Genomic DNA, 54,164 nt, shown 5'->3' with positions numbered 1-54,164 from the left:
ATTCCCTCAATTATAAGTTTATAGGGAGAAAGCCTATAAAAGATGGAGAAATAGTAATAGAAGAAAAAGCAACAGAGCAAATGGGGATTAAAGATCCTTTAAATAAAGAGATTGACTTAATGGTATTAAACAAGTATTTGGATAAAGACAATATTCCGCAAATAGACAGCGGAAATAAAAGATTTAAAATTGTTGGTTTGATACAGAAACCGGAAAAATATTATGAATCATTAAATGGTTTTAAGTGCCAAGCATTTATTTCAGAAGAAACAAATCTGCCCATAACAAAAACTGAAGGTACATATAAAGGGAATATATATCTTCATAATAAGAAAAACGAATCTACTTTTTTAAATAAAATGTATAAAAAATTAAATCTTAAAGATTACAATTTATTCTATAATGTCGAAGTGTTTCAAGGAGAAGTTTATAAAACTGCTACCAAATATAGTGCAAAAAATATTCAAAACTCAATTATTTTAATTATTGTATCATGCCTTGTTATATATAATATCTACAACATTATATTAGCGGACAGAATAAAACAAATTGGAATGTTGAGAGCCGTTGGGATGTCAAATAGAGACATTAAAAGAATGTTCCGAGTATCAAGTTTATTTTATATTGTATTCGGGACGCTAATAGGCATATTAGCCGGAATTGTATTTTCCTACATAGGTGTAAGAATAATATATGGGTATAATTCGATATTAACCATAGAAAAAGAAAGCATAATTTCCTCTTTTTTAGTTTCGATAATAGCAGTATCTGTTTCAAACTTTATTGTAGTAAGAAAAACATTGAAAATGTCCATAATTGAGTCCATAAACAAAAGTGATAAGGTAAAAAAAAGATCAAAAGAAAATATAGATGAAAGAAAGAAAATGCAGGGAAATATATTAATTAAATTTGCCAGCAGAAATATTTGGAGAAATAAATCTAAGACAATTTTAACAATTACAGCAATGTTTTTAGTTGGAGCAATATTCATACAAACGTCTGTCATTAACGATCGAATGAAGTTAACAAACAATATAACAAGTGGACTTAAGCCTATGTCCTATGGCAATGTTGATATAACCTTAAGCGGTAATTATCGAAATACAGAAGATATATTTTATAATATAAATGTTTCCATTATACAAAAAATAAAAAAATTGAACGGTGTAAAGAAAGTCGAACCTTTCTTCTACAACCAAGATAGTTTTTTGTCAATCAGTAAGGAAAGAGTATCTGATGATTTAATAAAAGAGCTAAGACGACAAGAGCAAAAATACTATTCTGATTATGATAAGGAATATCCCCTTCTTGTAAAAGGTTACAATGAAAGTTTGTTAAAAAACATAAACAGGTTTATTGCCAAGGGAGAAAATATATTAGAGGAAAAACCGGGAGACTGTAAAAAAGTACTGCTAGTTAACAACATTTATTCCAGAGGTATTCACTCATATTCAACAAAAGTTATAAAAGATGTAAATGTGGGTGATGTTTTGGAAATAAAATTGCCTGTTTATAGAGACGGAGTAGAGAGATATGAAAAATTTAAAGTAGAGGTTTCAGGCATAATGGATAATACTTATATCGCAACCCAAGATGGTGACCCGGAGTTTACGGGAGGACAGATAATCTTTAGGGAAAACGATTATAGGGAGTTAACCGGCCAGCAAAACTACAATAAACTTTTTGTGGCTGTTGAAGATGGAAAACTTAAATCTGTTGAAGAAAAAATAGAGCAGATGGTTAAAGACTATTCCTTTTCTTCAGTAGGTGGCAAAAATGAAAATAAGAAGTATATAGCGCGAACATCGGAAGAAAAGTTAGATATCATATATCAGTTTTTAATGATTCTCATATTATCTATTAATATCATTACTATTGTGAGGAGCAATATTATATTAAGAACAAAAGAATTATCAGTTTTAAGAGCAATTGGAATGAGTGTCAGAAATTTAAAAAAGATGATATTAGTTGAATCTGAAACATATGGTATCATTACTTCTATATTGACTGCAATTTTCGGTATATATGACTATAATAAAGGCATTGCAAAAATAAATAATGCGATGTTAGAAAATGGATATAATCAAACTCTTTCATACGGCATTCCTTTTAAACAGATACTGATAGTTTTTATAGTTTCTGTTGTAATGTGTTTTATTGCAGTATATGTTTCCAAGGACAAAGTTGAAAAGATTAATATAATTGAAGGAATTTCAGAAAATTAATGGTGAGGTAATAAAAATGAAGATGTTAAAAACAATTGATTTAAAAAAAATTTACGGCAAAGGAGAAAATGAAGTTTATGCTTTAAAAGGCATAAATATAGAAATTGAACCGCATAAATTTACATCTATAGTAGGGCCGAGCGGATCCGGTAAAAGTACTTTTTTACATTGTGTTGCCGGCCTTGATAAGCCAACATCAGGGAGAGTCTATTTAGACGATATGAATATATATAATTTAAATGATGATCAATTATCGCAGGTAAGAAGGCAGGAATTTGGGTTCATATTTCAAAATTTCAACCTCATACCGGTAATAAATGTATATGACAACATAATATTGCCGGTTTCAATAGATAAGAAGAAAGAAAACAAGGAATATATAAATAATCTTATAGAAAAGCTTGGCTTAAAATCACAGATAATGAAATTTCCAAACGAGCTTTCAGGAGGACAGCAGCAAAGAGTTGCAATAGCAAGAGCTCTTGCAAATAAACCTTCTGTAATATTTGCAGATGAGCCTACAGGAAACTTAGATTCAAAAACGACAGCAGAGGTAGTGGAAATATTGAAAATGTGTATAAGTGAATTTAATCAAACTTTAGTCATGATAACTCATAATGAGGATATAGCAAAAACTGCCGACAGAATATTGACTATAATTGATGGGAAAATAATTGATGATTTGAGGAATAAAGAAATGTTATAGTTAAATATTATAATTATCAATATTTAACTTTCATTTGTTGAATGTTTAAATCTGTAAAAGAAAGGATGCCTAGTAAATATAGATATAAAAATAAAGGGACTTACCAAGTCTTTTTTTATTTAAGGCTCAAAATAGCACTTGACAAATATCATTTACACATGTAAACTATACATACTTTCATCGTTTACAGCTGTAAATAAAAACAACAGGGGTGGTTACATGAAAAATATCCCTAATATAACCGAATCAGAGCTTGTGGTCATGAAGATATTGTGGGAAAAGAGCCCGTTATTAGCCAGTGAAATCATAGCATTACTGCCAGAAGAGATAAACTGGTCAGACCAAACTGTAAAAACCTTTTTAAACAGACTTCTTAAAAAGCAAGCTATAACTCATAAAAAATCCGGAAGGAATTATATCTACTATCCGGCAGTATCTCGTGATGAATACATCAAAGCAGAAAACAAAACCTTTCTGCACAGGGTATATGATGGTGCTGTGGGTATGCTTTTTTCAAAGTTCCTAGAACAAGAGGAACTGACAGAAAAGGAAATCAAACATCTAGAAAATATTCTAGAACAGAAAAAAGCATCTAAAAAAAACCATAGAAAATTTAATTAATGAGGGTTTTTAAAAATGATCATTATATTAAAGAAAATATTCTTGAGGGTTTTATATGCGTCTTTGACATCAACAACAATAGCCTTACTCATTCTTTTTATCGGGAAAATATTTAAAGATAAACTTACACCTAGATTTCATCACATTTTATGGCTTCTTGTATTAATAAGACTATTGATGCCTTTTACCCCTGAAAGCAACCTAAGCATATTCAACCTTTTGCCAGGCAGCAAAGACAGCATATCACTTAAGACACTAATACCCAGCACAAAAGAAACGGAACCCTTTACTAAAAGGCAAATAGACATGGCAATAAATAAAGCAAAGCCAGATCTAACTAATATCAATAAACAAAGACACCAAGACAACAATTTCCTAGAAGATGACCTACTAAAACCAAAGAAATCAATTTTAAACAAAAATGAAACAAATAAGTTTGAAAACATCATTAGCTTAATCAGCTGTGCATGGCTTATCGGTTTTCTAACAATGGCTGCATTTTTATTAACTGCAGCAATAAGATTTAAGAAAGACACAAAAACCTTCGAAAAAATAACCCATCCAAATACTTTAGATATACTAAATAATTGCAAAAAAAGGCTGGCAATAAACACGCAAATTGAGCTTTTCTGTGGTAAAGGCTTTTGCAGCCCCTTTATATTCGGCATATTAAAACCAAGAATATACCTACCTAAACATATCTTAAACAAAATTGACGACAAAGAACTTTCACATATACTCATACATGAACTCAGTCATTACAAAAGAAAGGACCTATTATGCAATCTACTTTCAACACTAGCCATAATGCTGCACTGGTTCAACCCCATTGTATGGTTTGCCATGAAAAAAATGAGAGCTGACATAGAATGTGCATGCGATATGTATGTACTTGAAAACCTAGAAGAAGAAGAATTTACCCATTACGGCAGGACAATAATAAAGCTCTCTAGCCTAATATCAAGCTCACAACACAACAAAATGCTGTATGCATATTTTTATGAAGGCAAAGAGCAAATTGAGAGGAGAATTATCATGATAAACATGTTTAAAAAGGGTTCATACAAACTATCGGCTATTGCCCTGATATTTTTCATAGCCCTTGGCTGCTGCACCCTTACAAATGCAGAGACTGGCACCAACACAACTTTAAAGCCGGAAAAAAATACGGAAACAGAGCAATTTAGCTTTGATGAGGCCGAAAAAGTTTTTTCCACTTTAGATAGAGCCATAGATTTTATTGATTTTGACTTTAAGGTGCCTGACAAGATGCCTACAGATTATGAATTTGACAAAATATTTTTTTATGAGGAGAAAGGATTAGCCAGTGTAGATTTTACTAAAATTGACGTTGATAAGCAAATTGGTGTATCCATCTTAGTTTCTAACAATGATATGATAAAATATTTAAAAGAAATACATTCAGATGCCAATGAAAAAGTTATTAATGAAAGGACTATTAAGCCTGATATAAAGTTTAGTGAAGAACCCATGAACATTTCAAATATACAGGGAACTTGTTTAACAATAAGCAAAGACTGGGATATAAAGGAAAAAGACTTAGAAGATTACAGGAAACATGATACAGGACGTATAAAAGTTAGACCTATTACTAAAATAGTTGAAAAATACTTTATATGGCAAGATGAAAATATATGGTATAGCGTACCATATTACCATAAAAATGGCGATTTCGAAGGTTTTTTCCTTAGCGAAATTCCAAGAGATGATATAACGATACTTCTCTCATCCCTTAAATTCCCTAAAGACATACAAAATATTGAATATAAATCAAGGGATTATGATAGGTTTTTGGAAATTTACAGTAATAAAGACCTAGAAGCGGCCCGAGAAATACTGGGATTTGCCCCTAAATTCCCACTAAACTTGCCCGATGGATTTGTTCCAGTTTCTTCGCTCATCCGTCCTTTTAGCGAAACTCTACACGATAATAAGCTAGTTGAAATGATTAAAATGGAGACAATTTTTCAATTAAAAGATAAAGATTCCATACAAGAAATATCTTTGAACCAAACAAAAGACCCCTCAAAATATGATGACATGATTCAAAATGGCTATATAAGCTTGGAATATTACAAAGACCCAGTAGATGCAAAAGTAAAAACTAATGTCGCCGAAAAGAAGATAGATATTGTCCCTATAATGATTAATGACATTAAAGTCTTAAAATATGAACTAGATATCACAAACCCCAATATAATATCAAAAGGCATAACTAAGACCCAGAATTATATATGGAAACAAAACGATGTGGTCTATGAAACCCAATTTATCGGTGATATGGGCAATCAGCAAGAGATAGTAAGAGCGCTGATAAAAACCCGTTAAATTATAAGGTATAATAATAAGTAGGTAATGAAATGGGAATACAAAATAATCAAGAAAATCGAAACTACTTATCCCGAAGGGATTGAAGTGGTGATGACATTAGCTGAAAAACTTAAAGAAGAAGGTTTGAAAAAATCTATCTAGAGGCTAGTGTAAATAAATCTGTACTTAAATGAAAATAAAAGCTCTTTTCTGGCAAGCATTAGAATAGGATTTAAAACCAGAAAGGAGCTTTTTCACGTGTTGTCGGCAGTATAAAGGATAGGCAGAGATGCCCGGGAATAGATTGCTTCGACTGTGCCAGGTAGCGACAAGGCCAGCTATATAATAGGAAGAAAAATACTACTTATTATGTTAATTAAAGCAAATCTTATTCCCATAACCGCTGCTTGAAAAGGGATTCTGCCAAGAGACAATAAACCCAAAGCACAAACCATCGCAACGCCTGGGAGAACCCCCTCGTAAAGGCGCAAGGCACCGCCCGATATAGGCCAAGCCTCTATTGACAAAACATGGTTGCCGATTTATACTATATATTGGATTGAAAAAAGTGACCACTCACTCATAATACTTATTTTTTGTTTTGTTATATATTTTATTTTGCGGCCGCTACGAATATATATAAGGCAATTAATAAGTAATTTATTTTGGCTCAATAAAAACCGAGCAGTCAGTTTTTAAAGACAAGGTTTCAATGTAGAATACTTACTAAATAAATGCAAGTTGGGAGGAGATGTAAATATGAACATACAACGAAAAAAGCTTATTTCTGTAATTATTGTGTTAACATTTATTGTAGCTTCGATTGCACTCACTGGATGCAAAACTAAGAAATATGGTGATATTAGTGAGGAAGCAGCAGTACCGGTAGAGGTAAAAGAGGTAAAGCTCAATAGTATAAAGGATATTACAAAGCTAACGGGAACTATTGAAGCTGAAGATGATGTTAAGGTGACTAGCAAGATACCCGGTCGCGTAGAGCAGGTTTTAAAGGATGTGGGAGATTTTGTGGAAAAGGGTGAACCGTTAGTCATTCTTGAAACGAAAGAACTGCAAAACCAATTAGCTCAAGCAGAGGCAGCATTAGCTATGGCTCAGGCAAATTTAAGTGCAAATGAAGATGCGGCACTACCTCAGCAGTTGGAGCAAGTGCGTGCAAGTCTTGAGCAAGCGGAAGCCAATTATGTCAATGCTAAGGCGGATTACGAGCGTATGAAAGCTCTTTATGAGGCAGAGGCCATATCCAAACAGGTATTTGATGGAATGACACTTAAATATCAGGTAGCCAAAACCCAGTATGAAACGGCAAAAGAGCAATACAGGCTTACAAAAGAGCGGCTGCCGAAGAATATAGAAGCATTAAGGGCTCAGGTAAAACAGGCCCAGTCGGCTGTGGACTTAATAAAGACTAATTTGGAAAATTCTATAATAACATCACCTGTGACAGGTATTATTTCAAATAAACTAATAAATAATGGAGAAGTAATATCGGCGGGTTATCCACTCTTAACCGTGGTAAATATCGATACGGTCAAAGTAGTTATAGACGTTGCAGAAGAGGAAATAAATAAGATAAAAGATGGTCAGGAAGTGGATGTAACAATAGGAGCCATTGGCGGCGAAAAAATAAAAGGAATTATTTCTATAGTACCTCCCGCTTCAAATGCTACTCGTTTGTTTCAGGTAAAAATAAGTATTGATAATAAAGACCATACTCTAAAACCCGGAATGTTTGCTGAGGTTGATGTAGAAAAAGGCATAAAAGAAAACGTGGTTGTGCTGCCCAAAGATGCTATTCTGCTTAAAAAGCACGGCAATGTAGTCTTTGTGGTATCTGAAGGCAAAGCTGTAGAACGAATAGTAAAACTCGGTATAACCAACGGCAATAGTGTTGAAATACTGGAAGGAGTAAACCCTGGAGAAAAAGTCGTAGTTAAAGGTCAGAACATGTTAAAAGAAGGAGTTTCGGTTAAACTTTAGATTAGGGTTGAGGTGAAAAACAAATGAAACTTTCTGATTTTGCTATAAAACGTCCTGTTACTATGCTAATGGTTGTAGTAGTAATTATGATTTTGGGTGTGGTATCTTTATCGAAGATGTCTATTGACCTTTTACCTAATGTGGATGTACCGGTTATAGTTGTTATAACGGCATATCCCGGTGCGGCATCAGAAGAAATAGAGGATACAGTTACTAAACCCATTGAAAAGTCTGTATCTGGTGTTGAAAATGTAAAGACTATCCTTTCCGATAGTCAGCCCAATGTGTCAGCGGTGCAGGTCCGGTTCAAGTGGGGAGTCGATCTTGACATTGCTGCGATGAATGTAAGGGAAAAGCTTGACCTTATTAAGGGAAGTCTGCCGGAAAATGCTGAAGAGCCTATAGTAATAAAGCTTGACCCTTCCATGATGCCGGTATTGATTCTGGGTATGGAAGGACAAAGAGATACAATGTATCTGAAGCAATTGGCCGATGATATGATTGTAAAAAGGCTTGAAAGAGTTGAAGGCGTTTCAAGTGTAATGATTGTCGGTGGTGCTGAGCGGCAAATTAGGATAAAGGTGTATCCAGATAAGCTTTCAGGATACAAGGTAGCTTTTTCGCAGGTTATTTCAGCTTTAAAGGCCGGAAATATAAACTTACCTGCAGGCGAAGTGGATTACGGCAATCGTGAGCTTTTGGTTAAAACCACCGGAGAATTTAACGATGTAGAAGAAATTAGAAATCTGGTGGTAGTAAATCGGCAGGGAGCGATTGTGCGCTTAAGGGATATAGCAGATGTCCAAGATGCTCAGGAAGACGTCAAGATATATTCTAGGATAAATGAAAATGAAGGTCTTAGAATTTTAGTGCAAAAGCAAAGTGATGCTAATAGCGTTCGAGTAGCAGAAAATGTAAAAAAGCAAATTGCTGAAATAGAAAAAACCTTACCATCTGACATTAAAATAACTGAGATTTTGGACCAATCCAACTATATACAGAAAGCTATCGATAATGTGGCTTCAAATGCTATACAGGGTGCGATTTTAGCGATTTTAGTAATATTTATTTTTCTCCACAATTATAAATCGACGCTTGTTATAGCAGTTTCAATACCTTTTTCTATAGTAACCACTATTGTTATCATGTATTTTTTTGGAATTACGCTTAATGTTATGTCCTTGGGCGGTTTAGCTATTGGCGTAGGTATGCTAGTGGATAACTCCATAGTGGTTTTGGAAAACATATATCGTCATCAAAGCTTGGGTAAAGATAAAATCGAAGCTGCTTCGATAGGTGCATCGGAAATGACTCTAGCGATAATGGCTTCTACCCTTACTACTATTGCTGTGTTTGTGCCCATAGTATTTATTGAGGGTATTACATCTACTATTTTTAAAGAACTCAGTCTAACTATAACATTTGCGCTTTTATCTTCAATCTTTGTGGCAATAACAATTGTGCCGCTGCTAAGCTCAAGGCTTGTAGACGTTAGAGAAACAGCTACTAAGAAAATGGGATTTTTAAATAAAGTTTTCCAAAAGAGTGATGAAATATATGCCAAGGTAGATGCTAAATATGGTCAATTGCTTGCTTGGTCATTGGGACATCGAAAAATCATCGTCCTTGCCATGGTAGGTTTGATAGCAATCAGTGCTTTAGCAGCACCTCTGGTAGGATCGGAGTTTTTCCCGGAAACCGATGAAGGCAAGATAACCGTTGAGGTATCTCTGCCGTTGGGTTCTAAGGTGGATGCAACTGATGAAGTCATGAGGTATATTGAAAAAAAGGTCATGGAAATTCCTGAAGTGGAGCGGTTTTCATCTCAGGTAGGTACTACCACCTTAAAGACCTTTCTTGGCACCGGTACTACAGAAATAGGTAGTATGGATATCAAGCTTGTATCTCAGGGCGAGAGGAAGCGCAGCACTAAGGATATAGCTGAAGAACTCCGGCAAAAAATAGGGGAAGTTCCGGGTGCTGAAATAGATATAAAGAGTGCTACTAGTATAAGCAGAATTGGTTCTGTAACTGGTTCTGATAAGCCGATACAAGTGGCTATAAAAGGTGAGGATTTTGATGTTTTAGAAGAGCTTTCAAACAAGGTTGAAAAAATCGTTCGAAAGGTACCAGGAACAAGGGATATAGAGACAACTATGGAAGAAGGTCGGCCTGAAGTTCAGGTTCGAGTAGATAAAAACAAAGCATCTTATTACGGATTGGATACTTACAGTGTAGCTGCAACCGTAAGAGCTTCAATAAACGGTGCTGTAGCCACCCAGTATAAGGTAGCAGGCTCTGAAGTAGATATAAATGTTCAGCTGGTAGATATGGCTCGTAAAACTTTGGAAGATTTAAAAGCTATGACTATAATGTCACCTCAAGGCGTAAATGTTCCACTAAACTTCATTGCTGATTTTAATATAACTGAGGGTCCTAATGTTATCAAAAGAGAAGACCAAGAACGTTTGGTTTATGTGTCAGCAGATATTTATGGGCGCAATTTGAGTGAAGTAATTCATGATATTGAATCTCAGGTTGAGAACTTACAAATGCCTGAAGGTTATTCAATCAATTTTGAAGGTCAGAACAAGGAAATGGTTGAGGCTTTTGCAGAACTTAAGCTGGCCATGATTTTAGCAGTAATTCTGGTTTATGCAGTTATGGCATCACAGTTTGAGTCACTGCTACATCCTTTTACTATTATGTTTTCTTTGCCGGTAGCATCCTTCGGTGTAGTATTCGGTTTACTTTTGAACCGCAGGTCTTTCAATGTCCCGTCATATATGGGAATCATTATGCTGGCTGGCATTGCAGTTAACAACGCTATAGTCTTGGTGGACTATATTAATCAGTTAAAGGCACAAGGCAAATCTACTAGAGAGGCTATTATAGAAGCTGGTCCCACAAGGCTTAGGGCTATAAGTATGACGACACTTACTACAGTTTTGGGTCTTTTACCGCTGTCTTTAGGATTAGGCGAGGCTGGTGAAATCCAAGCACCACTAGCAGTAGTCGTTATGTATGGGCTTTTGGTATCTACATTGCTGACTTTGATTGTGGTACCGGTTATGTATTCAATTTTCGATGATGTGCATGGTTGGTTAGGACGTAAAACCAGTTCGAAACAAGACTTAAACAAGGAGATGATGTAAATTGCCTAAAAAAGTAATTTCCCTAGTATTAACACTGGCAATAGTTTTTTGCACACCGCTGATGGTCAATGGCCAGGAAAAAACCTCATTTAGCATTGATGAATGTGTAGAGATGGCATTGGAAAATAATACAATGCTCAAAATAAAGGCTTGGGATTTAGAAAAATCAAAGGTGGAAAGAGAAGAGGCGGTACAGACATCAAAAAAAATCGACCGAGCAAAGGACGAATTAAAAGAAATTTCACTTCCTGCTATCCAGGACCCCATTAAACAAATAATTGCTGGAATGAGAATTGCGGAAGCCGAAAGTGTGGTATATAGCTTTGAGGGCGCTCAAGGCAAAGATGTAGCTCCAAGGCTTAAAGAGGCCGAAGAGCTTATCGCCAAGAAAACTTTAAACTTAGAAGAGCAAAACCTCAGAATTAATGTGGAGCGGACATATTACAATGTGCTTATGGCTGAAGATAACCTAAAAAATGCAAACCTCCAAGTCGAAAGATCTAAAGAGCAATTGAAAAATGCTCAGGTAAGTTTTGAAAATGGTGTTGTGGCTAGGGACTCTCTGTTGATGGCGGAAGCGGGGCTGTCTCAATCTATGCAAAATCTTTATACGGCAGAGAAGAACTTAGAACTTGCTCGCATGAGTTTAAACAAATTGATGGGGCGTGAGCTTTCCGCCCCGCTGGTATTGACAACGCGTTTTAAGTATAAACCGGAAACTCCTACACCTTTAAACGATATGATACAAGATGCCTTAAAACTTCGCCCTGAAGTAGTTCAGGCGCGGGAAATGGCAGAAGTGACCAAGCTAAATGCAGTTACTGCTTTAAGATATTATGCGAAAAATACTTATATTTATCGAAAGGCTGAAACTGATGCAAAGAAGGCAGAGTTAGGTTTAAAAGAAGCTGAGGAATCAATAAAGCTTGCGGTCAATGCTGCTTATCTAAATGTGCAAGAAGCCTCCCAAAAACTAGCATCTGCAGAAAAGATAAAAGCAGCGGCTGAAGAAACCTATAGAATAGTAGACTTGAAGTATAAGTCACAGATGGCTACCACTGCAGAACTCTTAGAGGCTAATGAAAAACTTTATGGAGCACAGCTTTTATATACATCCAGTGTATTTGACTATAACGTCGCAGTGGCAGAGCTTGAGTGCTGGGCTGGTAAGGGTTTGGAAGAAAGGTAGCTTCTATGTGGAGGTGACGTTGTGAAAATAAGTGAGAAAAAGGAAGAAAAGCGTTCAAGAATATTAGATGCTGCGGCTGCTGTTTTTTCAAAAGAAGGTTACCATCAGGCGAAGGTTGAAGATATAGCCCGTATAGCCGGAATAGGCAAAGGCACAATATATCTGTATTTTAAAAATAAAAGGCATCTATATTACTGTATGATAAAAGAAATATATGATATTTTTCTCGAATCAATATATACACAAATCGAATGCGAAAATGATTTAAAAAAGGCACTAAAAACCATAACAGAATATACCTTTGATTTTTTAGACAGTCACAAGGAGATGGCTAACTTACTAATCAATCGGCCAGGCACGGTAGATGAGGATATACAAGCATGGCTATTTGCTCAGAAACAAAAAATAGTTGATTTTTTAGCACAGATAATCAAAAAATATGCTGATAGTAACAACTGTGATAGGGATTTCGATTCGACTCTTGTCGCTCATTGCTTTTTAGGAGCACTTGCAGCACTTATGGCAGAGAGGCTGTTTGGATATAATAAAATCGATTCGGCAAAACTAACAGATAAAATGCTTGATATATTTTTTCATGGAATACACAATTCATCTGTTCAAGTATAAAAAAGCATCGTCCTTTATAACCACTCTTTGTTGTCATTTTACGACGATTATGTTAAAATAGGCTTGTTATCAATTTATTATATTTAAATGTTTAATTTTATTGGACGGTGCAAAAAGAATGATATCTTATAAATTGGGGGATTCGCTGTATTTAAACATTACTAATAGGTGTACAAATAATTGCGAATTTTGTATACGACAATATGGACCCGAAGTGGGAGGATACAATCTAATATTGGATAAAGAACCCACAACCAAGGAAATCATCGATGCAATAGGTGACCCTACTGAGTATAAAGAGGTGGTTTTTTGCGGATATGGCGAGCCTCTCTTGCGGATACAAGTAGTGGTTGATGTGGCCAAACACCTGAAGAAAAACTATCCGAATGTGCCTATAAGAATCAATACTAACGGTCAGGCCAACCTGATTTATGGAGAAGATGTGACGCCGCATTTTGAAGGTCTGGTAGATGTTATTTCCATAAGCCTGAATGCGGAAAATGCAGAAAAGTACAATGAGATATGTCATCCCGAGCATGGGGAGGATGCATTTTATTCCATATTAGAATTTATTCGGAAATCTAAAAATCATGTTCCTAAAGTAGTGGTATCGGTAGTTGATATACCGGAAATAGACATCGACAAGTGCCGCAAGCTTGCCGAAGAACTTGATGTTGAATTTAGAGTTAGATATTATGAAAAAAAGATAGGTTAACCTATCTTTTTTTCATAACAACTGGCAGATATAGCCTTTTGAAGGGGGAGTTAAGCCATTGATACGAAAAGCATAATGAAAAAGTATAATATAAAGGCCGATAAGCGGCTGGGACAGCACTTTTTAGTAGATAGCCGGCCGCTTTTATCCATGATTGAAGCGGCACAGCTTTCGCCGGAAGACGAGGTGTTGGAGATAGGGCCAGGGCTGGGAGTGCTTACTCTAGAACTTGGCACAAGGGCCAAGCGTGTCGTAGCTGTTGAAAAAGACAGACAATTAATACCGGTGTTGGATGATTTGACCAGAGATTTCAAAAATATTTGTATATTAGAAGAAGATGTGCTAAAATTAGATTTGGAGAAAATGAGTGAAAGCCTTTTTGACGGCAGGTTTAAGGTGATAGCTAATCTCCCATATTATATTACCAGTCCGATTATTATGAAAATCATAGAAAACCGTAACTTGGTAACGCTTGCGGTTCTGATGGTTCAAAAGGAAGTAGCTCAGCGCCTTACAGCTTGCCCGGGCAAGAAGGATTACGGAATTCTTTCAATTGCGGTTAAGATGTATGCTGATGTAAATATGATATGTACAATAGGCAGGGAATCGTTCCTGCCGCCGCCAAAGGTGGAATCGGCCGTGGTGCGATTGACGCTGCGGCAGGAACCGAGGGTCCAGCTTAAAGATGAAAGGTTTTTTTTCAAGGTGGTTGAGGCAGCCTTTGGTGAGCGAAGAAAGACTATAAAAAATTCTCTAAAGAGCAGACTGGCTCTTGCCGGCACAGACATTGATATTATAGATAAAGCCTTAGAAGCAGCGGGTATAGATGCTCTGCGCCGAGGCGAAACTCTCTCGATTGAAGAATATGCAAGGCTTGCTGAAGAACTTCAAAGATATATAAGCTAGCTTATGCAACAAAATTATTCAATGCTCGTAATATATAAAAGGCAGTAAGTATATACCTTGTATTAAGGATGGGATGATAATCATGAACTTTATTAACCCTACAAAAGGCAAAATGTCTATCCAGGAAATGGTTCAGGATATTGTAGCTTTTATGGAAGAAGAACCTTCCACATCATATAAGCTTATAATCGGTACCGATTCCCAGTCCAGAGAAGAGTCATGCTTTGTTACTGCCGTGATAATTCACCGAGTCGGGAAGGGTGCCCGCTACTATTACTACAGAAAATACATGTCACATGTTAAAAACTTACGCCACAAAATATTTACAGAAACTTCCATGTCATTGGATGCGGTAACCCAGTTAAAAGAAGAGATGGCAAAGACCCGCTATAAGGATATGGATGTAGAAATCCATGTGGATATAGGTCAAAACGGTGATACCAAAGAGCTTATTCGAGAAGTCGTGGGCTGGGTCATGGGCAGCGGATTCAAGGTCAAAATCAAGCCTGATGCCTGTGGTGCCACTAAAGTAGCTGACAAGTATACAAAATAGAAATCAAGCGGCATTTTCTACGCAAAGGAAATGCCGCTTTCATTATTTTAAGTCATAGTCAAGAATTTCTCCAATATATCAAAGCGCCTAAAGGGGTTGTAACCCTGGTATTCTTTGTTTAAATAACAGCGAGTTCTAGGTTTGCCGCGAAAGTAGTTTATGGCTTCTATAGTATCGCCTATTATTGTATCTGCGATTTTTTTTGCGTGAGAGTAATTTCGTATTTTTGAACCAAGCTGTTTTTGAGGCAGCTTTGTTGGTACATCAACGGAAAGCCCCTGCCGTACGGCAAAAGCTAAAACGACCGGTGGCACGGCAAAATCCCGAAAATCTACAAGCTCTAAAAGCTTACGAGAAACGGCATGAGGTCCATGTGAAGGTGTGGCTACTCCGATTTTATCGTAAAAGCCTAAGTTTAAATTCAACAATGTTCTAAAAAATAAAGTCTGTTCGGCTAACGTGCTGCTGTAATTTAATTCGGGATAGCAGTCAGTCATGGCTAAATCTGTCATATTCGTTGTTACCGCATATATAAGCTCATTTATCTGAATACGTATATTTCCCACCAAATCACCATCGACAAAAACCACACAAGCAGCACCGCCCGTATAAGCCTGGTAGGCTCCTATCGCCCTTGGAATATCTATACCCAGCTCCTTGGCAAAATAAAGAATTTCCACATTTTCCATATTTAATGCCTTTATTTCCTGCATGGTATCATCTTGTGACCCGTTTACCACGACAACGATTTTTTCTACCGATGTTTGCTGCAGCAAAGTGAGAACCTTGCCGATTCTTCCCTGCTCATTTTTTGCAGGAACTACGGCAACATTCATTTTTTTCACCTCATTACATATATGCTCACATCCCCCCTCCTACCATCATATTATGTAATAAGCTTATCAAAGGTGAAATATAGGAAAGCGGGGGAAAAAGAATGGCAAAAATCAAAATAGGAGATGTAGTAGCACGTGCATCCTACAACAAAGATGTATTTTTTAAAGTAGTGGATATCTTTGAGGAAAAAGGTTATTGCACATTAAAGGGCCTTAACGTCAGAGTCCTTGCCGATGCACCTATCGATGATTTAATTTTGCCTACATCCACTGAAATTAGGGAATATAAAAAAGACTATATTAAAAAAAGCAATGAATCCATGGAACGAATTTTTTATCGTAGAGAACTGGAAAAGCAAAAGCGCGTTGTTCGCAGTGAATTAGAAGAGAACAATGGTTTTTTTGATGTTCCGGGGATAGTTCTGCACATAGACGGTGATGAGGAGTATTTGGATTTGTGCCTTAATACTTATAGACAATTGGATATAGAAGCATATGGCATAAGCTTGCTTGAAAGAGAACAACCAAAGAAAATTCACAGTTTGCTAATAAAATATAATCCTGACATTTTAGTTATTACGGGCCATGATGGCTTGCTCAAAGAAAAGAAGGATTTTAGCGATGTGAATAATTATAGAAATTCTAAATATTTTATTGAAGCAGTACAAAATGCCAGACGTTTTGAGCCATCCCTGGATGACCTGGTGATATTTGCAGGAGCCTGCCAGTCACATTATGAGGGAATTCTTAGAGCGGGAGCTAACTTTGCAAGTTCGCCGCATAGGGTGTTTATACATGCATTGGATCCGGTGTTTATAATTGAAAAAATAGCTTTTACTTCTATAAATAAAATCATTTCCGCACGAGATATAATCGATGCAACGATAACCGGTATTAAAGGCATTGGCGGCGTTGAAACTCGGGGCAAGTTAAGGGAAGGTCTTCCACGATCACCCTATGAGTAATTTGACTATCGGTGGTGAGATACATGACTTTTGATTATGAAGAACTTACCGTAAAACTCTATGATACTAATAAACAAGAAGCCCGTCTTGTTGATTTAAAGGAGTATGTTATTGGAGCCGTGTCTGCGAGCATGCCTCCGGAATTTCCTAAAGAAGCCTTAAAGGCTCAAGCCATATGCTGCAGGACACTGGCCGTAAAACGAATGGGAATCTTCGGAGGCAGCGGGTGTAAACGGCAGCCGGGCTTTGATGTTTGCAGCGATTCCTTGCACTGCCAGGGCTTTATGGATATAGATGAGCGGCAAAGGACATGGGGGGGTCGCTATGAAGAGTTTGCAAAAAAAATTGAGTCGGCAGTAGAAGAAACATCAGAAATCATCATGGTGTACAATAATAATCCTATAGAAGCAGTATACCATGAAGCTTGCGGAGGATGCACAGAGGATTCGGAAAATGTATGGGGAAACAAGGTCAGCTATTTAAGAAGAGTAGAATGTATTTATTGCAAGGATTCACCTTACTGGAATATTACAAAAAATTTTTCAATTCGGGAACTAAAACGCCGATTGGCAATTAATTTTGACGAAAATCTTTCAGAAAAAAACGAAATTATAGGGCTGCTGGATAACATAGAATCCACAGCTTCAGGCCGCATTAAAAAAATACGCATAGGAGATATGGTTTTCAATGGTGAGGATGTAAGAAACCTGCTTGGCCTTTCTTCAACAAAATTTACATGGAAAGTATCCGGGCTTTCGTTTGACGTGATGGGAATGGGAAACGGTTTGGGGCTTTGCCAGTATGGTGCACGCGGCATGGCTTTATTAGGATTTCCCGTAGATGAGATTTTAAAGTTTTATTTTACAGGTGTTGACCTTAAGCAAGTAGAAAAACCCACATATTTAAAACCGCTCATAGGCAAAACAATAGTAATTGATCCGGGACAAGGCGGCAGCAGCGGTAAATCAGGCCCTATGGGTTTGTCGGAAGGATATGTAAATCTTGAAATAGCAAAAGTTGCTGCAGAGGGCTTTGAGCAGTGTGGGGCAAAAGTAATTTTAACCCGCAACAAAAACGAGTTTGTAAGCCTTTCTGAGAGAGTGCAAATTGCAAATAATAGTAAACCTGATATTGCTATAAGTATTCAACAGAATTTTTTCTTTGATGATGCGATAGGTGGGACAGAAACCTTTTACTATCCCGGCGATGCAGAAGGGAAAAAGATATCTGAATACATTCATAGGAAGCTTATAGCAACACTGATGCTCAAAGATATGGGTGCTAAACCTGCAGATTTATACGTACTGAGGGAAACTAACAGCCCGTCAGTCATGTTAAATATTGCTTGTTTAAGTAATCCTGAAGAAGAACGACTGCTTTCCGAGCCGCAATTTCGTCAAAAAGCTGCTAAAGCAATAGTAGATGGAATTAAAAATTATTACCATGATTAAATAAATTAAATTGCTATTTTTACGCGTAAAGCGATTTTTTTGCCATCTTGGGTATTGACAAAACTCACCATGACTGATAAAATATCCTGTTATTTGACATTTCGACAATTAGGTGCTATAATATACAGTGTATTTTGTATTTTTTGTGAGGTGAGGTTATGGCTTCGGCTGATGCACTTAGAAAAATCCGTAAAGACGTTGAATCACATGTAGGTAAAAGAGTGAAACTCCGGGCCAACCGTGGCCGTAAAAAGACTTTTGAAAAAGAGGGTATCCTCGAACAGGTTTATCCCAGTATTTTTATAGTGAAAGTTACCGAGTCACCGGAATTTGTAAGAAGAATTTCTTATAGTTACTCTGACATACTAACTGATACAGTAGAACTTACGGTCTTGACTAATGATGAACCGAAACTAAAATGTAATTCACTTTAATCCCGAATGTTCGGGATTATTTTTTTTGCGGGTTAAATAACACAATTATCCCCTTTCACCAATATATATAAATATATAGGCGGTGAAAGGGGGATTTTTTATGCAACAGCTTCAGCGTATTTTAAGGCAACACGAAAAAAAGATATTAAGCTTGGAAAATGTGGTGGGTTTAGGGTTGGGGTATAAGACGATTCGTGGCAGAACTACCAACAAACCGGCTATTATTGTCCTTGTAAAAGAAAAAATTCCTGACGAAAAGCTCTCTAAAAATAACATAATACCCAAAACTTTAGGGGACACCCCAACTGATGTGATTGAGGTGGGCGAGATTAGACTTCTTGCGGCCAGAGTAGAAAAAGCAAGGCCTGCTAAGCCAGGGATGAGCATAGGCCATTATAAAATTACTGCAGGGACTTTTGGAGCATTGGTAGAAGACCAAAAAACGGGTAAACCGCTCATACTTTCAAATAATCATGTGCTTGCAAATGCTACTGATGGAACTGACGGCAAATCAGCAATTGGAGATGCTGTGCTGCAACCGGGAGCTTATGACGGTGGAACTTCCTCCGATGTAATAGCATATTTGGAAAGATTCGTACCGCTTGTAAAAAGCAGCGGAGCCAGCCACTGTGCCATAGCCAACGGCTTTGAAAAATTAATAAACAGTATTCTCAAAATTGTAAAGCCTGACTATCAAATTAATTTTATTAAAAGGACATCTTCTAAAAATATGGTCGATGCGGCTGTAGCCAGTCCCATTAAAGCAGAGTATGTAGCTTCGGAGATAGTCGGCCTTGGCGAAATAACTGGAATAGAAGAACCGAAAATCGGAGCAACAGTTCAAAAAAGCGGTCGCACCACAGGGGTTACTACGGGTCAAATAAAGGCTATAAACGTAGTGACAAAGGTCATTCTAAGTCCTAAAGAAGAAGCAGTCTTTTATGAGCAAATTCTCGCAAGTCCTATGGCAAAACCAGGAGACAGCGGCTCAATAGTAGTTAACGATGAAATGAAAGCAATAGGTCTCCTGTTTGCCGGTTCCGACCAGGCTACCTTAATAAATCCGATAACAAATGTTTTAAAACTACTTCAAATAAAATTGTAAGGTATCTAAGTATATGATGTTATCCAAAAGATGTGTAAAATGGCAAAAAGATGAGATAAATGTGGATAAATTAACCACCATGGCATTTAATTAAATAATTTTAACAAAATCTGAATTATATACTACTTGTTACACCTGAAAAGAGGACTGCTGCTATAATTAAGGTATTCACGGTTTGTCGAATACAGTGGATAAATTATATAATAGTGATACCATAGGATGGAATTTTTGGATAAATTCTTAAATCCTGTGCAATACCTTTCAAAGGAGGCAATATATGATGCAATATGTTCACAAAAAAGCAGCAGTCATTCTTCTGCTTGCACTTGTGCTGGTTATGCCGGAGGTTGCCGGTGCCGCTACGTTGTATAATGTTAAAGTTACAATCAATGGTCAGACTCAAACGTTTAAGGTTCCAATCGATTTAAACTCTATCACTTCAGATTCGGCCAAGACTTTCAAATTTGTTTATACATATAAGGACGGAAAGTGGATACTGACTTCGCAAGAAAATATTCTCCCCGATAAGACAAAACCGACAGAGACTTTACCGGTAAAACCTAGTGAACCGCCGAAGCAAACTACAAACGAATCGGAGATAAAAGGCCTTACTGCTGATGAAAACAAGATGCTGGAATTGGTAAATGCAGAAAGGGAAAAAGTAGGTCTTGCGCCTCTTGAAAATGATATGAGGCTTGTAGAGATTTCTCGCAAAAAAAGTAAAGACATGATAGAAAAAAATTATTTTGCACATACCTCTCCTACATATGGCACTCCCTTTGATGCCTTAAAGAACAATGGCATTAGCTACAGATATGCAGGTGAGAACCTGGCAGGCGCACCGACAGTACTGCAGGCTCATACAAGTTTGATGAACAGCTCGGGCCACCGTGCGAACATATTAAATCCTAACTTTACTCACATCGGTATTGGAATTGTCGATGGAGGACCATATGGCAAGATGTATACGCAGACCTTCATCGGAATTAAATAAAGACCTGCGAATTATATTTGCCGGTTAAATATAAATATACAAAAAGGAGCTGCTGCACCGCAAATTGTTTTATTTTGCTGTGCAGCGGCTCTTTTTTTATTTACTGCTGCGATTTATCCACATGTATTGTGGATTTTATGTGGATAACTTGTTGATAATGTGGATAAACCAAGATATTTCAAGATTTTAAGCTGATTAAAAATATTTATTATCGTCTTTTTTTACTCACCTTTTCAATATCAGTTCATATTATATTATTGAACATGTATTGCTGCTTTTAGTGTTTTAAAAAAGTCGATGGGAAAGGAAGAACACTAGATGAATATACTTATATTTATCATTTTTGCCGGCGTCATTTTAGTGGTGTTTTACTTGTTTTCAAGAAAGCTTTTTATAGATTTTCCTAATAGACCAGTAGATTTGGAGGAAAGTAAAAAGTTTAAGCTGTTGCAAAAAAAAGAAACCGATGAAAAAGCAAAACAGAAGGAAGAAAATAAACCTGATGATGCCATATAAAAGCAAAAAGCAAAAACAAAGCAAGTCTTTGCTAAAAAGAGTATTTTTTTAATCTGTAACATATTTGGCAAGCTCAACATATATTATATGAGTAAGGGTGTGCATTATTAGAGAAAGGAGGATTTAAATGGGTGTAGTATTGACTAAGGAACGGGTCAGGGTTGACCAGGTAGTAGGCGAAGACAGGACTCAAACTATTGTAGAAGGTACAATAATATTGCCTGATGTAAAACCGGACATAGAACGGGTAATATCGGTGGATGCTACCCTGGACACCGAAAAATTAGATACAGAGATTCTTGATTCCAAGATAGGCAAAGTCATAGTTGAAGGAAATATCGATGTAAATGCAATGTATGTAGCTATTGTGCCTGAAGGACAGCCGAAGCAACCGGTTCATTTTGTAGAAGGGCAAGTTGATTTCAGCTTTTTCGTAAAGATTCCCGGAGTTACAAAGAACATGGATGTGCGCGTCAGAGCAAAGATCGAACATATCCAGCACAGCTTCGATCCAAATCGGCCCAGAGAAATCAAAGTAAGGATTATTGTTATGTTCTTGGTAAAAGTGACCAGACGGGTAGAAATTGAAATAGTTACCGATGCTTATGGGCCGGAAGATTTACAGGTACTTAAAAAGACCTTGCGTATTGAGGATGTCATAGGAGAAGCACGAGCTCAGAATATCGTCAAAAGTGATGTGGGAGTACCGGAAGAAAAGCCTGATATTGAGCAGGTACTCCAGATTGAGGCCAAAGCCCGAGAAACATCTACTAAAATTATTAAAAACAAGATTATTATTGAAGGTGTTTTGGAAGTCGGAATTTTATATGTTGCAATAGCCTCACAGGGGCAACCTCTGCAGCCGGTGCATTTTATGGAGGTTGAGATACCGTTTACTCAATTTGTAGAAATACCAGGTGCACAAGAAGGCATGGCAAAGTTTGTAAGAGTAGAAGTGGAACATATCAAAGGGCGCAGAAAAGATGAAAGAAGTATAACAATAGAAGCAATTTTAAAAATAAGGGCAAAAGTTTTCGAAACCAGGATTATGCAGATTGTTGTTGATGTTTTCAGCCCATCTGAGAAACTTGAGGTAGAAAAAACCCGTTTAAAACTGGATCAAGTTATTGGAGAAGATGAAAACGAGATTGTCATAAAAGATGTGCTCAGTGTGCCTGAGGAAAAACCTGATATTGAGCAGATTTACAGAACAAATTGTAAGGCCAAGGTTACCGAGGCCCGGATATTGGATGGCAAAGTGGTTGTAGAGGGAGTAATTACACTGGAAACCCTTTACGTAGCAAATGTTCCAGAGGGTGCACCACAGCAGCCGCTGCATTTTATGGAACACGAGGTTGATTTTACTACTTTTGTTGAGATTCCCGGTGCCGAAGAAGATATGATGCTTGACTTTGACGTATTGGTAGAGCACTGCTCATCATCCACAATACCCAATGAACCTCGGAGGTTTGAAGTCAGGGCGGTTCTAGGCCTTTTTGCAAAGGTAACCGAGATGATTCAAATCGATATAGTTGTAAATGTAATAGAACCAGAGGAAGAGGAGAAGGAAGAAAAAGAAGAAAAAGAAGAGAAAGAAAAAGAAAAAGAAAAAGAAAAGCCTTCCATGACCATATACATTGTTCAGAAAGGAGATACACTCTGGCTCATAGCCAAGAGATACAATGTTACCATAGAGTCCATAGTTTCCGCAAACAACATTGCAAATCCCGATGCGATCATGCCCGGCCAACAGTTGATCATACCGAGAGTATAAAAATGTTTGAAAAATATAATTTCCGGGAGCATATTAAAACTATTTTTAAGTAGTTTTCCATGCTCCCTTATTATGTACATTTATAGAAAAACTGAAAAATATTTTTTAATCACAACAACACTTTAGTTTTTTAAACTAGCAGGATTTTAAGGTTTTTTGTGAAATATATAAATATGGATGTTATTATTACTTTGCGTTGAGAGGGGAAAAGTTGTTGAAGAAATTGGATATAGATGCAAGGGGCAAGATAAACTTGACCCTTGATGTGCTTTTTAAAAGACTTGACGGCTATCATGAAGTTGAAATGATTATGCAAACAATTGCATTAAAGGATATAATCTCAATAGAATTACTTTCTCAGCGCGATATAGTTTTAAACACAAACTGCAAAAAACTGCCTCAAGATGAAAGCAATCTGGCTTACCAAGCTGCCGAGCTCATGATGAAAGAATATGAGCTTGATGCTGGGGTGTCAATCGATATACACAAAAACATCCCATTAGCGGCAGGACTGGCAGGAGGCAGTTCAGATGCGGCAGCGGTTATTATAGGTATAAATGAGCTTTTTGAGTTAAAAATACCTAAGGACGAGTTAATGACTTTGGGAGAAAGAATCGGTGCAGATGTACCTTTTTGTATTTTGGGCAAAACCGCTTTTGCACGCGGCATAGGTGAACAACTGACTCCTTTAAAATCCCTATCGGGCCTTAGCATACTTCTTGTAAAACCACCATATTGCATTTCTACAAAAGAGGTATACAATAGACTGGATGTAAAAAACATAAAAATCCGACCAGATACAAAAGCTATGATAGATTATATAGAGCATCAGGATATCGATAAAATAGCTTCAGGCCTTTGCAATGTCTTGGAAGAAGTTACGATAAGACTTTATCCTGAGCTTGGCGATATAAAAAAACGCATGTTAGAAAAAGGAGCATTGGGCAGTGTTATGTCGGGCAGCGGTCCCAGTGTTTTCGGCATTTTTGAAAATATTCGGGATGCCAAAAGAGCGGCTGATGATTTTGCAGGTACAGATAACTGGATTTTTGTGACCAAAACGGAATGAGGAGGATGTATTTTGAGCAATAGATTTTCTACGATAAAATTGGACAACTATAAACCCCTTAGGGATTTGGTTTTCGCAGCAATGAGAGAGGCAATTTTAAGCGGTAAGTTAAAACCGGGTGAAAGGCTAATGGAGGTTCAACTGGCCGAAGAAATGGGAGTTTCCAGAACGCCTGTGCGTGAAGCCATACGAAAGTTAGAACTTGAAGGCTTGGTAGTTATGGTTCCCCGCAAAGGTGCCTATGTGGCGGGACTTACCTTAAAAGATGTTGCTGAGGTCTTTGAAATTCGCAGCAGCCTAGAAGGCTTAGCTGCAGCTCTGGCAGCCGACCGTATTACTGATGAAGAAGTTAAAACCCTTGATAATATATTAAAAGAAATCTCTGAAGCCGTAGGGAGAAACGATATAGATAAAGTAATTGAAAAAGATGCTGAATTTCACCAAATATTATTCAGTGCTTCGAGAAATAATAGGCTTGCCCAGATGATAAATAACCTAAAAGAACAGATAGACAGATTCCGTGTTCAGTCTTTTAGCAATCCTGTTCGGCTAAAGAGTGTTTTGTCAGAGCATAAAGAAATCTTTGATGCTATAAAACAAGGGGATATTGAAAATGCTGAAAAACTTGCCAAAGAGCATATTTATAAAGTAGAATACAATGTGATGAATATACTTAGAAAGCAAATGGATTTTGAGGAGGAACCATTATGAAGGCCCTTATTTTGGCCGGTTCACAAGAAGATTGCAATTTAAGCAAATCCTGTTGCAACAAAGCACTTATCAAAATTTGCGGCAAAGAAATGATAAAGTACATAATCGATGCCATGAAAGCGTTGGAGTTTATTGATACTATTGCAGTTGTGGGGCCTAAGGAAGAGCTTTTGCCCCTTGAGAATCATGTGGATATAATTGTTAACGGTGGGCCTTCAATGACGGATAATATATTAAAGGGTGTCGAGATTTTTCATGACGATGATTTGGTTTTAATCTCAACCTCAGATATTCCTATGATAACCCCTGAGGCTATCAGAGATTTTGTAGAAAAATCGCTAAAATCTGATGCGGAATTTTATTACCCAATAGTTCGAAAAGAGGCAAATGAGAAAAAATACCCGAAAGTTAAGCGTACATATGTGAAGATAAAAGACGGCACATTTACCGGGGGCAACTTAGTGATTGTAAAAGTCAGTACAGTAAAAAAATGTATAAAACAAGCCGAAAACTTTATGGTCTATAGAAAAAAGCCGTGGAAGCTTGCGCAGATACTGGGAATAGGTACTATATTTAAGTTTTTAATGGGTACACTTACCATTGAGCAGTTGGAAAAGCGTGTGTCAGATTTGTTTGGCATAAAGGCACAAGCAGTGATTAGTGATTATCCCGAGATTGGAACCGATGTAGATAAGGAAAGTGATCTTGAACTTGCCGAAAGAGTACTAAGCTAGGGGGATTTTACATGAGGCGCAGTGATAGGATTGCTCTGATTTCAAAAACGCTGTCTGAAAACCCAAACAAGGTTATTTCTCTCAACTACTTTGCAAAACGACTTGGTGCAGCCAAGTCCTCTATAAGTGAAGACTTGGATATTATTAAAAACGCTTTTATAAATGCGGGCGAAGGAGAAATTGTTACTATTCCCGGGGCATCAGGAGGGGTGCGCTATCGCACTCAAAGGTCCAAGCAGGACATACAGAATTTTTTACAAGACTTTTGTAAAATCTTACAGGAAGAAAAGCGAATAATTCCCGGAGGTTATCTTTATATGACCGATGCCGTATTTTCGCCAGTGTATTCGCGCATCATTGGAGAAATTTTTGCCCAACTGTTTATTGACCGCAACCCAACCCATGTGCTGACGGTAGAAACCAAGGGCATACCAATAGCCATTATGACGGCGAGAGCCTTAAATGTTCCAATGGTATCAGCTCGAAGAGATAGTCGTGTAACAGAAGGACCATCGGTTAGTATCAGTTATGTATCCGGGTCCGGTCAAAAAATTCATAATATGTCCCTTGCTAAACGAGCACTGCCGGAAAATGCTAAGGTTTTAATTGTAGATGATTTTATGAAAGGCGGCGGTACGGCTCGTGGGATGATGGAACTTGCGGCGGAATTCAAAGCTGAAGTAATAGGTACTGCTATGGTAGTTACTACTGCTGTGCCGAAAGAGAAGCTTGTAAGGGATTTTACATCACTTTTGATTCTAAAAAGAATAGATACAAATGAGGGAAAGATTTATATTAATATAAATGACAAATTATTATAAGACAATATTTTACAATACCGCCAATTATTACATCTTTCACAGCGGGCTGAGGTGCTTGGAGGAGTAAATATAATTTTATTTTAATCTTATGAAGATATTAGGAGGATTTTTGACTTTTTTATAGAAATTTTAACACAAAAGTATTAAAATACTTAGTGTATAATTTATTTATTGCCAGGGGCAAGACTTAATTACACTAAAATTTTCCCAGGAGGTAGCGCCGATGAATATTACCGATGTCCGCATACGTAAAGTTGCAGAAGGGGGAAAGATGAAAGCGGTTGTATCTATTACTTTCGATGACGAGTTCGTGGTGCATGATATCCGTATAATAGAAGGTCAGAATGGCCTGTTTATTGCTATGCCCAGCAGGCGAACTCCAGATGGAAAATTCAAAGATGTTGCACATCCCATTAGTGCCGAAGCAAGGGCAAAGATACAGGAAACGATTTTAAATCATTATTATAGTGCAATAGAATAGATTTGGGACATCTTAGGATGTCCCTAGTTTTTCGAAATACTCAAAAATTAAAAGCAAACGTTATTTACATTGGAAATAAGCTTTAAAAAGATAAATGCATAGTTGATTTATAAAAGTGGATTTTAAGAAAGCTTAGGAGGGTTATGATGGAGGATTTTACGGCTGTAATTCTCGCAGCAGGTGAGGGAACCCGCATGAAATCCGATATACCTAAAGTGCTGCACAAAGTCTGCGGGCTACCTATATTGACACATGTGATAAATGCAGCCAGATATGCGGGAGCAAACAAAATAGTCGTGGTAGTCGGCAAGGATTCCGAAAAGATAAGAGAAACCTATGCAAATGAAGATATTGAATTTATAATTCAAAAAGAACAAAAAGGCACCGGCCATGCATTGATGCAAGCACAAAGCGCTGTTAAAGGCAGTACCCATTTTGTCGTTTTATACGGGGATATGCCTATGGTTACAGCGGAAAGTATCGAAAAAATGGCATGCTTTCATCGAGAACGAAACGCTAATGCTACGGTGATGACGGCAAAAGTTGCCGATCCTACCGGTTATGGCAGGATAATAAGGGAAGGCGGCAGAGTCCTTGATATTCGAGAGCATAAAGATGCCAATAGACAGGAAAGGGCAATCAATGAGATAAATGCTGGTTTTTACTGTTTTGATACATTATCGGTATTTTCCGCTCTTTCAAAAGTAGGGAATAATAATCGCCAAGGCGAATACTACCTTACTGATGTTGTGAAAATTTTAAATCAAGAAGGCAAGAAAGTAGTTGCTTTTGAGCTTGAGAATCCTGAGGAACTCCATGGGATTAATAACCGACGCCAATTAGCCGAAGTGCAGAGTCTCATGCAGAAAAAAATCATTGATGGCTGGATGGATGAAGGCGTAACTTTTATCAACCCCGGTACATGCATGGTGGATTGCGAAGTTAAAATCGGGAAAGACACTACTATTTATCCTGGAGTTATGTTAGAAGGCAAAACCCAGATAGGAGAAGGCTGCACTATCATAGGCCCTAGCCGTATAAAAGATACTGTTATCGGGGACTGTTGCGAAATAAGCATGAGTCAAATCGATGAATGTATTCTAGAAGAAGGTGTCAAGATTGGTCCTTACTCCAATCTTCGACCGGGCTGCAAACTTTCTTCGAAGGTAAAAGTGGGGGATTTTGTAGAGCTTAAGAATGCAAAAGTTGGCGAAGGCACTAAAATACCGCATCTGTCCTATGTAGGGGATGCAGTTTTAGGAAAGCATATAAATATCGGTGCCGGGGTGATTTTTGTAAATTATGATGGATACAAAAAACATCAGACCGTGGTAGAAGACAATGCCTTTGTTGGATGCAATTCAAACCTGGTAGCACCGGTTACCGTAAAAGCCGGTTCTTATGTAGCGGCAGGGTCCACCATTACCAAAGAAGTGCCGGAGGACTCCCTAGCCATAGCTCGTGCAAGACAGGAAAATAAAATAGGATGGGCTGCAACACGAAATCACAATTTAAAAGGAGGAGTAGAAGGCGATGGAAAGTAGGCTAGAGGTTTTTACGGGCAATGCCAACCCAAACCTTGCCAAAGAAATCGCAAAACACTTAGGTATATCTTTGGGTGACTCATGGGTCGGTACCTTTAGTGATGGGGAAATACAAGTAAGAATAAAAGAAACGGTAAGAGGGGCAGATGTATTTGTGGTTCAGCCCTTTTCTTACCCGGTGAATGACAGTATCATGGAAATGCTTATAATGATTGATGCTATGATGAGGGCATCTGCAGGCCGTATAACTGCCGTTATACCATACTACGGCTATGCCAGGCAGGATCGCAAAGCTCGTTCCCGTGATCCAATCACGGCTAAAATGCTTGCAGATATACTTACTGCTGCCGGAGCAAACCGCGTGCTCACGATGGATTTACATGCCGGACAAATCCAGGGATTCTTCAATTTCCCCGTAGACCACCTAAAGGCTATGCCTATTTTAGCGGATTATTTCAAAAATAAAGGCTTAACAGATGTAGTGGTTGTATCTCCTGATGTTGGTGGTGTAACTCGGGCTAGAGAGTTGGCAGACCGTTTGGTTACTCCCCTTGCAATCATCGATAAGCGCCGCCCTGAACCAAATGTAGCCGAAGTTATGAACATAATAGGAAAAGTTTCCGGTAAAACTGTAATTATAGTGGATGATATGATAGATACGGCGGGCACCCTTACTTTGGGGGCTCAAGCTCTTATTGAACGGGGAGCCAAAGCCGTCTATGCCTGCTGCACGCATCCGGTACTGTCAGGCCCTGCTATAGAAAGATTGAAAGCAGCTCCTATAGAGGAAGTGGTTGTGACGAATACAATACCACTGCGTGAGAGTCAAAAATTAGACAAGATAAAAGTGCTTTCGGTAGCACCTCTTTTCGCAGAAGCAATATTGAGAATTCACGAAAACAAGTCACTTAGCACCTTATTTGATGACTGAGGATTATAAAGTCAATGGGCATTTACTATGATAGCGTTTTTCTATTAAAAACTTGCCTTAGAAGTAAATGACGAGTATAATATAGAGGATACCGACAAAGGACGAAGGATGACCATGCCTTAATATTTAATGGATACAAAAGAGGATATGGCTAAAATAGAGAGAATGAGGAGGGATACTATAATGGAACATCCAGTTTTAACTGCGGCAGTTCGCCAAGCTGCAAAGAGTGAAAATAAAAAACTCAAGAGAGAAGGCAAAGTTCCCGCCGTAGTATATGGTAAAGGATACGAAACCACGAGTATTAGCGTTGACGACAAGGAACTGTCCAGAATTTTGAAAAGCAGGGGTGAAAGCTCCCTTATAAATCTTGAACTTAACGGTGAAGCATTTCCAGTGCTGATAAAGGAAGTTCAGAGGAATGCTTTAAAAAATTCTATGGAACATGTAGACTTTTTTAAAGTATCAATGGATGAGGAAGTTGAATACAATCTACCTATCGTCCTTAGAGGTGATGCAAAGGGAATCAAAGAAGGCGGTGTACTGCAGCATCAGAAACGAGAAGTTACCGTAAAATCGCTGCCTAATGATATGTTGGACAACATAGAAATCGACATTTCCGATATGGATATTGGTGATACGCTGACAGTGGCAGATTTAAAAATCGGAAACAAGAATACTGTTCTTGACGACCCGGATGAAGTTATTGTTTCAGTGCTTGCACCGAAACTTGAAGAAGAAGAAGAAGTTGAAACTCCGGAAGAAGGCGAAGAACCAGAGCTTGTTGGAGAAGATAAAGAAGAGCAGGAAGAAGAATAAGGGCGAAGCGCCCTTATTTTTTCCGTTGAGGGGGGATTTTAACTTGTTTTTGATAGTCGGCTTAGGAAATCCGGGAAAAGAATATGAAAATACCCGACACAATGTAGGCTTCATGACCCTTGATGTAATAGCAGAAAAACTAGACGTAAAAATAAATAAAGTAAAATTTAAAGGACTGCTGGGTGAAACTATGTATAACAAAGAGAAGATTTTGCTGCTAAAGCCGCTTACATTTATGAATCTATCAGGTCAGAGCGTTGCCGATGCTTTAAATTTTTATAAAATTCCTTTAGAGCAGCTCATAGTGATTTATGATGATATGGATTTGCCCCTAGGCCGTTTGCGCATAAAACCTGATGGCGGCAGCGGCGGTCATCGAGGCATGGATTCAATAATATACCAAATAGCCTCTGACAAAATTTGCCGAATCCGCATAGGAATAGGCAGGCCCGATGAACAAAAAGACCCGGTGGGTCATGTTTTAGGCAGGTTTTACGGTGAAGAAATTGAAAAAATCAAAGCTACTATAGAAGCAGCAGCGAAGGCAGCTCTTTGCATAGTATCTGATGGTGTTGAACAAGCAATGAATATGTACAATGGGTTTGAAGCATAGTGTGAAAAAGAAGTGTATATTTAGTATACCCTTCTTTTTTTTAATTAATAAATGCACAATGACCGCTATGATTTTATGAATAATAAAAACAAAATCGAGGAAAATATAAATGTAAAACAAAATTCATAATCAGAAACGGTTACAAATAAACAACATAAGACTTCAGCAAAAAATTCAACTGGGAGCGATGTAAGATGAAAGGATTGAAGATTGCAGGACCTAAGCAAGGAGGTAGAAGCATAACCATGTCAATGCTTAAACGCTTTTTTTGGGGCTTGGGAGCTGCAACCCTTACCTACGTTGTAGCACCTAAAATGAGAAATATGGCAGAACCAGTTGTAAACAAAGGCATGGACAATATCAAGAGCATGGCCGAAAAAGGAAAGCAGACTATCGAAAATTACAAATCTCGCTACGAAGACGAAGCAAACGACATGACAATAGACACTTCCCTAGGACAGGTTAAAATCCACAATGACATAATCTCAAACAAAATAAATGCACTTCAAGAAATGGTCAATAAACTTCAAAACGAAATAAACCAATTAAAGAATGGGAATATTTAGGAATATTTAGGGACGGTTCCAAATTATTCACTCAAACACTTAAATGCTCTCTGTCACGCACTCAGGGCATTTTTTTTGTCCTTTACACTTACTGTTCTGATTGATATCATACAATATATAGGGCAGGAAGGAGGGGGACAGTGACTAATAAAGAAAAAATATACAGACTAGTTAAAAAAGGAACTGATTGTTCTAAAGACAATTACACGGATAACCCTATTGGAGTTACGGCCGAACAAATTGCTAAAACTTTAGGCCTGAAACGTAATTACGTAAGTTCTTTGCTCAATGAATTAAATCGGGATTTACAAATTATAAAGGTAAATACACGACCGGTATATTTTATAGATAAAAATATTTTTGAAGAACAAACCAAGAGAAAGCTTTCAGGAAGTCTAATTTATGAAAGCTTTAGTGCACTTATAGAAGAAAATTCGAACCAAAAACAGGAAGACCGATCAGTGACGCCAAACATCAGCCAAAATCCCTTTTCAAAATTTATCGGCTTTGACGGCAGTGTAAAATATCAAATTGAGCAGTGTAAAGCTGCTGTGAAGTATCCGCCAAATGGGATACCAATATTGATAAACGGTCAAACCGGCACCGGCAAGAGCTTTTTAGCACAACTGATGTTTGAGTATGCCATGCAGCAAGAAATAATACCGCCGGAAGCACCATTTTTAATCTTTAACTGTGCCGAATATGCCAACAATCCAGAACTGCTTTCTGCAAACCTGTTCGGATACTCAAAAGGAGCATTTACAGGGGCAGAAAGGGATTTTAAGGGAATAATAGAACAGGCAGACGGAGGGTATTTATTTCTTGATGAAATTCACAGACTGCCTCCGGAAGGTCAGGAAAAGCTGTTTTTGTTTATGGATAAAGGCATATTCCGGCGCATAGGGGAAAGCAGCGGTTGGCGAAAAGCCAATGTGCGATTTATTTTTGCAACTACTGAAAAGCCGGAAGTATTTTTACTAGATACTTTTTCAAGAAGAATTCCCATAGTAATCACCATACCGGCACTTAAAAAACGGCCGCTGGCAGAAAAGATAAAACTTATTTATATATTTTTTAAACAGGAAGCTCAATCGCTGAAAAAGGATTTACGCGTCAGCCAGCAGGCCTTAAAAGTTTTTGTAAATTCCGATTTTAAGGGCAATGTAGGGCAGCTCAGAAATGATGTAAAGTTTACCTGTGCAAGAGCTTATAATGATTATTCTAATGAAAAAATAAATACTGACTGTATTGATATTAACCTTATGACACTTCCGGAACATTTATCAAATAACTATGTTACAGATGAAAAATTGAAAGAGGATGCTGCTGCCAAGATATTAACAGAGGATTTGATTGTTAAAGCTTACGAAGATGACACACCTGATATTTTTTCTCTAATAAATAAAAAGCAGGCTGAGGCTTATAAAACATTTTTTAATAGTATTGTCCAATTTTCAAAAGCTCTCCTGAGCAAAAATAAGCATGAAATAATTTTAGATAAACTTGCAGTTACTATAGATGATTTTTTCGATCATTTAATATTGGATAAAATGCAGTCTTATGCTAAAGATGACACTAGGAATTTAAGGTTCGGCACGATTTTAACGGCAATCCATGATGCATTTGAAATAGTAAAGAATAAGTATAACTTTAAGTATTATGATAATATCGGCTATAAGATTGCCGGATTTATTAACCAGTCTATTGAGTATAGATACTTAATCGACCTGAATGGCTATGATAAAAAATCGAAGAAATACCTAGAAGGTATTGTGGGGATTTTTCCACAAGAATACGGTGCCACTGAAAAAATTGAGAATTTTTTAAAGACAACATTAGATATTTCCTTAACGCCCTTTGAGGTTTACATAATAACACTTTATTTGCTCAGCATGAAAAAATCCGATATACCTAAGAGGCCAAAGGCAGTAGTGATAGCTCATGGCTTTTCAACTGCAAGTAGCATAGCAAATGTTGCCAATCATCTTTTAGGTGAAAATATTTTTGAATCTTTTGATATGCCTGTTGATGTTAAAACTGAAGAAATAATAAAACAACTTAAGCAGTACATGCAGGAAGTTGATACATCTTGTGGCATAATTATTTTAGTGGATATGGGCTCTCTGGAAGAAATATATGATGGCCTTGAAAGTATTTCTGATGGTGTCATCGGAATAGTAAACAACATAACTACACAGCTAGCTCTAGATGCAGGTAGCCAAATCTTACAAGGCTTTAGTGTGGAAGATGTAATAAAAAAGATAACCCAAAACCATCGACTTAACTATAAACTTATAAAACCTGCAGGCAAAAAGAAAAAGGCTATAATCACTACATGTATAACTGGTATAGGTACAGCAATGAGAATCAAGGACCTAATGATAAAAAGCCTTGGTAAATACTCAAAGCTATTGGAAGTAATAGCTGTTGATTATCTAGAATTAAAGAATAAGGGGTTAAAAGCTGGCTCATTAAATAATTTTGATGTTATTGCAATTATAGGCACCAAAGACCCTGAAGTAGATATGGCTCCCTATTTCTCCTTAGAAGATATCATATCAGGCAAGCGGGAAGTAGAGTTTAGTGAACTATTTAAGAATATTATTCCAACAGATGGTATAAATCAGCTTAATCAATCTGTAATCAAATATTTTTCCCTAGAGAGTGTGTTAAACCACATTACAATCCTAAATCCTGATAAAATAGTGGACCAGGTAGAAGCAGCTATGGAAATCTTACAATATGAGCTAAAAATGAACTTTTCTAACAATGTTAAAATATGCCTGTATATTCACTTAAGCTGTCTTATTGAGAGATTGGTTACAAAGACGCAGATTGATGACTATAATGTTGAAGAGATAGAAGCTTTTAAGAAGAGTCAGCAGGAATTCATAAATATTGCAAGAAAAAGCTTTAGTGTCATAGAACGGCTTTATAGTGTCAGTATTCCTTTGACTGAAATTTATTTCATTTATGAGATTCTAAGAGGGAAGCTGTAGCCTTTTATAAGAGTTTTTGCCAGATGGCGTTAACGTCATCTGGCATTATTTTTGCTATAAATATAATGTTAAGGAAGGGGGTGAATGTAGTGAAAGTTAAATTATTACGAACTGACGATAGGCTAATTCATGGACAAGTAATGGTTAGATGGATCAGTTACCTTAAACTTAAAAATATTTTAATATTTGATGATACTATTGCCAAGAATCCAGTAATGGCTTCTATATTTAAACTTGCTTGTCCTAAGGATGTAAATCTAATAATCAAAACATTAGATGAAATCGAAGATGCTAAAACTATTTTAAAAGGTCTTGAAGATAAGACAATTATTCTTACCAAGAGCCCCATTATTATGGAACAAGTTTTGAAAGGAGGTGTATCTTCGGAGCTTGGATATAATATAGGCCCTATAAGTAGTAAGGCTGGGGCAAAAAAAGTAACACCTTTTTGTCATTTAATGGATGACGAGATTGAGGCTCTTAAAAGGATTAGTAAAACTGGTATAAAAATTTTTTTCCAACAGGTACCTAATTCAGAAATACTATATTGGGATCAAATAGAAAATAAATTCTGAGGTGAGATAGAATGCAACTTTGGCAGGCTTTATTGATAGCTTTATTAGGTTATCTTGGTGCGAACCAAACACCTTGGTTTTTCAGTACTACAGGTGGCTGGTACGTTTTAGGAAGACCGTTAGTAGCTGGCACGTTGATAGGGTGGATATTAGGCGATGTGCAGACAGGGGTTTTAGCGGGAGCGGCAGTTCAAGCCATGTATATAGGTTTAGTAACTCCAGGCGGTGCTATGCCGGCAGATATAAACTTCGCTGCATATATTGGGATTCCATTAGCATTAGTAAGTAATGGGAGTCCAGAATACGCCGTTACATTAGCTCTTCCATTAAGCTTTATTGGTGTTGCTATTTTTAATTTAACTATGAGTCTTAATGCATTTTTTGTTCATAAAGGTGATAAATACGCTGAAGAAGGCAATGTAAAAGGTATTGCATTGATGAACATAATGGGGACATTACCTACATTTATATTACGTTTTTCCATAATTTTTTTAGCTTGTTATTACGGTGCACCTTTTGCAGAGGAATTGACTCAGGTGATGCCTGAAATCTTAGGCAAAATATTTATAGCTTTGGGTGGTATTCTGCCTTCAGTTGGCTTTGCTCTTTTATTGCAACAAAGTTTAAAAGAAAATAAGATGATAGTCTTTTATCTACTAGGTTTTGTAATATCTGCTTCTTTGAATATGACTATACTATCTATTACTACATTAGCTATAGTTATAGCAGTTCTCGATGTAGCATATAGAAAGGAGGAAGCAATTCAATGAAGAAAAACTCGGATGAAGTAAAATTAACTAAGAAAGATTTAAACAAGGCTTATTTAAGATGGCAGTTCTTTTGCCTATCAGCACAGAATTTTGAACGTATGATGGCATTAGCATTTACTCATACAGTTGGTCCAATCTTAGAGAAGTTATACAAAGATGATCCTGAAGAAATTAAGAACGGTTTAAAAAGACATATGCAATTCTTTAATACTGAACCTCAACTTGGGACAATAATTCCTGGAATAGTAATAGCTCTTGAAGAAGCGAGGGCTAAAGGGCAGGAAATAACTGAAGAATTAATAGTCAGTACCAAAAATGCTCTTATGGGACCCTTCGCAGGGTTAGGTGATTCTATAATTGTAGGCACATATATTCCAATTCTATTAAGCATTGCCCTAGGCATGTCAAAAGGCGGTAGCCCAATGGGGGCAATTTTCTACGCACTAGTATATCTTGGAACAATGATTCCTCTACGCTATCTTTTATTTATGAAAGGTTATGAATTGGGCTTAAGTGCGGCAGAGAATTTTCTTGCAAAAGGCTTAACTTCTAAAGTATCTCAAGCACTTAATACTATAGGGTTGATTGTAATTGGCGGTGTATCAGCACAATTTATCAAGGCTCCTGTAGCACTTATCTATAAAACTGGTGAAATGGAAGTTTCGATTCAGGCTATTTTAGATAGCATAATGCCTAAGATGTTGCCCCTTACAATAGTTTTAAGTGTGTGGTATCTTATAGATAAGCGTAAATGGACAGTGGGAAAGGTATTTCTAGGTTTATTTGTCTTAGCTGCAGTGTTTGTTTTTCTAGGCATTTTTTAAAATAATTAATAAGCGGGAAAAGGCTAGTCTTTTCCCGCAAATTAGTATAGTTAAATAAGGAGTGAAATAATTGACTGCAATAATTATTGTTACACATGATGCACTTTCTGATGCTATTATAAAAACGTCAAAGGCTATATATGGCACCATAGACAATATACTAGCAGTAAACTTTGATGTCAATGAGGGGTTAGATACATTGACAAGCAAAATAGAAAATGCCTATAAGCAGTTAGATACAGAAGATGGTGCTCTTATTTTAGTTGATATTTTTGGAGGCACTCCAATGAATGCTTCCTTATTTGCTGCTACAAAACTTCAAAATGTAAAGGTAATAACTGGTGTTAACATACCTATGGTTTTAGAAATACTTGGAAGTAGAGAGAATTGTAGTATGAGTGAGCTTGCAGAGATTGCTAAAGATGCTGCAAAAAGTGGAATAAGAGTTGTAAATTAGAAAATATATTGTGGGGTGTGCGTATTTGAAACAGGAAGGTTATTATTACATTGAGGACAGTACAAAAATAGTAGCAGGCAAGTCTTATGTTTTCAAAATAATATATGTAAATGGAATCGAATCATTAAAAGCTGAGGACTCACTAGAGTTGAGTATACCTCTTTCATGGAGTATCCCTAGCAAAGATAGCAATGATGCTGGATATTTTGAGGTATCGAGCAACGCTAAGGCTACATTACTTACCGAAATAATAAGGAGGCGAACGATACGCATAAATATAACCGGTGGTATGATTAACCCTGGAGAAAAAATAACGGTGTATTATGGTAATAGTGATAGCGGTGCTCGGGTACAAAAGGTGGTTTGCGATGGAACTGCTGAATTTAAACTTTCAGTTTTGCGAGAAAATCAAATCAAGGACATTCATAGCCTATCATCGATTACGGTTATTCCTTCTAGCCCAGCGCATATAAACCTAACTGTGCCATCCTATGCACAACCAGGAACTAAAATAAAAGTAAAAGCTCAAATAGTTGATGAATACGGTAACCCAATAAAGGACATAAATGATGACATTTTAATATTTAAAAATGATTGTAGTAGCAGTATTTTTACAGAAAAACTAGAAAAAGGTTACGGAGAATTTTATATAACTCATGAAACGGAAGGGATTCTAAGGGTTAAAGCTACTTTACTAAATACACTAGATATATTTAGTGTAAGCAATCCTTGTATTATAACAAAAGATGAAGATTATCATATATATTGGGGAGACATTCACGGGCATTCGAACATTTCTGACGGTATAGGATCACCAGATTTTTTTTACAATTATGCAAGGTACGTAACCCATTTGGACTTTGCAGCATTGACCGATCATGATTATGAGGTAAATCATGCTTGGTTTAATAGGAAGGTTCAAAGGCTTTCTGATGAACAATGGGCTTTTTTAAAACATCTAGCTGATGAATACAACGATGATGGAAGTTTTATTACATTTTTAGGATATGAGTGGACTGGCAGACCCTATGGAGACAAATGTGTTATATATCGCGATAAAGATATGCCGATTTTTAGATGTGATGAGCATTCTCATCCCTTAGAGCTTTGGGATAAAATAAAGCAGCATGACGGAATAAGTATTTGTCACACGACATCTAATGCTTTCATGGGTTCTGCATGGGAGTATTTTGATGAAAAAGCTCAACCATTGTTGGAAATATATTCATGCCATGGCACTAGTGAGTTTTACGGAAATCCAAATCCGATATTAAATGCGGTTAAAGGACAATTTGCAGTAGATGCCTTAAATATGGGTCAGATATTAGGTTTTACTGCAGGTAGTGACTCGCACATATCGATGCTAGGAAACAAGTATTCGCCTCCAGGACCATATAGAACTCTAAGGTTTAAGCCAGGTCTGACAGCAGTATTATGCAATGAGCTAAATCGAAGCAGCATATTTGAAGCCTTGAGGAAAAGACGGTGTTATGCAACAACCGGCGAGAGAATTATTCTAGATTTTAGCATAAATGGTCATTTAATGGGTGATATATTTATTGAAAAAGGGAAAAGAAGTATATATGTGAAGGCGATAGGAACATCAAAGATTGAAAGAATAGAATTAATATCTGAAGGAAAAATCATTTACTCCATAGAGCCTAATGACTATAGAACTGAACTTAGGTATATCGATGAATCTGACTTTAAAGATAAAAAATACTACTATGTTAGAGTTACTCAAAAAGATGGAAATCGCGCATGGAGTAGCCCAATATGGGTTAGTAAGGATTTGTGAGGTAAAGGGGGATTGGTTAGTGGAAAAATATAAATTGTTTTGGGGAGATGCCCATTCAAATATTCATACTGAATCTATGCAAGATCTCGAAAAATGGTTTGAACAAGCTATGGAGCTTATAGATTTTTGGCCTATAGCATATTATCCTTATCATATGAAAAAGGTTAATGGATTTGGTTTGGAGGATTGGCTTGATGATGGTATCTTAAAAGAGGATTGGAAAAACCTGAAAAGATTTGTAATGCAAAAAAATCAGGAACACAATGGCGAATTTGTAGCATTTATGGGTTTTGAATGGCAAGGTGATGGGCAAGACGGGGACCACAATATATTCTATCTGGATGATGATCAGGTAATTCACAAAACAATGCATTTTAAAGACTTAATTAGTGTTTTACCAAAAGGCAGGGCTATTGCTATTCCTCATCATACTGCCTATAAGTTAGGAAGCCGAGGTAAAAATTGGGCAATTCATGATGAAGTTATATCGCCTTTTGCGGAGATATATTCTTCACATGGCAGCTCAGAATGCGATTTAACCGATATTCCCATGAACAGACATATTCATATGGGGCCAAGAGTGGATGGAGGAACTGTACTTGATGGTCTAAGCAGAGGAAATAAATTTGGCATTATAGCATCTACAGATAACCATGATTGCCCTGCGGTGTATGGTCAGGGATTGATGGCATGCTATGCAGAAAATTTAAGCAAAGAAGCAATTTGGGATGCTTTCATAAATAGACGTGTTTATGGCGTCACTGGAGATAGAATAAAATTGTTATATAAAATAAATGATTCGATTATGGGAAGCAAAGTAAAAGCAAATCCACCATACTTGCATAATGTGGAAGTTGAAGGCGGAAGTGCTATTCATCGAGTAGAACTTTATAGAAACAATATTCTTACCGCTGACTATACTCATACAGGCAAATGGGAGCTGCTACCGCTTAGTGAGGTAGTCAAATTTAAATTTAAAGTTGAGTTTGGCTGGGGACCGGATTTAAAAATATATCCTGATATGAAAAAGAAAGTATGGCAAGGCTCTTTAGAAACAGAAGGGGAAATTCATTCGGTAGAAAAGTGCTGGACAAATTATGGACAAAAATTGAACAACTTAAACAAGAATAGGTGCGAGTTTGAAATAACAAGTTATAAAACGGTTCAGTCTAGTAAATGGATGGGTATTTCCCCTGTGCAAACCCAGGCTTTTATTTTTGAAATAGAAGCACCTTTGCATTCTTCAATAAAATTAGTTATAGATAATAGAAAAATTCTTATACCTGTTGCGGATATTTTACAAAAGTCCCACTTATTTGGATTTCTAAATGAAGCTAAAGAGTTAGTTGAAGAGCGATGGGGTATAAAATCGTATTACAGAAATGACCCCTTTTGGCACGCAGCTTACAAAGTTAAAATTCACAGAGGTATTCCAGAGATAGGATATAAAGTAAATTTTAACTGGGTCAGTGAAGAAAAAGTAAAAGATGAGGATTTCTTTTGGGTAAAAGTTATTCAACGAGATGGCAATACAGCATGGTCTTCCCCTATTTGGATACAATAAATAAAAACAGGCTCAATACTTCTTTTACATAAGTACCTGTGCAACCTAGATATTAAATGCTTAAGATTTTAGTAAATATAGAAAAACTTGGACATAGAAAAATAGTCTACAATCTTTCAAGATTGTAGACTATTTTTCTATGTGTTTAAGATTTTAAGCTAGTAGACATATTAAATAATGTCATCATCAGATACCAACTTCTTCTTAACATCTTTAGCTTGCTATATAGGAAATACGACACTATAATGATATACAAGTAGTATTCTAATTTATTAAATAATGTCATTAAAGTTTTTGCAACATTATTTAATACAACTTAAAATTAAAGGAGGTCAATTATTGTGAGGGCAAAAATTCAATCTTTTGGAAGATTTTTAAGTGGTATGGTAATGCCTAATATTGGTGCATTTATTGCATGGGGACTTATTACAGCATTTTTTATTCCTACAGGCTGGATACCAAACGAACATTTGGGCGCTCTCGTCGATCCGATGATAGCTTATTTACTCCCTCTTCTTATTGGATACACTGGAGGTAGTATGGTGCATAGCACTCGAGGTGGAGTAGTAGGCGCAGTAGCTACGATGGGTATAATAGTAGGCGCCGATATACCCATGTTTTTAGGTGCTATGCTAATTGGACCACTGGGTGGCTATGCTATTAAAAAGTTTGATGAAGCTGTACAAGACAAAATACCTGCTGGTTTCGAGATGCTTGTAAATAATTTTTCCGCTGGAATTATAGGCATGCTTTTAACGATTTTATCTTATCTAATTATAGGACCGGTAGTGCTAGGCTTAAATAAATTTTTGACTGCTGGCGTGGAAACAATTGTAAATGCAGGTCTTCTTCCTTTAGTATCTATTTTTATAGAGCCAGGCAAGATATTATTCTTAAATAATGCAATCAATCATGGTATATTAGGACCCCTAGGCGTAGAACAAGTTGCCCAGACTGGTAAATCTATTTTCTTTTTACTTGAAACAAATCCTGGTCCAGGTCTAGGTGTGCTGTTAGCTTATTGGCTGGCAGGCAAAGGAGCTGCTAAAGAATCTGCTCCAGGAGCAATAATAATTCACTTTTTGGGAGGAATTCATGAGATTTATTTTCCTTATGTCTTAATGAATCCGATACTAATAATAGCGGTTATACTTGGCGGCGCTTCAGGAATATTTACATTTTCAGTATTAGGAGCAGGTCTTGTAGCAACACCCTCACCTGGTAGCATATTTGCAGAATTGGCAATGACACCTAAAGGAGGTTATTTGCCTGTATTAGCTGGCATCTTTGTTTCGACACTTGTTTCCTTTGCAGCATCAGCTATTCTTTTAAGAAAATTTGGTAGCTATGAAGATGAAAGCATTTATGAAGCACAAGAAAAAGTAGATGAGTTAAAGGGCAAAAAAGCTTATAGCGCCGTACCAAAGGATCAGCCTGTAAGAAAGATAGTTTTTGCCTGTGATGCAGGAATGGGCTCATCGGCTATGGGTGCTTCAATATTGCGAAAGAAAATAAATGAAGCTGGACTGAAGATTCAAGTAATAAACACAGCAATTAATGAAATTCCCAAAGATGCGGATATTGTTATCTGCCATAAAGAGCTGGCAGAACGTGTGAAAGCTGCTTCGCCTAAAGCAGAACACATCTTTATTGAGACATTTATAAATAATCCTGTCTATGATGAAATTGTCGAAAATCTTAAAGAGTAATAGGCAGACAATGTCCATCAAGGAGAAGATTTTATGGATTTTTCGTCTAGAGAAATTAAAATATTGAATATTCTCCTAGAAGGTCCTAGCACTAGCAAAAAAATAGCTAAAAGTATGAACATTAGTCCCAGAACAGTGTTAAGAGAACTGCCAATAATATCTAAAAAACTAAAGGATTATAACATAATTTTAAAAACAAAAACAGGAAGTGGAATTTTTCTAATAGGGAAAGAGAGCGATATTGATAGACTTAAACAATATATAAGTTCCACTTCCCCGACTCGGAAACTGTCGCCAAAAGAAAGACAACAACTTATTATTTTGTCATTGTTGCAAGAAAAAGAACCTCAAAAACTCTTGAATTTTGCCAATGAATACCAAGTCACCGAAGCAACCATAAGCTATGACCTAGATGCATGTGAACAAATCTTTGAAAAATATAACCTAGAACTTATGCGCAGACCTGGACTAGGCGTCTGGATCGAAGGGACTGAAAAAGGCATAAGGCAGTTAGTCACAGATTTATTTTATAAAAATTTTGACGAAAATCAGCTTATCAACATATTAAAAGATAAGTTGCCTGCTCAAAAAGGTAAATCAAACAGTGATAGCCTAATTCTATCTGATGAAATTAAGGGACGATTATTAAAACTCGTAGATGCAGATCTGATAAAACAAATTGAACGGGCACTCGAGGCAATACTAGGTGAATTGGAATTTCCATTGGCTGATAGTGCCTATATTGGTTTAATAGTTCATGTTGCCTTAGCTATAGAGCGATTGAAGAGTGGGGAGCAAATCCAATTAGAAGGTGACATCCTCTCCGCTTTGAAAGAAAGTGATGAGTTTAATATCGCTAAACAGTTAAGCACTATCTTGGAAAGCGATACTGGCATAGCAATTCCAGAAGAGGAAATGGGCTATATTACGATGTATTTGTTAGGCGCCAAATTTCGTAATTTACCTGCTGCAAACGATTTTTTTGTCTTAGATAACTTTGAGGTTGCCGATATATCTAGGGAAATATTAGCGTATGTAAGTGATAAACTCGGTGAAGATCTTACAAGCGACATGATAGCTATTGAGGGATTGATATTGCACCTAAAGCCAGCTATATCAAGGTTGAGGCTTGGAATGGATATTAGAAATCCTTTATTAAAGCAGCTAGAAGAGAAATATAAAGACTTGATGAAAATAGCCGACGAATCTGCTAGTATTTTAGAGAAAAAATATGGTTTTACAGTACCTCGATCTGAAGTAGGCTATATTGCAATGCACATCGGAGCTGCTCTAGAACGCAAGCGCTACAATAAGGTACCTGTAATATTAGCATGTGCTAGTGGTATTGGTAGCGCTCGTATGTTGGCTAGTAGATTGCATAAAGAATTGCCTCAGATAAATATAATTGACATCGTATCTTTTTTGGATTTAAACAAAGCAATAAAAAAATATCCCTATGTTGATACCATTATAACCACAATTCCTTTCGAAAGCGACGAATTCAATGTGATCCAAGTCTCGCCGTTTTTAGACGAAACAGAAGCTGAAATACTGAGGTCTCACATTAAAATGTCAGAAAAAGGATTTCCACCTACCATCATTATGCCTAGCGACAATAAAGGGAGCCAAAGCCAAGATTATAAAAATGAAGTGATTCTAAGCTTGATCCAGGATTTTGTTTTACGAGAAAATATCAGTGTAAAAGATAAGCAAGATTTATTTAACCAATTTAAACGGTGGTTAAGAGAAGATGTGACAGATGCATCAGTTGATGAAGCTATAAAGGATTTAAAAACGCGGGAGGCAAGCATTGGATGCGCCATTCCAGGTAAATCTATTTCCATACTTCATGCGAGAACTAAAGGCGTTAAAAAACCTTTCTTTGGTGTCTATCGGCTAAAAAAACCGATTTTGATGCGAGATATGGATGGAGAATCTGAAAATGTCACAACAGTTCTTGTAATGCTATTGCCTGTAGATCCGAGCTTGGAGGCGTTAGATCTTATGGGAAGGATAAGTATTGCCCTCATAGAAGATACTCATTGGACTGAAACAATAAAAACGGGTTCAGGCACGGACGTCATACAAGGGTTAGTCAAGATTACCAGATAATGGAGGGTTAATATGGCATTTAAATTATTTGGAAAAGATAAGAAAAAAGACAAATCATCAGAAATTTTAACCGAGGATAGTATTATATTAGGAGCTGAAGCTAGTAATAAATATGAAGCTATAGAAATAGTCGGAAATCTTTTGGTAAAATCAGGAAAAGTTAAGCCTTCGTACGTTGATGCCATGAAAGCCCGAGAGGATATACTAACAACTTATATTGGTAATGGCGTTGCTATTCCTCATGGATCAGCTGAGTCTAAAGATGACATAATAGAAAGCGGCATCTTGGTAGCTCAGTTTCCCCAAGGAGTTGACTTTGGTGAAGGGAACATTGCTTATATAGTAATAGGCATCGCAGGTAAGGGTGATGCTCATCTAGATATACTGGCAAACATTGCTACAATTTGTGAAGACAAAAATGAAGTGGAAAAACTAATAAAAGCTAGGACCCCCAGAGAAATATACGAAAAGCTACAGGGGAGGAAATAGCTATGAAAAAAGCGGTTCACTTTGGAGCCGGAAGCATAGGTCGAGGATTTATAGGTCTGCTTTTATTTCAATCAGGGCATGAGCTAACTTTCGTAGATATTAATTCTGAGCTAATAAATGCAATCAATACTTATAAAGAATATACAGTTAGGATTGTAGGCGAAAAGTGCGAAGAACTTAAAGTAACAGGAATACAAGGCCTGCTGTCTTCCCAAGAAGACCAAGTAATCAAAGCTATAGCATCGTCAGAGATCGTAACTACAGCAGTAGGTCCTAAAGTCCTCAAGAATCTTGCACCAACTATAGCTTTAGCTCTTAGACTAAAGATTACTGAAAACCTTGTTAAGCCTTTGAATATAATTGCTTGTGAAAATATGATAGGAGCCTCTGAATCTTTGAAAGAAGAGGTATTTAAGCATCTGCAACCGGAAGAAATTGCAAAACTTGTAGATATTGTTGGTTTTCCTAATGCAGCGGTAGATAGAATAGTTCCCCCTCAGAATGATAGCAATGATTTGCTCTCAGTAGCAGTTGAGCCTTACTTTGAATGGGTTGTTGATAAAAACGGCTTTGTGCCCCCAGTTCCTTTTATCAAAGGAATGCAAGTGGTTACAAACCTTGAAGCTTATGTGCAAAGAAAAATCTTTACATTGAATACAGGTCATGCAATAGCTGCATATCTTGGCTACGTAAAAGGCTATCGCACAATAAGGGAAGCACTTCAAGATCAACAGGTATATAAAATTGTCAAGGGTGCTATGGAAGAGTCTGGTAAATATCTTATACACCGTTTTGGATTTTCTCCTAAAGAGCATAGCGAATATATAGAAAAAACCTTAGAACGTTTTCAAAATCCATATCTTGAAGATTCCGTAGTTAGAGTTGCTCGACAACCTATTAGAAAACTAGGTCCACAAGATCGACTTGTTTTTCCGGCAAAAGAAGCACTTAAAATCGGGGTAACTCCTAGAAATATATCAAAAGGTATTGCAGCTGCGTTAAAATTTGACTGGCAAGATGATGAAGAAGCGGTAGCACTACAGGCTATGATCAAAGAAAAAGGCGTTAAAAAAGTGATTGCGCAAATTTGCAAGATACCTGAAAATAGCGTCCTATCAGAGATGATTGTAGAAGAATTTAATATAATATTCTAAAAGTAGCATGAACTAAATTATGAATATATTACAAAATCTCCCACGGCAAACGCATGAAGACATAAAATGGTAAAATACTAACCAAGAAAAAATATCGATAAAAAATTTACAAAAAAAACTTCGAATTGGTAAAAAATACCTTGTAATTTTCCTTAAACTAGAGTATTCTAGTATTAGAAAATTCACTTCATACAATAAGGGAAACAAGGTAAAGAAGATGTAAAACAACTCAACAAAACTAATAAAAATACTAAATCGCATACCCGACATACGCCAGCAAAGTAATGGTACTATTTATTGACATAGTACCAATTTTATCTACCAGATATGTTTTCTCCCCCGTTACTTTGTTTTCATAGTACCGCCTTTTGTATGTTATATCTCCAAGTTCTCCTATAATGGTTCTCTTACAGTCTTTTTGTAATACTCGCCAATCTTTTCTTTCTTCTTATCGCTATATATTTTTTTATCCATTTCTTCTATTACTTCGGGGCATACTTCTGCACCTAGTTCATTCAATATTTCCTTTAGTTGTTCTACAAATACTGGATAGGTATATTTTCCATCTAAAGTTTCTATGATTTTTTCTCCAGCTAGAAGGAATTTTTCATGTACATGTTGAATTATATCCATATGGACCTCACCTTTCTGAGTTTTATACTCATCCTAAGAGAGGATGGTGAGGTCTATTTTCTACGTACGATCGCTTTTTCCCTGCTTTTTGACCTATAAAAATTTTACACTAACCGTTTTTGAGTATTTGCCTAAATCCTATCAGAATGGCAGTGATGATGAGGCCAGAGTAAAAATGCACAATGCCTCGGCACTGGCAGGTATGGCTTTCACACATACCTCCCTTGGTATCAATCACAGCATGGCACATGCCCTAGGAGGAAGATTTCACATACCACATGGGCGAGCTAACGGAATTTTACTTCCCTATGTTATAGATTACAACAGTAAAGAAGAAAAGGCAGCTGCAAGATATGCCAAGATATCAGAGCTACTAGGATTAAACTTCATATCAGAAATATACGCTGCAAAGGAACTAAGAAACATGGTTAAAAAGCTTAAAGAAGACTTGGACATGCCTGCATGCTTAAAAGAAACGGGCATATCTGAAGTGGAATTTTTAGCAAGCATAGAAGCGCTTGCAGCCACAGCGATGAAAGACCCCTGTACCAAAACAAATCCTCGTGTGCCAACCCGTGATGATATAGAGAATTTATTCAAAAAAGCCTACTATGGCAGCTAACGAAAATATAAAACTCTATTGCGAGCAGCTGAGCGCTTCTACTTTTTCTGAATTTGTAGTAACATATAATTACATCGAAGAGGATTTACCGGCTAAATATCCTGAGGACCAAGCCCATTGGAGGTTAAAGCCTCCGCAAGCCCCGTCGATATCTAGGATTTCACCGCAGAAATACAGGCCCTTTACTAATGCGGACTCCATTGTCAAAGGGTCAACCTGACTAGTATCAACACCACCTGCAGTTACTTGAGCACTGGGCCAAGATTTAGTTCCGGTTATTTTAAATCTCCAATCTGTTAAGATATTTGCAATCCTTTGCCTGTCTGCAGAGGAAAGTTCTCGGACAGGTTTTTTTATGTCTTTTATGCCTGCCTGTTTAAGCAAAACCGGTATGAGCCGCTTATTTACAAAGCCTACCATACTAAAATCCAAACTTTTTTCCTGCATATTTTTAAAGCGCTTTTCCAAGAATCTCTCCAGCTCTTTTTGAGTCATATTATCTATGATAGAGATTTTTAAAACAGCCTCCTTATTTGCCTTCAGCAACTCCCCTGCCTTGCGGCTAATCTGCAATATGGGCGGACCGGACACACCATAATTTGCAAAAAGTATATCCCCCTTATCTTTGGCCAAGACTTTTTTGCCAGACAAAACCTCGGCAGTGCCTACGAACTTGACACCCTCAATCTGCTTGAAGAAATCCCCCGCAAGTTTTAGCTGAACAAGGGCAGGGGAAATATCCACTATTTTATGGCCCAGATTTTTAGCCAAATCAAATCCGCTGCCATCAGAACCGGAGGATGGCATGGCTTTGCCGCCACAGGCTAAAATCACCCGATCGCCCTCGAAGATTCTGCCATCTTCAAGCACCAGCGTAAATTCATTTTTAGTTTTCCTTATTTCTTTCACAAAAGCATTACAGATGATATTTACGCCGATGCGATTTAACTCGTACAAAAGCACATCTAAAACACTCGAAGCTTGATCGGACATGGGAAACACCTTACCTGCGTCCTCCACTCGCGGAACAATACCCAGTTTTTCAAAAAAACCCATAGTCCTAGACACATCAAAGGCTGACAGGGCACCATATATGAATTCGGGATTTTGCCCGTGATAATACTTTACATCAACGTTGATATTAGTAAAATTACACCTTCCATTACCGGTAGCCAGAATTTTCTTGCCCACCCGGGGATTTCGCTCTAGGATGGTCACACCAGCACCGTTATATCGAGCGGAAAGGGCTGCCATCATGCCTGAAGCTCCTCCACCCACCACATATATTTTTAATGGATTTATTTTAGACATATCCATTTCTCCCTCTTGATTTATTCTGGAGTTTACTATAAAATACTCATTGACAGCGAAATAATATAATAGTATAATAAAAATGCAAATAAAAGATTAATGCAAGGGTAAAATAGGTATAAGCAGAAAGGATGAAACTATTTTCATCAACTGCAAGTCAAAAGCAAAAGATTAGCTTTCTCGATGCTCTTTATAGAGCTGAATAAACTTCAAGATAAAACTAAACTCCTCGGCACTGCAGTCGGCTAAAAGCTCGAGAGCGGACCGCACCTTGGGATCATTTAGCAATTCTCTGACCTCGGGGTTCATAGGTTTTAGGATTGATGAAAGTTCTTCATCTTCCGAAACGAAAAAGCAGGGTGAAAGTGATAATGCTGCGGCGATTTTCTCCAATGTTTTAATCGAAGGCTCTACTTTACCGCTTTCAATCTGACCGATAAGGCCAGTAGATACCCCGGCTTTTTCCGCAAGCTCTGCCTGAGTGATTTTACGCTCACAACGTATCTTTTTTATCTTATAGCCTACGAAACTTGTAGCGGCCATGAGGTTTTCGGGCTTTACATCCAAAGCCTTGGCGATACCTTTTAGCGTAGATAAAGCGGGCATTACTCTTCCACTTTCAATTTGACAAAGATAGCTGGGCGAAATACCCACTTTTTCAGCAAGCTCAGAAAGGGATAGATTTTTTTCCTGCCGAATAAGTGCAATCTTTGCACCAATTCCCCCGGCTCCGGCGCTGCTTGAGGAAATAAGACCCTCGCGCGATATGTTTAGAGCTTGTGCAAGCTTGTCGATAGTCTCCAAAGAAGGCTGCTTTTTGCCCAGCTCAATTTCGCTAAGATATGAAACCGAAAGGCCCGCTTGCTGTGCCAAATCCTGCAATGTCATACTCCGCTTTTGGCGAAGGCTGCGAATGAGTTTATGGTCTATCATGAGAGCTACATCCTTCCATACTGGTTTGATAAATTTATAATAAATCTAAAAATATATTCTTCGCAAAATGTAAACTATACTATAATAGTAGTATAGTATAATCACAAAAAACGGTCAAGAAAAACTGAAAACATATTTTACAAGGAGGAAATTCAAATGAAACCATTGACTATTACAGATGATAACTTTGCTCAGGAAGTACTTCAAGCAGAAGGAAAGGTACTTGTGGATTTTTGGGCACCATGGTGCGGACCTTGCCGGATGATGGGACCGGTCATTGATGAAATAGCTGCTGAGTATAGCGACAGCTTGAAAGTAGGCAAACTCAATGTAGACGAAAACCCCAAAACTGCATCCAACTATGGTGTCATGAGTATTCCCACACTCATCCTTTTTGAAAATGGCAAAGTAGCAAAAAAATTGGTTGGCTTTAGGCCTAAACAGGAATTAGTAGCTGAAATCGGGCTATAAAATTCAAAATGTGAATAACCTGCTCCCTTTATGGCAGACAGCTGAGAACGATAAAACTGTCTGTACATTAAGGGAGTTATTTTTTTATTGGTTGAAAATCTAAAGCCTATTTGAAATAAAACTACCCCCTGCTTATATAGTGCCCAGATATATAGATAATAGATACAGCAAAATGCAAGCTTATGCAACGCATTTTGCAATATTAAAATTTTTAAAGAATAATTGACATAAGCCAGTGAAAGAATATATAATATAAAACGCAAATGCAAACCTTTTGCAATTGGAGGAATTAAAATGAAAATAGCAAAATCATTTTTAGTGTTATTATTAATCTTATCTATATCGGTTCTTACCACAGCTTGTTCTAACAATAGTCAGGTGGTGCTACCCAACCAGCCTAATGATCAGCAAAACAGTCTTAAAATCTACACCACATTTTATCCACTGTATGATTTTGCAAAGAAGATTGTGGGGGATAATGCTCAGGTGGAAAATCTCATGCCGGCAGGAGTCGAACCTCATGACTTTGAACCTTCGCCCAAACAGACGGCGATGATTTATGATGGCGATATATTTATCTTTTTAGGTGAAAGCATGGAGCCATGGGCAAAAAAAATGGCAGGAGATTTGGACAAAAAAGGTGTTGCCGTTGTAGAAGCCGGCAAAGGCCTTATAGAAAACAATGATCCGCATATCTGGCTCGACCCGGTATTGGCCAAGGAGATGGCACAAAAGATTTTTGACGGAGTTGTCGCAAAAGACCCGGAGCACAGTGAAGTATATCATGAAAATCTTAACAACCTTATGCAAAAATTCGATGAGCTTGATAAAAACTTAAATGAAATAATATCAAGCAGTCCTCAAAAAAACATAGTAACATCACATTCCTTTTTAGGTTATGTGGCTCGCCGCTATGGGCTTGAGCAGACAGCTATTACCGGTCTTTCGCCGCAGGAAGAGCCATCGCCGAAGAAGATGGCAGAGCTGGTAGAGTTTTGCAAGGCTAAGAAAATAAAGTATATACTGGATGAGCCGGGGGAAGTTTCCAAGCTTTCACAAACACTTGCCGATGAAATCGGAGCAGAAATTTTAATTATAAACCCCTTGGGAACCCTTCAACCGAATGAGGTAAAAGCCGGAGAAGACTATTTTTCTGTTATGGAAAAAAATTTAGAAGTATTAAAGCGAGTGTTGAGCTATGAGTAATAATAGTTTATGTGCGGGTTTTGGAATGGTATATGACGGTGAAGCCGGTGATGATATGGAGGATATCATTGATACATCTAGAATCAAAGACAATGAGGTCATAAGCCTTAAAAATGTCGATTTTTCATACAATGGTACTTTAGTCTTAAAAAATATAAATACTACAGTTGAAAAAGGCGACTTTATAGCGATTCTTGGCCCAAACGGCTCGTCAAAGTCGACCTTACTTAAGATTATGCTGGGATTGCTTGCTCCTAAAGCCGGAGAAGTTAAGATATTCGGACAAAATGTCCGGCATTTTAAAGAGTGGAGCAAGATTGGCTATATATCTCAGCAAGCTGCAAATACGAATACATCCTTTCCTGCCACGGTGGAGGAAATAGTTTCATCGGGATATTACACAGGATTCGGCAGGTGGTTTGATAAAGCCGAGAGAAAAGCAGCCACCAGCGAAGCCCTTGCTGCGGTAAAAATCACAGACCTTTCCAATAGACTAATTGGTCAGCTTTCAGGCGGACAAAGACAGAAGGTATTTTTAGCAAGGGCACTGGTAAAAAAACCGGAGGCTCTTTTTCTCGATGAACCTACAACCGGCATTGATGCAGCCTCGCAGCAGGAATTTTACGAAATGCTTGCCAAACTTCACAAAAACCGCATGACAATTGTCATGATAACCCATGATATTGACGCAGCCATAAAAAGAGCTACAAAGGTTGGCTATATGGAAGATGGCAACATAAATATTTATAAAAATAATGGGAACCTTTCCGGAATTTTAGCGTCTAGATTAATAGGGGAAGGTGCAAGGGGAAGAATATGATGTATATCCTTAGTTTTGATTTTATGCAAAGAGCCTTTATGGCTGGAATCATTACAGCACTGCTGGCATCGGTTATGGGCGTTTTTATTGTGTTAAGGCGCATGTCCATGGTAGGCGACAGCCTATCTCACGCAGCATTGGCAGGAGTAGCTGGCGGCATGCTTGTAGGGATTTATCCATTTTACGGTGCTTTGATTTTCTCGGGTGCTGCCGCTGTTTTAATAGAAATTATAAGGTCGGCCTTCAGCAAATACGCAGAGGTGGCTTTAGCAGTGGTATTATCCGGAGGGATGGGCCTTGCGGCAGTGTTCATAAGTATTGGAAAATCCTTTAATGCTGACCTGATGTCGTATTTATTCGGCAGCTTAGTGGCTGTTTCATCCCAGGATCTTCTACTTATTTCAATATTAGGTTTCATCATAATGTTTTCTATGATATTATTATATAGGGAACTTTTTTCCATTACATTCGATGAAGAAGCAGCAAGGCTTTCCGGCATACCGGTTAAAGCGGTCAACATGTATTTTACCATGATGACTGCTTTGGTAGTAGCCTTATCCGTTCGAGTGGTAGGAGCCTTGTTGATATCGGCCTTAATGGTCATACCGGCTGCTGTTGGCATGCAACTAGCAAAAAGCTTCAAATCGACTTTTATTATAGCCATTGGGGTAGCGATTTTTTCTGTTGTATCCGGTCTTTATACATCTTTTATATTCGATTTAGCCCCTGGCGGAACCATAGTTTTGATTGCTACAGCCATACTAATGATGGTACTTTTTGTAAAGGGGGCTGTAAGGCAATGGATGTAGAAGAACTTTTAAAAGAACAGCGGTTAAAGGTGACTCCGCAGCGCAAGGCTATCATCAATGTGCTTGAAAGCTCTGATGGTGTTTTAAGTGCTCAAGAGATTTTCACTGAAGTTATCAAAATACTGCCAAACATTAATTTTTCAACAATATATCGAAATCTTGATTTGCTGCTTGAAAGAGGAATTTTGTGTCGAATTACTCCGGAAAGCGGTGGAATTCTATACGAACTTCGTCGCGAGGAAGGGCACCACCACCATGTAATTTGTAAAAAATGTGGAGCGTCAATTCCCCTTGATTACTGTCCGATGGGAAATATAGAAAAGGAACTTAGCCGTAAAGGATTTACCCCGACGGAACATCGATTTGAGATTTACGGCTATTGCAACAAATGCAGTAAAAAAATAAAGGAGTAAAGGAGGTATTACACAATGAACCGGCTCATAAAAAAACCTTTGATACTGATGCTGGTTACGATTTTAATACTTGCCGGCTGTGCTAAAGAAGATAACAGCAAACCGGTAGTATCTCAACCGCCAGATACCTCTTCCGTCGGCAATGAAAACGAACCTGTGCCGGAACAAGCAGCATCCCCCGATGAAAATATCGGTGATACAAATAGCAATTTGACTGATGAAAATGCAGACAGTGAAACAATGTTTAAAGTGCAAGACTCAAAGCAAATTCAAGGATGGAAAGAACTCATAGTTAAAGATTATGCTTATACTACCGAAGATTGGGAATCATATTCCTTTCGTGAAAATAGTCCGATTATCTCATATTCGCTGCACTTTCCCGGCAACTGGAATGTGGATTACAGCATTTTTACCGACGAAAACGGCGCAAAAGTAGCTGAACTGCTGCCCACGATAATTATGAAAGAAGGTCAAAGCCTGTTGGATAATTGGGAGCCAAACAGCGAGTGTGAATTGGTATCCCGTGAAAACATAAAAGTCGGAAACCTTACCGGTGTAAAAATAATACTGAAGTCTTATCCATACGGCGGGGATATCGAGATGTGGTATCCGCATACCTACTACCTTACCGACGACAAACAAGTATTTATTATGAGCTTTTACGCGCTGGAGCTAGATTTAGAAGAACAAAAACTATTCGATAAAATTATAAAAACATTCCAATTCTTAAGTTGAACATTAAAATTCAGGGCAAAAAGTAAAGGGCTATTAAGTGTTACATAAAAGCCCAGCATAACAAAAACCCAAAGCCATGTATATAAGCGATACAGCTATCTTGCTTATACGCATGGCTTGTTTTTATGAGAATCAAATATCAGTTCCCCATATCCGCAAGAACAGATTTTAACACCAAAGCCAAGATTCCAAGTTAAAACTTAGACCATGAAAATCTCACATGCCAAAATTAACTAATAACTCAGATAAAAGTCCTTTTTCAAGAAGGAGTTTTTTGGAAAAGGTGGAATATATATAAAAGACAAAAAATCACAATGTTTGATAAAGTTATTAATTATTTTAGCACGGAGAAAATAGAACACAATTATGT

49 protein-coding genes and 1 pseudogene are annotated in these 54,164 nt (G+C 37.3%); 46 read left to right on the top strand and 4 right to left on the bottom strand.

Going from position 1 to position 54,164, the window contains the following annotated elements:
- From BUC45_RS05535 to BUC45_RS05485, 11 genes are all read left to right on the top strand, one after another.
- Positions 1-2,225: FtsX-like permease family protein (locus BUC45_RS05535; RefSeq protein WP_296970873.1), on the top strand; the 2,225-nt coding region annotated here is incomplete at its 5' end.
- Positions 2,226-2,241: 16 nt separating this feature from the next.
- Positions 2,242-2,931: an ABC transporter ATP-binding protein gene (locus BUC45_RS05530; protein ID WP_296970872.1), complete on the top strand. Its 690-nt coding sequence runs from the start codon at positions 2,242-2,244 to the stop codon at positions 2,929-2,931.
- 219 nt (positions 2,932-3,150) lie between these two features.
- Complete coding sequence (locus BUC45_RS05525) at positions 3,151-3,552, top strand: BlaI/MecI/CopY family transcriptional regulator (RefSeq protein ID WP_013779404.1); 402 nt, start codon at positions 3,151-3,153, stop codon at positions 3,550-3,552.
- A gap of 15 nt (positions 3,553-3,567) precedes the next feature.
- Positions 3,568-5,901 (top strand): M56 family metallopeptidase, encoded by a 2,334-nt coding sequence (locus BUC45_RS05520; RefSeq protein ID WP_296970871.1) that lies wholly within the window; start codon positions 3,568-3,570, stop codon positions 5,899-5,901.
- Positions 5,902-6,642: 741 nt separating this feature from the next.
- On the top strand, positions 6,643-7,881 hold the full coding sequence (locus BUC45_RS05515) for an efflux RND transporter periplasmic adaptor subunit (protein ID WP_296970870.1): 1,239 nt from the start codon (positions 6,643-6,645) through the stop codon (positions 7,879-7,881).
- A gap of 23 nt (positions 7,882-7,904) precedes the next feature.
- Positions 7,905-11,036: an efflux RND transporter permease subunit gene (locus BUC45_RS05510; RefSeq protein WP_296970869.1), complete on the top strand. Its 3,132-nt coding sequence runs from the start codon at positions 7,905-7,907 to the stop codon at positions 11,034-11,036.
- A gap of 1 nt (position 11,037) precedes the next feature.
- Positions 11,038-12,225 (top strand): TolC family protein, encoded by a 1,188-nt coding sequence (locus tag BUC45_RS05505; protein WP_296970868.1) that lies wholly within the window; start codon positions 11,038-11,040, stop codon positions 12,223-12,225.
- 21 nt (positions 12,226-12,246) lie between these two features.
- Positions 12,247-12,852 carry a TetR/AcrR family transcriptional regulator gene (locus BUC45_RS05500; RefSeq protein WP_296970867.1) on the top strand — a complete coding sequence of 202 codons (606 nt, stop codon included), beginning with the start codon at positions 12,247-12,249 and terminating at the stop codon, positions 12,850-12,852.
- A gap of 118 nt (positions 12,853-12,970) precedes the next feature.
- Entirely contained in the window at positions 12,971-13,567 is a 597-nt protein-coding gene (locus tag BUC45_RS05495; protein WP_296970865.1) for a TatD family nuclease-associated radical SAM protein, read from the top strand.
- Positions 13,568-13,642: 75 nt separating this feature from the next.
- Positions 13,643-14,473 carry a 16S rRNA (adenine(1518)-N(6)/adenine(1519)-N(6))-dimethyltransferase RsmA gene (rsmA, locus tag BUC45_RS05490; protein ID WP_296970864.1) on the top strand — a complete coding sequence of 277 codons (831 nt, stop codon included), beginning with the start codon at positions 13,643-13,645 and terminating at the stop codon, positions 14,471-14,473.
- Between the two features lie 82 nt (positions 14,474-14,555).
- On the top strand, positions 14,556-15,026 hold the full coding sequence (locus tag BUC45_RS05485) for a ribonuclease H-like YkuK family protein (protein WP_296970863.1): 471 nt from the start codon (positions 14,556-14,558) through the stop codon (positions 15,024-15,026).
- Between the two features lie 47 nt (positions 15,027-15,073).
- Here the strand turns inward: BUC45_RS05485 and BUC45_RS05480 are convergent, their stop codons facing one another.
- Complete coding sequence (locus BUC45_RS05480) at positions 15,074-15,862, bottom strand: glycosyltransferase (protein ID WP_296970862.1); 789 nt, start codon at positions 15,860-15,862, stop codon at positions 15,074-15,076.
- A 101-nt stretch (positions 15,863-15,963) separates the two neighbouring features.
- On the opposite strand from BUC45_RS05480, the gene yabG reads away from it, so the two are divergent.
- The 28 genes from yabG to BUC45_RS05340 all read left to right on the top strand — a co-directional run bounded on the left by yabG (position 15,964) and on the right by BUC45_RS05340 (position 45,841).
- Positions 15,964-16,827: a sporulation peptidase YabG gene (yabG, locus tag BUC45_RS05475; RefSeq protein WP_296970861.1), complete on the top strand. Its 864-nt coding sequence runs from the start codon at positions 15,964-15,966 to the stop codon at positions 16,825-16,827.
- 23 nt (positions 16,828-16,850) lie between these two features.
- A complete protein-coding gene (gene spoIID / locus BUC45_RS05470; RefSeq protein WP_296970860.1) occupies positions 16,851-18,278 on the top strand; it encodes a stage II sporulation protein D in 1,428 nt (475 codons plus the stop codon).
- A gap of 158 nt (positions 18,279-18,436) precedes the next feature.
- Positions 18,437-18,712, top strand: a complete 276-nt coding sequence (locus BUC45_RS05465; protein ID WP_213973800.1) for a Veg family protein — start codon at positions 18,437-18,439, stop codon at positions 18,710-18,712.
- Positions 18,713-18,812: 100 nt separating this feature from the next.
- Positions 18,813-19,817, top strand: coding sequence for a hypothetical protein (locus BUC45_RS05460; RefSeq protein WP_296970859.1), 1,005 nt, complete (start codon positions 18,813-18,815; stop codon positions 19,815-19,817).
- A 277-nt stretch (positions 19,818-20,094) separates the two neighbouring features.
- On the top strand, positions 20,095-20,811 hold the full coding sequence (locus tag BUC45_RS05455; protein WP_296970858.1) for a CAP domain-containing protein: 717 nt from the start codon (positions 20,095-20,097) through the stop codon (positions 20,809-20,811).
- A gap of 318 nt (positions 20,812-21,129) precedes the next feature.
- Positions 21,130-21,327 carry a hypothetical protein gene (locus BUC45_RS05450; protein ID WP_296970857.1) on the top strand — a complete coding sequence of 66 codons (198 nt, stop codon included), beginning with the start codon at positions 21,130-21,132 and terminating at the stop codon, positions 21,325-21,327.
- Positions 21,328-21,454: 127 nt separating this feature from the next.
- On the top strand, positions 21,455-23,101 hold the full coding sequence (locus BUC45_RS05445) for an SPOCS domain-containing protein (protein ID WP_296970856.1): 1,647 nt from the start codon (positions 21,455-21,457) through the stop codon (positions 23,099-23,101).
- Positions 23,102-23,315: 214 nt separating this feature from the next.
- Positions 23,316-24,170, top strand: coding sequence for a 4-(cytidine 5'-diphospho)-2-C-methyl-D-erythritol kinase (gene ispE, locus BUC45_RS05440; RefSeq protein ID WP_296970855.1), 855 nt, complete (start codon positions 23,316-23,318; stop codon positions 24,168-24,170).
- A gap of 12 nt (positions 24,171-24,182) precedes the next feature.
- Positions 24,183-24,881 (top strand): GntR family transcriptional regulator, encoded by a 699-nt coding sequence (locus BUC45_RS05435; protein WP_296970854.1) that lies wholly within the window; start codon positions 24,183-24,185, stop codon positions 24,879-24,881.
- Positions 24,878-25,615, top strand: a complete 738-nt coding sequence (locus BUC45_RS05430; protein ID WP_296970853.1) for an NTP transferase domain-containing protein — start codon at positions 24,878-24,880, stop codon at positions 25,613-25,615. The genes BUC45_RS05435 and BUC45_RS05430 overlap by 4 nt, the downstream gene beginning before the upstream one ends.
- An 11-nt stretch (positions 25,616-25,626) precedes the next feature.
- Entirely contained in the window at positions 25,627-26,436 is an 810-nt protein-coding gene (gene purR, locus BUC45_RS05425) for a pur operon repressor (RefSeq protein ID WP_296970852.1), read from the top strand.
- A 223-nt stretch (positions 26,437-26,659) separates the two neighbouring features.
- A complete protein-coding gene (gene spoVG / locus BUC45_RS05420) occupies positions 26,660-26,917 on the top strand; it encodes a septation regulator SpoVG (RefSeq protein WP_296970851.1) in 258 nt (85 codons plus the stop codon).
- Between the two features lie 146 nt (positions 26,918-27,063).
- Positions 27,064-28,461: a bifunctional UDP-N-acetylglucosamine diphosphorylase/glucosamine-1-phosphate N-acetyltransferase GlmU gene (glmU, locus tag BUC45_RS05415; protein WP_296970850.1), complete on the top strand. Its 1,398-nt coding sequence runs from the start codon at positions 27,064-27,066 to the stop codon at positions 28,459-28,461.
- A complete protein-coding gene (locus BUC45_RS05410; protein WP_296970849.1) occupies positions 28,451-29,392 on the top strand; it encodes a ribose-phosphate pyrophosphokinase in 942 nt (313 codons plus the stop codon). Before glmU ends, BUC45_RS05410 begins: the two co-directional genes overlap by 11 nt.
- Before the next feature lie 183 nt (positions 29,393-29,575).
- On the top strand, positions 29,576-30,211 hold the full coding sequence (locus BUC45_RS05405; protein WP_296970847.1) for a 50S ribosomal protein L25/general stress protein Ctc: 636 nt from the start codon (positions 29,576-29,578) through the stop codon (positions 30,209-30,211).
- A gap of 43 nt (positions 30,212-30,254) precedes the next feature.
- Positions 30,255-30,824, top strand: coding sequence for an aminoacyl-tRNA hydrolase (pth, locus tag BUC45_RS05400; protein ID WP_296970846.1), 570 nt, complete (start codon positions 30,255-30,257; stop codon positions 30,822-30,824).
- A 194-nt stretch (positions 30,825-31,018) separates the two neighbouring features.
- Complete coding sequence (locus BUC45_RS05395; RefSeq protein ID WP_296970845.1) at positions 31,019-31,390, top strand: hypothetical protein; 372 nt, start codon at positions 31,019-31,021, stop codon at positions 31,388-31,390.
- A 140-nt stretch (positions 31,391-31,530) separates the two neighbouring features.
- Entirely contained in the window at positions 31,531-34,389 is a 2,859-nt protein-coding gene (locus BUC45_RS05390) for a sigma 54-interacting transcriptional regulator (protein WP_296970844.1), read from the top strand.
- Between the two features lie 89 nt (positions 34,390-34,478).
- On the top strand, positions 34,479-34,964 hold the full coding sequence (locus tag BUC45_RS05385) for a PTS sugar transporter subunit IIB (protein WP_296970843.1): 486 nt from the start codon (positions 34,479-34,481) through the stop codon (positions 34,962-34,964).
- 11 nt (positions 34,965-34,975) lie between these two features.
- Positions 34,976-35,734, top strand: a complete 759-nt coding sequence (locus BUC45_RS05380) for a PTS sugar transporter subunit IIC (RefSeq protein ID WP_296970842.1) — start codon at positions 34,976-34,978, stop codon at positions 35,732-35,734.
- Positions 35,731-36,558 (top strand): PTS system mannose/fructose/sorbose family transporter subunit IID, encoded by an 828-nt coding sequence (locus tag BUC45_RS05375; RefSeq protein ID WP_296970841.1) that lies wholly within the window; start codon positions 35,731-35,733, stop codon positions 36,556-36,558. The genes BUC45_RS05380 and BUC45_RS05375 overlap by 4 nt, the downstream gene beginning before the upstream one ends.
- Positions 36,559-36,628: 70 nt before the next feature.
- Complete coding sequence (locus tag BUC45_RS05370; RefSeq protein ID WP_296970840.1) at positions 36,629-37,015, top strand: PTS sugar transporter subunit IIA; 387 nt, start codon at positions 36,629-36,631, stop codon at positions 37,013-37,015.
- A 25-nt stretch (positions 37,016-37,040) separates the two neighbouring features.
- Positions 37,041-38,813, top strand: a complete 1,773-nt coding sequence (locus BUC45_RS05365; protein WP_296970839.1) for a CehA/McbA family metallohydrolase — start codon at positions 37,041-37,043, stop codon at positions 38,811-38,813.
- A gap of 19 nt (positions 38,814-38,832) precedes the next feature.
- Positions 38,833-40,377: a DUF3604 domain-containing protein gene (locus BUC45_RS05360; RefSeq protein WP_296970838.1), complete on the top strand. Its 1,545-nt coding sequence runs from the start codon at positions 38,833-38,835 to the stop codon at positions 40,375-40,377.
- 341 nt (positions 40,378-40,718) lie between these two features.
- Positions 40,719-42,086 (top strand): PTS mannitol transporter subunit IICBA, encoded by a 1,368-nt coding sequence (locus BUC45_RS05355; RefSeq protein WP_296970837.1) that lies wholly within the window; start codon positions 40,719-40,721, stop codon positions 42,084-42,086.
- Positions 42,087-42,119: 33 nt separating this feature from the next.
- The gene (locus BUC45_RS05350; RefSeq protein ID WP_296970836.1) at positions 42,120-44,198 is read left to right on the top strand and encodes a BglG family transcription antiterminator; all 2,079 of its coding nucleotides are present in this window, start codon (positions 42,120-42,122) and stop codon (positions 44,196-44,198) included.
- A gap of 12 nt (positions 44,199-44,210) precedes the next feature.
- Complete coding sequence (locus BUC45_RS05345; RefSeq protein ID WP_296970835.1) at positions 44,211-44,687, top strand: PTS sugar transporter subunit IIA; 477 nt, start codon at positions 44,211-44,213, stop codon at positions 44,685-44,687.
- A 2-nt stretch (positions 44,688-44,689) separates the two neighbouring features.
- Positions 44,690-45,841 (top strand): mannitol-1-phosphate 5-dehydrogenase, encoded by a 1,152-nt coding sequence (locus tag BUC45_RS05340; RefSeq protein ID WP_296970834.1) that lies wholly within the window; start codon positions 44,690-44,692, stop codon positions 45,839-45,841.
- Between the two features lie 313 nt (positions 45,842-46,154).
- Here the strand turns inward: BUC45_RS05340 and BUC45_RS05335 are convergent.
- Positions 46,155-46,474: pseudogene (locus BUC45_RS05335) on the bottom strand (UPF0236 family transposase-like protein); the annotation flags it as partial.
- Positions 46,475-46,562: 88 nt separating this feature from the next.
- On the opposite strand from BUC45_RS05335, the gene BUC45_RS05330 reads away from it, so the two are divergent.
- The gene (locus BUC45_RS05330; protein ID WP_296970833.1) at positions 46,563-47,096 is read left to right on the top strand and encodes an iron-containing alcohol dehydrogenase; all 534 of its coding nucleotides are present in this window, start codon (positions 46,563-46,565) and stop codon (positions 47,094-47,096) included.
- Positions 47,097-47,165: 69 nt separating this feature from the next.
- Here the strand turns inward: BUC45_RS05330 and BUC45_RS05325 are convergent, their stop codons facing one another.
- Both BUC45_RS05325 and BUC45_RS05320 read right to left on the bottom strand, forming a co-directional pair.
- A complete protein-coding gene (locus BUC45_RS05325; protein WP_296970832.1) occupies positions 47,166-48,407 on the bottom strand; it encodes an NAD(P)/FAD-dependent oxidoreductase in 1,242 nt (413 codons plus the stop codon).
- 171 nt (positions 48,408-48,578) lie between these two features.
- Positions 48,579-49,340, bottom strand: a complete 762-nt coding sequence (locus BUC45_RS05320; RefSeq protein ID WP_296970831.1) for a helix-turn-helix transcriptional regulator — start codon at positions 49,338-49,340, stop codon at positions 48,579-48,581.
- A gap of 156 nt (positions 49,341-49,496) precedes the next feature.
- Between BUC45_RS05320 and trxA the strand changes: the two genes are divergently transcribed.
- The 6 genes from trxA to BUC45_RS05290 all read left to right on the top strand — a co-directional run bounded on the left by trxA (position 49,497) and on the right by BUC45_RS05290 (position 53,794).
- Positions 49,497-49,811: a thioredoxin gene (gene trxA, locus BUC45_RS05315; protein WP_013777235.1), complete on the top strand. Its 315-nt coding sequence runs from the start codon at positions 49,497-49,499 to the stop codon at positions 49,809-49,811.
- A 294-nt stretch (positions 49,812-50,105) separates the two neighbouring features.
- Positions 50,106-51,017 carry a zinc ABC transporter substrate-binding protein gene (locus tag BUC45_RS05310; protein WP_296970830.1) on the top strand — a complete coding sequence of 304 codons (912 nt, stop codon included), beginning with the start codon at positions 50,106-50,108 and terminating at the stop codon, positions 51,015-51,017.
- Complete coding sequence (locus tag BUC45_RS05305) at positions 51,010-51,837, top strand: metal ABC transporter ATP-binding protein (protein ID WP_296970829.1); 828 nt, start codon at positions 51,010-51,012, stop codon at positions 51,835-51,837. The genes BUC45_RS05310 and BUC45_RS05305 overlap by 8 nt, the downstream gene beginning before the upstream one ends.
- Positions 51,834-52,646, top strand: a complete 813-nt coding sequence (locus BUC45_RS05300) for a metal ABC transporter permease (protein WP_296970828.1) — start codon at positions 51,834-51,836, stop codon at positions 52,644-52,646. Before BUC45_RS05305 ends, BUC45_RS05300 begins: the two co-directional genes overlap by 4 nt.
- Complete coding sequence (locus tag BUC45_RS05295) at positions 52,637-53,059, top strand: Fur family transcriptional regulator (protein ID WP_296970827.1); 423 nt, start codon at positions 52,637-52,639, stop codon at positions 53,057-53,059. The genes BUC45_RS05300 and BUC45_RS05295 overlap by 10 nt, the downstream gene beginning before the upstream one ends.
- 15 nt (positions 53,060-53,074) lie before the next feature.
- A complete protein-coding gene (locus BUC45_RS05290; RefSeq protein ID WP_296970826.1) occupies positions 53,075-53,794 on the top strand; it encodes a hypothetical protein in 720 nt (239 codons plus the stop codon).
- Positions 53,795-54,164: the final 370 nt, after the last annotated feature.

The organism is Tepidanaerobacter sp. EBM-38 (assembly GCA_001896545.1).
Taxonomy (GTDB): domain Bacteria; phylum Bacillota; class Thermosediminibacteria; order Thermosediminibacterales; family Tepidanaerobacteraceae; genus Tepidanaerobacter.
Note: the sequence above shows the minus strand (reverse complement) of the source record. Positions and strands in the feature narration are given on the sequence as shown.

What these genes read in the sequence shown, in the direction of transcription:
- BUC45_RS05530 (WP_296970872.1), top strand. Translation starts at nt 2,242, where the DNA reads ATGAAGATGTTAAAAACAATTGATTTAAAAAAAATTTACGGCAAAGGA.
- BUC45_RS05525 (WP_013779404.1), top strand. Translation starts at nt 3,151, where the DNA reads ATGAAAAATATCCCTAATATAACCGAATCAGAGCTTGTGGTCATGAAG.
- BUC45_RS05520 (WP_296970871.1), top strand. Translation starts at nt 3,568, where the DNA reads ATGATCATTATATTAAAGAAAATATTCTTGAGGGTTTTATATGCGTCT.
- BUC45_RS05515 (WP_296970870.1), top strand. Translation starts at nt 6,643, where the DNA reads ATGAACATACAACGAAAAAAGCTTATTTCTGTAATTATTGTGTTAACA.
- BUC45_RS05510 (WP_296970869.1), top strand. Translation starts at nt 7,905, where the DNA reads ATGAAACTTTCTGATTTTGCTATAAAACGTCCTGTTACTATGCTAATG.
- BUC45_RS05495 (WP_296970865.1), top strand. Translation starts at nt 12,971, where the DNA reads ATGATATCTTATAAATTGGGGGATTCGCTGTATTTAAACATTACTAAT.
- rsmA (WP_296970864.1), top strand. Translation starts at nt 13,643, where the DNA reads ATGAAAAAGTATAATATAAAGGCCGATAAGCGGCTGGGACAGCACTTT.
- BUC45_RS05485 (WP_296970863.1), top strand. Translation starts at nt 14,556, where the DNA reads ATGAACTTTATTAACCCTACAAAAGGCAAAATGTCTATCCAGGAAATG.
- BUC45_RS05480 (WP_296970862.1), bottom strand. Translation starts at nt 15,862, where the DNA reads ATGAATGTTGCCGTAGTTCCTGCAAAAAATGAGCAGGGAAGAATCGGC.
- yabG (WP_296970861.1), top strand. Translation starts at nt 15,964, where the DNA reads ATGGCAAAAATCAAAATAGGAGATGTAGTAGCACGTGCATCCTACAAC.
- spoIID (WP_296970860.1), top strand. Translation starts at nt 16,851, where the DNA reads ATGACTTTTGATTATGAAGAACTTACCGTAAAACTCTATGATACTAAT.
- BUC45_RS05465 (WP_213973800.1), top strand. Translation starts at nt 18,437, where the DNA reads ATGGCTTCGGCTGATGCACTTAGAAAAATCCGTAAAGACGTTGAATCA.
- BUC45_RS05460 (WP_296970859.1), top strand. Translation starts at nt 18,813, where the DNA reads ATGCAACAGCTTCAGCGTATTTTAAGGCAACACGAAAAAAAGATATTA.
- BUC45_RS05455 (WP_296970858.1), top strand. Translation starts at nt 20,095, where the DNA reads ATGATGCAATATGTTCACAAAAAAGCAGCAGTCATTCTTCTGCTTGCA.
- BUC45_RS05450 (WP_296970857.1), top strand. Translation starts at nt 21,130, where the DNA reads ATGAATATACTTATATTTATCATTTTTGCCGGCGTCATTTTAGTGGTG.
- BUC45_RS05445 (WP_296970856.1), top strand. Translation starts at nt 21,455, where the DNA reads ATGGGTGTAGTATTGACTAAGGAACGGGTCAGGGTTGACCAGGTAGTA.
- BUC45_RS05430 (WP_296970853.1), top strand. Translation starts at nt 24,878, where the DNA reads ATGAAGGCCCTTATTTTGGCCGGTTCACAAGAAGATTGCAATTTAAGC.
- purR (WP_296970852.1), top strand. Translation starts at nt 25,627, where the DNA reads ATGAGGCGCAGTGATAGGATTGCTCTGATTTCAAAAACGCTGTCTGAA.
- spoVG (WP_296970851.1), top strand. Translation starts at nt 26,660, where the DNA reads ATGAATATTACCGATGTCCGCATACGTAAAGTTGCAGAAGGGGGAAAG.
- glmU (WP_296970850.1), top strand. Translation starts at nt 27,064, where the DNA reads ATGGAGGATTTTACGGCTGTAATTCTCGCAGCAGGTGAGGGAACCCGC.
- BUC45_RS05410 (WP_296970849.1), top strand. Translation starts at nt 28,451, where the DNA reads ATGGAAAGTAGGCTAGAGGTTTTTACGGGCAATGCCAACCCAAACCTT.
- BUC45_RS05405 (WP_296970847.1), top strand. Translation starts at nt 29,576, where the DNA reads ATGGAACATCCAGTTTTAACTGCGGCAGTTCGCCAAGCTGCAAAGAGT.
- BUC45_RS05395 (WP_296970845.1), top strand. Translation starts at nt 31,019, where the DNA reads ATGAAAGGATTGAAGATTGCAGGACCTAAGCAAGGAGGTAGAAGCATA.
- BUC45_RS05380 (WP_296970842.1), top strand. Translation starts at nt 34,976, where the DNA reads ATGCAACTTTGGCAGGCTTTATTGATAGCTTTATTAGGTTATCTTGGT.
- BUC45_RS05375 (WP_296970841.1), top strand. Translation starts at nt 35,731, where the DNA reads ATGAAGAAAAACTCGGATGAAGTAAAATTAACTAAGAAAGATTTAAAC.
- BUC45_RS05350 (WP_296970836.1), top strand. Translation starts at nt 42,120, where the DNA reads ATGGATTTTTCGTCTAGAGAAATTAAAATATTGAATATTCTCCTAGAA.
- BUC45_RS05345 (WP_296970835.1), top strand. Translation starts at nt 44,211, where the DNA reads ATGGCATTTAAATTATTTGGAAAAGATAAGAAAAAAGACAAATCATCA.
- BUC45_RS05340 (WP_296970834.1), top strand. Translation starts at nt 44,690, where the DNA reads ATGAAAAAAGCGGTTCACTTTGGAGCCGGAAGCATAGGTCGAGGATTT.
- BUC45_RS05325 (WP_296970832.1), bottom strand. Translation starts at nt 48,407, where the DNA reads ATGTCTAAAATAAATCCATTAAAAATATATGTGGTGGGTGGAGGAGCT.
- BUC45_RS05320 (WP_296970831.1), bottom strand. Translation starts at nt 49,340, where the DNA reads ATGATAGACCATAAACTCATTCGCAGCCTTCGCCAAAAGCGGAGTATG.
- trxA (WP_013777235.1), top strand. Translation starts at nt 49,497, where the DNA reads ATGAAACCATTGACTATTACAGATGATAACTTTGCTCAGGAAGTACTT.
- BUC45_RS05310 (WP_296970830.1), top strand. Translation starts at nt 50,106, where the DNA reads ATGAAAATAGCAAAATCATTTTTAGTGTTATTATTAATCTTATCTATA.
- BUC45_RS05305 (WP_296970829.1), top strand. Translation starts at nt 51,010, where the DNA reads ATGAGTAATAATAGTTTATGTGCGGGTTTTGGAATGGTATATGACGGT.
- BUC45_RS05300 (WP_296970828.1), top strand. Translation starts at nt 51,834, where the DNA reads ATGATGTATATCCTTAGTTTTGATTTTATGCAAAGAGCCTTTATGGCT.
- BUC45_RS05295 (WP_296970827.1), top strand. Translation starts at nt 52,637, where the DNA reads ATGGATGTAGAAGAACTTTTAAAAGAACAGCGGTTAAAGGTGACTCCG.
- BUC45_RS05290 (WP_296970826.1), top strand. Translation starts at nt 53,075, where the DNA reads ATGAACCGGCTCATAAAAAAACCTTTGATACTGATGCTGGTTACGATT.